Annotated in this window: 42 protein-coding genes (1 of these 42 running past the window's edge); 15 read left to right on the forward strand and 27 right to left on the reverse strand. The window is 51.8% G+C overall.

Features of this window, described 5'->3' with window-relative positions:
* Positions 1-484 precede the first annotated feature (484 nt).
* The 15 genes from ACG2F4_RS11090 to ACG2F4_RS11160 form a co-directional block, all read right to left on the reverse strand.
* A complete protein-coding gene (locus tag ACG2F4_RS11090; protein ID WP_395260721.1) occupies positions 485-1,906 on the reverse strand; it encodes a capsule assembly Wzi family protein in 1,422 nt (473 codons plus the stop codon).
* Between the two features lie 29 nt (positions 1,907-1,935).
* Complete coding sequence (locus ACG2F4_RS11095) at positions 1,936-3,048, reverse strand: DegT/DnrJ/EryC1/StrS family aminotransferase (protein ID WP_395260723.1); 1,113 nt, start codon at positions 3,046-3,048, stop codon at positions 1,936-1,938.
* Positions 3,049-3,117: 69 nt separating this feature from the next.
* Positions 3,118-3,531, reverse strand: coding sequence for a four helix bundle protein (locus ACG2F4_RS11100; RefSeq protein WP_395260725.1), 414 nt, complete (start codon positions 3,529-3,531; stop codon positions 3,118-3,120).
* Between the two features lie 128 nt (positions 3,532-3,659).
* Entirely contained in the window at positions 3,660-4,247 is a 588-nt protein-coding gene (locus tag ACG2F4_RS11105; protein WP_395260726.1) for an acyltransferase, read from the reverse strand.
* A 139-nt stretch (positions 4,248-4,386) separates the two neighbouring features.
* Positions 4,387-5,421, reverse strand: a complete 1,035-nt coding sequence (locus ACG2F4_RS11110; protein WP_395260728.1) for a Gfo/Idh/MocA family protein — start codon at positions 5,419-5,421, stop codon at positions 4,387-4,389.
* A gap of 214 nt (positions 5,422-5,635) precedes the next feature.
* Positions 5,636-6,496, reverse strand: a complete 861-nt coding sequence (gene rfbA / locus ACG2F4_RS11115; RefSeq protein ID WP_395260730.1) for a glucose-1-phosphate thymidylyltransferase RfbA — start codon at positions 6,494-6,496, stop codon at positions 5,636-5,638.
* A 283-nt stretch (positions 6,497-6,779) separates the two neighbouring features.
* Positions 6,780-8,066 carry a sulfate adenylyltransferase subunit CysN gene (cysN, locus tag ACG2F4_RS11120; RefSeq protein ID WP_395260731.1) on the reverse strand — a complete coding sequence of 429 codons (1,287 nt, stop codon included), beginning with the start codon at positions 8,064-8,066 and terminating at the stop codon, positions 6,780-6,782.
* Between the two features lie 64 nt (positions 8,067-8,130).
* A complete protein-coding gene (locus ACG2F4_RS11125) occupies positions 8,131-8,493 on the reverse strand; it encodes a four helix bundle protein (protein ID WP_395260733.1) in 363 nt (120 codons plus the stop codon).
* Positions 8,494-8,522: 29 nt separating this feature from the next.
* Positions 8,523-9,428 carry a sulfate adenylyltransferase subunit CysD gene (cysD, locus tag ACG2F4_RS11130; protein ID WP_395260735.1) on the reverse strand — a complete coding sequence of 302 codons (906 nt, stop codon included), beginning with the start codon at positions 9,426-9,428 and terminating at the stop codon, positions 8,523-8,525.
* A gap of 180 nt (positions 9,429-9,608) precedes the next feature.
* Positions 9,609-10,133: an adenylyl-sulfate kinase gene (cysC, locus tag ACG2F4_RS11135; RefSeq protein WP_395260737.1), complete on the reverse strand. Its 525-nt coding sequence runs from the start codon at positions 10,131-10,133 to the stop codon at positions 9,609-9,611.
* 25 nt (positions 10,134-10,158) lie between these two features.
* Positions 10,159-10,938, reverse strand: a complete 780-nt coding sequence (cysQ, locus tag ACG2F4_RS11140; protein WP_395260739.1) for a 3'(2'),5'-bisphosphate nucleotidase CysQ — start codon at positions 10,936-10,938, stop codon at positions 10,159-10,161.
* Positions 10,939-11,185: 247 nt separating this feature from the next.
* Positions 11,186-12,955: an SLC13 family permease gene (locus ACG2F4_RS11145; protein WP_395260741.1), complete on the reverse strand. Its 1,770-nt coding sequence runs from the start codon at positions 12,953-12,955 to the stop codon at positions 11,186-11,188.
* 82 nt (positions 12,956-13,037) lie between these two features.
* Positions 13,038-15,086 (reverse strand): ComEA family DNA-binding protein, encoded by a 2,049-nt coding sequence (locus tag ACG2F4_RS11150; protein WP_395260743.1) that lies wholly within the window; start codon positions 15,084-15,086, stop codon positions 13,038-13,040.
* Between the two features lie 22 nt (positions 15,087-15,108).
* A complete protein-coding gene (locus ACG2F4_RS11155; RefSeq protein WP_395260744.1) occupies positions 15,109-15,948 on the reverse strand; it encodes a hypothetical protein in 840 nt (279 codons plus the stop codon).
* A gap of 312 nt (positions 15,949-16,260) precedes the next feature.
* Positions 16,261-17,331: a family 43 glycosylhydrolase gene (locus ACG2F4_RS11160; protein ID WP_395260745.1), complete on the reverse strand. Its 1,071-nt coding sequence runs from the start codon at positions 17,329-17,331 to the stop codon at positions 16,261-16,263.
* A gap of 67 nt (positions 17,332-17,398) precedes the next feature.
* Between ACG2F4_RS11160 and ACG2F4_RS11165 the strand changes: the two genes are divergently transcribed.
* The 5 genes from ACG2F4_RS11165 to ACG2F4_RS11185 all read left to right on the forward strand — a co-directional run bounded on the left by ACG2F4_RS11165 (position 17,399) and on the right by ACG2F4_RS11185 (position 22,505).
* Complete coding sequence (locus ACG2F4_RS11165) at positions 17,399-18,325, forward strand: DUF4835 family protein (protein WP_395260746.1); 927 nt, start codon at positions 17,399-17,401, stop codon at positions 18,323-18,325.
* 549 nt (positions 18,326-18,874) lie between these two features.
* A complete protein-coding gene (locus ACG2F4_RS11170; protein WP_395260747.1) occupies positions 18,875-19,645 on the forward strand; it encodes an electron transfer flavoprotein subunit beta/FixA family protein in 771 nt (256 codons plus the stop codon).
* 116 nt (positions 19,646-19,761) lie between these two features.
* Positions 19,762-20,736 (forward strand): electron transfer flavoprotein subunit alpha/FixB family protein, encoded by a 975-nt coding sequence (locus tag ACG2F4_RS11175; protein ID WP_395260748.1) that lies wholly within the window; start codon positions 19,762-19,764, stop codon positions 20,734-20,736.
* Between the two features lie 144 nt (positions 20,737-20,880).
* The gene (locus tag ACG2F4_RS11180) at positions 20,881-22,206 is read left to right on the forward strand and encodes an FAD-dependent oxidoreductase (RefSeq protein WP_395260750.1); all 1,326 of its coding nucleotides are present in this window, start codon (positions 20,881-20,883) and stop codon (positions 22,204-22,206) included.
* Positions 22,203-22,505: a ferredoxin family protein gene (locus tag ACG2F4_RS11185; RefSeq protein ID WP_395260751.1), complete on the forward strand. Its 303-nt coding sequence runs from the start codon at positions 22,203-22,205 to the stop codon at positions 22,503-22,505. The genes ACG2F4_RS11180 and ACG2F4_RS11185 overlap by 4 nt, the downstream gene beginning before the upstream one ends.
* Before the next feature lie 180 nt (positions 22,506-22,685).
* Here ACG2F4_RS11185 and ACG2F4_RS11190 read toward each other — a convergent pair whose 3' ends face one another.
* The gene (locus tag ACG2F4_RS11190; protein ID WP_395260752.1) at positions 22,686-23,039 is read right to left on the reverse strand and encodes a carboxypeptidase-like regulatory domain-containing protein; all 354 of its coding nucleotides are present in this window, start codon (positions 23,037-23,039) and stop codon (positions 22,686-22,688) included.
* A 245-nt stretch (positions 23,040-23,284) separates the two neighbouring features.
* Here ACG2F4_RS11190 and ACG2F4_RS11195 point away from each other — a divergent pair, with 245 nt between their 5' ends.
* The 4 genes from ACG2F4_RS11195 to ACG2F4_RS11210 all read left to right on the forward strand — a co-directional run bounded on the left by ACG2F4_RS11195 (position 23,285) and on the right by ACG2F4_RS11210 (position 30,778).
* Positions 23,285-24,469, forward strand: coding sequence for an acyl-CoA dehydrogenase family protein (locus ACG2F4_RS11195; RefSeq protein WP_395260754.1), 1,185 nt, complete (start codon positions 23,285-23,287; stop codon positions 24,467-24,469).
* Between the two features lie 135 nt (positions 24,470-24,604).
* Positions 24,605-25,822 carry an acyl-CoA dehydrogenase gene (locus ACG2F4_RS11200; protein WP_395260755.1) on the forward strand — a complete coding sequence of 406 codons (1,218 nt, stop codon included), beginning with the start codon at positions 24,605-24,607 and terminating at the stop codon, positions 25,820-25,822.
* Between the two features lie 444 nt (positions 25,823-26,266).
* Positions 26,267-29,131 carry a TonB-dependent receptor gene (locus ACG2F4_RS11205; RefSeq protein WP_395260757.1) on the forward strand — a complete coding sequence of 955 codons (2,865 nt, stop codon included), beginning with the start codon at positions 26,267-26,269 and terminating at the stop codon, positions 29,129-29,131.
* Between the two features lie 15 nt (positions 29,132-29,146).
* Positions 29,147-30,778, forward strand: coding sequence for an SGNH/GDSL hydrolase family protein (locus tag ACG2F4_RS11210; protein ID WP_395260759.1), 1,632 nt, complete (start codon positions 29,147-29,149; stop codon positions 30,776-30,778).
* Positions 30,779-30,890: 112 nt separating this feature from the next.
* Here ACG2F4_RS11210 and ACG2F4_RS11215 read toward each other — a convergent pair whose 3' ends face one another.
* Positions 30,891-32,366, reverse strand: a complete 1,476-nt coding sequence (locus tag ACG2F4_RS11215) for a hypothetical protein (RefSeq protein WP_395260760.1) — start codon at positions 32,364-32,366, stop codon at positions 30,891-30,893.
* 221 nt (positions 32,367-32,587) lie between these two features.
* Here ACG2F4_RS11215 and ACG2F4_RS11220 point away from each other — a divergent pair, with 221 nt between their 5' ends.
* Positions 32,588-33,244 (forward strand): HAD family hydrolase, encoded by a 657-nt coding sequence (locus ACG2F4_RS11220; protein ID WP_395260761.1) that lies wholly within the window; start codon positions 32,588-32,590, stop codon positions 33,242-33,244.
* Between the two features lie 184 nt (positions 33,245-33,428).
* On the opposite strand, the gene ACG2F4_RS11225 is transcribed toward ACG2F4_RS11220, so the two are convergent.
* From ACG2F4_RS11225 to ACG2F4_RS11240, 4 genes are all read right to left on the reverse strand, one after another.
* On the reverse strand, positions 33,429-35,153 hold the full coding sequence (locus tag ACG2F4_RS11225; protein ID WP_395260762.1) for a RagB/SusD family nutrient uptake outer membrane protein: 1,725 nt from the start codon (positions 35,151-35,153) through the stop codon (positions 33,429-33,431).
* 46 nt (positions 35,154-35,199) lie between these two features.
* Positions 35,200-38,649 carry a SusC/RagA family TonB-linked outer membrane protein gene (locus ACG2F4_RS11230; RefSeq protein ID WP_395260763.1) on the reverse strand — a complete coding sequence of 1,150 codons (3,450 nt, stop codon included), beginning with the start codon at positions 38,647-38,649 and terminating at the stop codon, positions 35,200-35,202.
* Between the two features lie 33 nt (positions 38,650-38,682).
* Entirely contained in the window at positions 38,683-39,783 is a 1,101-nt protein-coding gene (locus tag ACG2F4_RS11235) for a FecR family protein (protein ID WP_395260765.1), read from the reverse strand.
* Positions 39,784-40,006: 223 nt separating this feature from the next.
* The gene (locus ACG2F4_RS11240) at positions 40,007-40,639 is read right to left on the reverse strand and encodes an RNA polymerase sigma factor (protein ID WP_395260767.1); all 633 of its coding nucleotides are present in this window, start codon (positions 40,637-40,639) and stop codon (positions 40,007-40,009) included.
* Positions 40,640-41,135: 496 nt separating this feature from the next.
* Here ACG2F4_RS11240 and ACG2F4_RS11245 point away from each other — a divergent pair, with 496 nt between their 5' ends.
* Positions 41,136-42,179: an arabinan endo-1,5-alpha-L-arabinosidase gene (locus ACG2F4_RS11245; protein WP_395260769.1), complete on the forward strand. Its 1,044-nt coding sequence runs from the start codon at positions 41,136-41,138 to the stop codon at positions 42,177-42,179.
* A 125-nt stretch (positions 42,180-42,304) separates the two neighbouring features.
* Here ACG2F4_RS11245 and ACG2F4_RS11250 read toward each other — a convergent pair whose 3' ends face one another.
* From ACG2F4_RS11250 to ACG2F4_RS11270, 5 genes are all read right to left on the reverse strand, one after another.
* Positions 42,305-43,921, reverse strand: a complete 1,617-nt coding sequence (locus tag ACG2F4_RS11250; protein ID WP_395260771.1) for an arabinan endo-1,5-alpha-L-arabinosidase — start codon at positions 43,919-43,921, stop codon at positions 42,305-42,307.
* A 98-nt stretch (positions 43,922-44,019) separates the two neighbouring features.
* Entirely contained in the window at positions 44,020-45,522 is a 1,503-nt protein-coding gene (gene araA / locus ACG2F4_RS11255) for an L-arabinose isomerase (protein ID WP_395260773.1), read from the reverse strand.
* Positions 45,523-45,605: 83 nt separating this feature from the next.
* Positions 45,606-46,307 (reverse strand): L-ribulose-5-phosphate 4-epimerase, encoded by a 702-nt coding sequence (locus tag ACG2F4_RS11260; RefSeq protein WP_395260775.1) that lies wholly within the window; start codon positions 46,305-46,307, stop codon positions 45,606-45,608.
* Positions 46,308-46,317: 10 nt separating this feature from the next.
* Entirely contained in the window at positions 46,318-48,009 is a 1,692-nt protein-coding gene (locus ACG2F4_RS11265) for a ribulokinase (RefSeq protein WP_395260776.1), read from the reverse strand.
* A 118-nt stretch (positions 48,010-48,127) separates the two neighbouring features.
* Positions 48,128-48,832, reverse strand: coding sequence for an NrtR DNA-binding winged helix domain-containing protein (locus ACG2F4_RS11270; RefSeq protein ID WP_395260777.1), 705 nt, complete (start codon positions 48,830-48,832; stop codon positions 48,128-48,130).
* Positions 48,833-49,347: 515 nt separating this feature from the next.
* Between ACG2F4_RS11270 and ACG2F4_RS11275 the strand changes: the two genes are divergently transcribed.
* From ACG2F4_RS11275 to ACG2F4_RS11290, 4 genes are all read left to right on the forward strand, one after another.
* Complete coding sequence (locus ACG2F4_RS11275) at positions 49,348-51,603, forward strand: tetratricopeptide repeat protein (RefSeq protein WP_395260779.1); 2,256 nt, start codon at positions 49,348-49,350, stop codon at positions 51,601-51,603.
* Between the two features lie 114 nt (positions 51,604-51,717).
* Positions 51,718-53,106 carry an efflux transporter outer membrane subunit gene (locus ACG2F4_RS11280; protein WP_395260781.1) on the forward strand — a complete coding sequence of 463 codons (1,389 nt, stop codon included), beginning with the start codon at positions 51,718-51,720 and terminating at the stop codon, positions 53,104-53,106.
* 90 nt (positions 53,107-53,196) lie between these two features.
* Positions 53,197-54,402: an efflux RND transporter periplasmic adaptor subunit gene (locus ACG2F4_RS11285; protein WP_395260782.1), complete on the forward strand. Its 1,206-nt coding sequence runs from the start codon at positions 53,197-53,199 to the stop codon at positions 54,400-54,402.
* A 41-nt stretch (positions 54,403-54,443) separates the two neighbouring features.
* Positions 54,444-57,554 carry an efflux RND transporter permease subunit gene (locus ACG2F4_RS11290; RefSeq protein WP_395260784.1) on the forward strand — a complete coding sequence of 1,037 codons (3,111 nt, stop codon included), beginning with the start codon at positions 54,444-54,446 and terminating at the stop codon, positions 57,552-57,554.
* 18 nt (positions 57,555-57,572) lie between these two features.
* Here the strand turns inward: ACG2F4_RS11290 and ACG2F4_RS11295 are convergent, their stop codons facing one another.
* Positions 57,573-57,671 carry the end of a sterol desaturase family protein gene (locus ACG2F4_RS11295; protein WP_395260786.1) on the reverse strand. 825 nt of this gene lie beyond the right edge of the window, so 99 of the gene's 924 nt are visible here — the last part of the coding sequence; its start codon lies beyond the right edge, outside the window; its stop codon occupies positions 57,573-57,575.

Here is a 57,671-nt window from a genome sequence, read left to right on the forward strand (position 1 = left end):
GCGGTAAATGATGTTCGAAGGGGGTGCAGGGGGATGAAGAATGAATAATTAATTAAAGATAAAACCAACGACGGTTTATTTGAGTACAGGAGCATTAGCTAAAAATTGCTACCCTGCCCTTCCCGGCCTTGAATGGGGCGCGGAGGTCCTGCCGGTATACCTTGTCTGATGGTCAGCTCGGCTCGAAACCTGCGAGGTTTGTACTCCGGAAGGGACGCCCCCCCCTCAAGGCCATTGCCTTTCCTGGAAGGGAAACCTCGCAGGTTTGGGATCAAGGCCTTGTTCGGAACCCCGGGGGTTTTAGAAGGAGCATTGTTCTCTATCCCTCCACGCCCGCACAGGCTGCAGCGGGTGCCCCATTCACCGCCTTGATTGTTGAGTCCCTCGTATCAAGACAAAAAGAACACCTCTGTTGGGAAAACAACCTTTTCCTGGTGTGGGTTCTCAATCTCCCTACCCTCCATAGAATATCCTAGTTACAGGATTATCTCTGCCAGCTTATCCCCAACATCAGCCCCAGGTTGTCGCTGTACTGTTCGCCCGCATCAGCACCCAGCTTAAGAAGAATATCCAGACTCTCCACACGCTCCAGCGCGTAACGGAACTCCATCATCAGCGAGTACTGCTCGCGCCGAAACTGGTCTCTCGGTGTAATATCCGGGTGGTCATTTGGGATGGAATCGCCCCCCTGCTCTATCCAGTCGTCCTGCACGCCGTAGTTGCGTGACCAGGTCAACAGGCTTCTCCAGCTCAGTCGCCGGTCCCAAAATGCGCCCCCCATCCCAAGGTGATGCCCCACCAGCACGTTATTGGTGATAGTGGTGCCGTCAAAAAGGATCAGCGGAATTCCCAGCGTGCGATTCTCGTAAGTCCACCCGCTGCCGTATACAAAGTTGTCATAATAGTCGCGCCGGCCGATCAGCTCCCACGATTTTGCATCCTGGTTTTTGGTGTTGACATGCTCGTAGGTGAGTGCGTTCAACCACCGGTTTTGATCCTCGAACTCCAGGTTTATGCCCCAAACCCCGTCCCAGGGACTCCGAAACCGGGTTGAAACTTTATCCTCCAGGTAAAACAGCCGGGTCAGATGCAATCGATAACTCTCATGCCTGTACAGCAACCCAAACTCATAGGCTGCTACCGAATTCCCTATTACGTTCGATTTCTCGCCTCCCGGTGCGTTACTGTCCTCATCGGCTCCCCGACCGGTAACAAGACGGATATAGTCTCCAAAAGACTGCGGCAGCTGACCCCGGTCCGGGTCCACACCGCCCCACTGCGCATTGTGAACAATACCTCCCGTCCCTGACAGCGGCCCCACATTCACCCTCAGGTAAAGATATTTTTGATGCAGATACGGCCGCTCCACATGCCGGTCTTTTTCAAACCACCCGTGGCTGAACATGCCTTTGTACTGCAGGTATCCCCCGGCAAAAGGCACATTCCTGAATTCCGGGGTCGAAATGGAGATCTTTGGCAGTGGTGTTGCGTTCCGGCTAACCATCATGGATCCCACTGACAACGCATGATTGTTTAACCCGATCGGCTGTGGAAAGCGACCGATATCCAGTTTCAGGCCAAAAGCACGGCCGCTCAGATAGAGCTGGGGAAACAGAATGGCACTTTCTCCTGACCAGCGAAGCAGGGCATGTCCACCGGCATTGAAACTACTTTTATCATTTTGGAAGATGGTGTGACCAAAGCTGATCTCATTTAAAAAGTTGGTACTTCCCGGGTCCACCATCCCGTCCATCCCGGAATAAAACCAAAACGGAAGTTCGCCCTCGGTCGCGGTATAAACAGAGGAACGAAGCCCTATACGGAAGTCATCCTTATTGATGGTCTCTTGGGCATGAGTCGTCACGCAAATACCGAATACTATCGCAAAAACTGAGAAAAATCGCATGTTTAAAACTGAATTAACCGGGTTATGGATTAGAACTTAGCCATGAATTCCTTGATTGCAGTTACCACATCCTCCTGTTTTCCTGTTTCCATTTCCGGCCATATCGGCAGGCTTAGTACCTGCTGTGCCATCTTTTTTGATACTTCCAGCTCATAATTGAGTTTGCTGTAAACCGGCAGTTGATCTTGTGGCACCGGGTAGTAGACCCCCGTGCTGATCTTTTTTTCAGAGAGCTTTTGACGCAGCTGGTCCCGTTTACCGTTTAACACGCGAATGGTGTACTGGTGGAAGACGGGGTTGACGGGTGACGGGTGACGGGTGGCGGGTGGCTTGATGCCGCTAACATCTTCAAGTGCTTCTGTATATCGTTGGGCAATGCTTTGGCGCAGGCTGTTTGCTTTGTCCAGGTATTTGAGCTTAACCAGCAGCACCGCAGCCTGTATAGTGTCCAGCCTGGAGTTGTACCCCAGCATCTCGTTGTGGTATTTTTTCGTGGAGCCGTGGGCCCGGAGCTTCCGGCAGAGCCCGGCTGTTTCATCATCATCGGTGGTTATGAGTCCGCCGTCACCAAAACCTCCGAGATTTTTGGTCGGAAAAAAAGAAAAGGCGCCAACATCTCCAATGGATCCGGTTTGCTGACCGTTGCAGGTGGCTCCGAACGACTGGGCGCAATCTTCAATCACCTTAAGATTGTGCTTTTCTGCGATCTGCATGATTTCATCCATCCCGGCAGGCAGACCGAACAGGTGCACCGGCAGTATGGCTTTCGTGTTTTCGGTGATGGCAGGTTCAATATTGGCGGGTTGCAGGTTGAAGGTTGAAGGTTCAATGTCGACGAAAACGGGCCGGGCGCCGATATTGCTGATCGATTCGGCCGTGGCAAAAAAGGAAAATGGGGTCGTAATCACCTCGTCTCCGGGTCCCACCCCTGCCGCCCGTAATCCAATTACCAGCGCGTCGGTACCGGAATTTACTCCGATGGCGTGCTCTACTCCCAGGTATTCGGCCGCTTGCTGTTCAAACTCCTCGACCTCCGGACCTAAAATAAACTGGCCATGCTTCATCACGTTCTTAATGGCGTTGTTATATTCTTCCCAGTGGGCCTGGATGTCGGGCTTTGGATCGAAAAGGGGGATGGGCATTGGAAGGTTAAAGGTTAAAGGTTAAAGGTTAAAGGTTGAAGGTTGAAGGTTGGAGATTGAGTTGTCAGATTAATTAATTTGATAGGCTGTCACTGCTTCTGAGACTCTGTCATTGGAGTTGTATTTTTCAAGATATTGAATGAATCGATATGTTTTCCGTGATATTTTAGTAGCGAGCTCGTAGCATTCTTTGAACTGTTCGTCTGTTATGTATTTACAATCCAGGGCTACATATAAAATGGATCTTGTTTCCCCGCATGAAGCTTTTGAACGACCTAAATAATCAATAAATTGCTTTACAGTCCGGCTTTCAAATCCTTCGCTGATATTGTTCATTACCGACACTGATGAACGACGGATCTGATCTTTTAAACCGAAATCTTTATCAAATTTTTCCTGTCTCGTCAATTCATAAATTTTGTTGACAAGAATTCGGGATTCCCTCCAAATATCCAGATCCTCAAACTTTTCTACAGATGCCACGGCTCAATTCGTTCAGTATTAATATGTTAAATAATGTTGAATGTTACAGGTTACAGGTTACAGGTTACAGGTTGCAGATTGGTGATTGGTGATTGTACTAAAAACCTTCAACATTCAACCTGTAACATTCAACCTTCAACCTCCAGCCTTACACTCCCATCCGCTAACCTATATTCTTCTCCGGTTTCAGGACAGATGGCTGTGTTTTTTTCATTAAACTGCAGTCGATGGCCGTTCCGGCTCATCCAGCCCACCTGCCGGGCGGGATTGCCCAAAACAAGGGCGTAGTCGGGAACCTCCCTGGTCACAACCGCGCCGGCCCCGATGAATGCATACCGCCCTATCTCGTTGCCACAAATGATTGTCGCATTGGCGCCAACGGTCGCTCCTTTTCCCACTCTCGTCTCGAGAAACTGGTTACTGCGATCTACCCCGCTGCGGGGATTGATAACGTTGGTAAACACCATCGAGGGACCCAAAAACACCTCGTCTTCACAAATCACACCCTCATATACCGATACATTGTTTTGAATTTTGACCCGATCACCAATTTTAACATTGTCCCCAACAAACACGTTTTGTCCCAGCGTGCACTCACTGCCAATACTGGCGTTTCCCATCACATGACAAAAATGCCACACCTTGGTCCCGCTGCCGATCGCCGCCCCTTCATCAACATAAGCGGATTCATGAATGTAGGCTTCCTCGTGGATCATACTTGTCTATTGTTGCAGGTTGAAAGTTGAAGGTTACAGGTTGCAGGTTGCAGGTTGCAGGTTGGTGATTGTACTAAAAACCTTCAACCTTCAACCTTCAACATTCAACCTGTAACATTTAACATTCAACATTTAACATTCAACATTTTCGCTGCTTGTAAATTCGCTCGATAATATCAACTACTTTCATCCCCTCGCGGGCACTGGTCTTTATCTGGCTTTTTCCGGATAGTGTGTCTATAACATTTTCTATGACGTAGTGATGATTGGCCGCACTTCCTTTAAAGGGGCCATAATCATTCGGCGGGTTGGTCGGGGACAGTTCCGGGACTTCATAATCTTTAATATGGCAGTATTCAATTTTATCCATATACTGGCCGCCAATTTTTAATGAGCCGTTACTCCCTATTACAATCATACTGCTTTCCATGTTCTTATCCCAGCAGGATGTCGTATAGTGAATCGATCCCTCTCCCCCCGTTAAAAATTTGAAATTAACGATACCTGTATCCTCAAACTCAATCATGCCACCGTGGTTAAAATTTTCAAACCGGGCTGAAATATCAGTAATATCTCCAAATATCCAATACATGATATCCACAAAATGGCTAAACTGGGTGAACAGGGTGCCTCCATCCATATCCAGGGTTCCGTGCCAGTCTCCCTCCTTATAATAGCGTTTGTCCCTGTTCCAAAGGCAGTTGATCTTTACCAGGTAGATCTCGCCCAGTACTCCTCCGGAAACCACTTGTTTAAGCCATTTGGAAGGGGGACTATATCGATTTTGCTTGACAACGAACACCTTCTTGCTGCTTTGCAGCGCGGCTTCAATAATTCCTTCACAGTCTCTCCGGTTCAGAGCCATCGGTTTCTCAATAACGACATGACAACCACGTTCCAGGGCTTCTATGGACAGCGGTGCATGCAGCCCGTTGGGCACACAAATATTGATCACTTCAGCGCGATTATCAGCGGGATGCAAATTCCAGTAGTCTTTCATGCTCGGATAGTAAGCCGCCTCAATATCGAGCTTCCCGAGGTACTTCTGCTGTGTGCTGTCGGGATCGATGACAGCCGTCAATTCGGCTCTTTCATGCTCATGAATGATTTTGGCGTGCCGTTTACCAATTCGACCAAATCCGCATACTGCAAATGTGACGGGGTTATTACTCATTAATTACACATATGGAGTTTCTGAAATTTCCGATGTGGATATTAAAACTATTAGAATTGAATCGAAACCCGAATGTCAGCTGAATATTAAATCCAACCCGTATTACCTCACAAATATTTATGTTGTAACACCATAAGCCCCTACACAACAAGGAGTTCAGTCTATGTTTATCGCTTTTTGAAATCTACAGGGTATTTTCCTGGAGCGCGCTTTCTCACCCAAGCAATCCTTCCAGGTAGGCCCCGTAGGAGTTGGTGTAGCTTTCTCCCATCGCTTTCAGTTCCGCCCCCGTTATCCACCCCTTTCGCCAGGCGATCTCTTCGAGGCAGGCGATTTTCAGCCCCTGGCGGCGTTCGATAATCTCGACAAACTGGGAGGCTTCGAGCAGCGATTCGGGCGTGCCGGTGTCGAGCCAGGCAAACCCGCGGCCCAGCAACTCTACTTTGAGCTTATTCTGTTGGAGATAGGTCTTGTTCACATCCGTGATTTCAAGCTCGCCGCGGGCAGAAGGCGTAATAGTCCTGGCAATATCCACCACGGTGTTGTCATAAAAATAGAGGCCCGTAACCGCGTAATCCGAACGGGGATGCTCCGGCTTTTCCTCGATGGAGATGGCGTTCCGGTCCTCATCAAACTCCACCACCCCAAACCGGTTGGGGTTTACCACCTGGTAGCCAAATATCGTGGCCCCTTCGTCGCGTAGTGCGGCTTGCTGCAACAGTGCGGTAAATCCCTGCCCATAGAAAATGTTGTCACCAAGGATCAGGGCAACATTATCGTCACCGATAAACTCTTCACCAATCAGGAAGGCTTGTGCCAACCCTTCAGGTTTGGGCTGCACGGCATACTTCAGGTCGATGCCCCAATCCGATCCATCGCCCAACAGTTTTTTAAACGCCGATTGATCGACCGGTGTGGTTATGACAAGGATATCACGGATACCCGCCAGCATAAGAACCGATAACGGGTAATAGATCATCGGTTTGTCGTAGACCGGCAGCAGCTGCTTGGAAACGCTCTTAGTGACCGGATGAAGACGGGTTCCGGTACCACCGGCCAGGATGATGCCTTTCATTGGGGGGGGAGTTACAGGTTGAAGGTTACAGGTTATAGGTTACAGGTTATAGGTTACAGGTTATAGGTTATAGGTTGGAGGTTTGTATTATGGGTGCTTTATCTTCAAAATATTTTATCTTGCGTCTGTTAAATTTCCCGTATCCGTAATTCGATTTTAATTAGGGATCTTTGCAGGGCCTCCCAGTTTGTTGGAAGGTGGTTGTATCACCGACCTTGTTGACCTTTTAAACGTAAGTACAATTTCCTAAGAACAAGGAATTGAGGGTTTTCAAAGTCCTTAATTAAATGATCATTCCCGCACCGACCGTCTCATTGGTAAACTCGTCGATAATGATAAGGCTTCCCGTATCACGGTTGCGCTTGTAGCTGTCGTAGAAAAGCGGCTGGGTGGTACGGATATGAATGCGGCCGATGTCGTTCAGGCCGATCTCCTTGTCCCCCTGCACGCGGTGCAGTGTGTTGATGTTGACCTTGTACTTTACCTCTTTGACAATACACCGCGCATTCTGGGTTGTATGCTTGATCGCATACTTGCCACCCGGCTCCAGCGGTTTCTTGTTCAGCCAGCATACCATCAGGTCGATATCCTGCCCCACGGTGGGCTGGTTGTCGGGCTTGGCGATCATATCGCCGCGGCTGATGTCGATCTCATCTTCCAGCGTCATTGTCACGGACATCGGTTGAAAGACCTCCTCCTCTTCCTTCTCGAAGGTCTCCACGGTATTTATTTTTGAGGTAAACCCGGACGGAAGCGCAATAATTTCGTCGCCCGGCTTGAATACGCCACCGGCCACCCGACCGGCATACCCGCGGTAATCGGGATATTCTTTGGATTGCGGCCGCGTTACCCACTGGACCGGGAAACGGCTGTCTACATGGTTGTAGTCGCTGTCTACCTGCACGTTTTCCAGCGTATGCAGCAGGGTGCTGCCGTTGTACCACGGCATATTGTCGTCCCCTTTGTCGACCACGTTGTCCCCGTACAGGGCACTTATCGGAATGTAGTGAATATCGGGCACATCCAGCTTGGATGAGAAGGTCGAAAACTGTTTTTTAATCTTCTCAAACTGCTCCTCACTGTAATCGACCAGGTCCATCTTGTTGACACACAAGATAATATGCTTGATCTGCAGCAGCGAAGCGATAAACGAGTGCCGGCAGGTCTGCTCAATTACACCATTGCGGGCATCCACCAGGATAATCGCAAGGTTGGCCGTGGAGGCCCCGGTCACCATATTCCGGGTATACTGCACGTGGCCGGGCGTATCTGCAATTATAAACTTCCTGTTGGGCGTCGAAAAATATCGATACGCCACATCAATGGTGATACCCTGTTCCCGCTCGGCAGAAAGCCCGTCGGTCAGCAGCGCCAGGTTGGTATACTCATCCCCCTTCTTGCGGCTGGATTCCTCAATAGCTGCCATCTGGTCATCAAAAATCTGCTTGCTGTCATAAAGCAGGCGACCGATCAACGTACTTTTTCCATCATCCACACTGCCCGCGGTCGTAAACCGCAGCAGATCCATATCCAGATATTTCTGCGCTTCTGTTTTTTCGTTGTTACTCATCGATTACGATTCTTAATTTAAAAATTGATATCTTAGAATTGATAAAGTTTTAAAGTGAAAAGTTTTAAGTGTTAAGCTTTTTATCCAGGCTTTTTATCAATCCCTGTAACATAGATGATAGTTCTTTTAACTCATTAATTATCCTTTTAGCTAATTCTCTTTCGATCAAGTTTGTTTCCATACCAATATAAACTTGAGTTCGCAATTCAGCTGCAGAACCTTTTGCGATATTCAAAAAATACCTGAATTCCTTCTTTGATTGACGTTCCGCACCTTCTGCAATATTAGAGGGTATGGATATAACTGATCTCAGAACTTGGTTTTTAAATGCATAATCTTTACAGTTGCCCAAATAATTAATAAGATCTACTGCCAATCGAGTTGAACGCTGCCAGACCTCTAAATCTTCAAATGACTGGTACGCCATTTCAAAAATCCTTAACACTTAACACTTCCCTAGAAATACCCCTCCTTCTTCCGCTCCTCCATGGCTGCTTCAGAGCGCTTGTCGTCGGTGCGGTTGCCCCGTTCGGTGATGCGGGCCGAGGCGACCTCTTCAATTATCTCCGCCAAATCGGTGGCGTCAGAAAGAACGGCCCCGGTACACGTCATGTCGCCAATGGTTCGGAATCGTATCTTTTTCTTCTCGTATTCTTCGCCGTCGGTAAGCGTAATAAATTCTGATTTTGCCAGGTAGGTACCCTCGCGTTCAACGACCTCCCGCTCGTGTGCTTTATACAGGGAGGGAATATCGATACCCTCAGCCGCGATATACTGCCAGACATCCATCTCCGTCCAGTTGCTGAGCGGGAAAATCCGGAAGTGTTCGCCCAAATTTTTCCGCGCGTTGAAGAGGTTCCACAGCTCCGGCCGCTGGTTCTTGGGATCCCACTGGCCAAACTCATCGCGGTGCGAGAAAAAGCGCTCCTTTGCGCGGGCTTTCTCCTCATCCCGCCGGGCGCCCCCGAAAGCGGCGTCAAAGCCGTGCTCTTCCAATGCGTTCAGCAGGGTCGGAATCTGCAGCTTGTTCCGGCTGGCGTTGGGCCCCTTCTCCTCCTTGACCTTGCCGGCGTCAATCATATCCTGCACGTGGGCGACAATCAGCTCCACACCCAGCTCATCCATAAGCTGATCCCGAAATTCGATCGTCTCCGGGAAGTTGTGGCCGGTGTCAACATGCAGAAATGGAAACGGTATCTTGCCCGGCCAAAACGCCTTTTGTGCGAGGCGGGCCATCGTGATACTGTCTTTTCCACCGGAAAACATCAGCACCGGGTTTTCAAACTGGGCCGCCACTTCGCGAAACACGAAAATCGATTCGGATTCGAGCTGCCTTATATGACTTAATTTATACGACTTCATGACTTTATTAATAAACGATTGAACTTGGTCTAAAGCTGCCAAAGTTAAAGATTAATGGGAACAATGACTAACCATAATATCTTCACGTTTCTTTCAGCAGCGATTCATTACGAATATTGTAGATGCATACCTACACTAACGCCAGCTAGGGTTAAGGGGGATTTTTTAGAGAACACCGGTCTATCGAGATTCCAGGTACCTGAAAACCTGCTGTACGGCCTCATCAACAGAGATATCGGTGGTATCGATACTCAGTTGCGGGTTCTCAGGTTCCTCATAGGGATCGCTGATCCCGGTGAAGTTATCGATCTCCCCTTTTCGGGCTTTTTCGTAAAGGCCTTTCACATCGCGGCGTTCACACTCTTCCAGCGGGGTGGAGATATAAACCTCGGTGAAATCCTCGCACATATCCCGAACAAAATCCCTGGCGTCCTGGTAGGGAGAGATAAATGAGGCAACGACAAAAACGCCGTGCTTTTGCAGCAGACTTGCCACAAAGCCGACTTTCTTGACGTGGCTGTCTCGCTCCTCTTTCGAGAAGCCGGTGGTGGGAAAGACCTCCCGAACAGCATCCCCGTCAAGATGTTCAACTTTATAACCCCGATCCTTGAGGGTCGCGTATACTTTTTCCGAAATAGTGCTTTTGCCGGACCCGGAAAGACCGGTAAACCAAAGGACGGTGGGTTTTAAATTCGTTTCGCTCATAGTAGTAAGTGAAAAATTTTAGATTCTAACTGTTACGATTTTTGTTCATGCTATCATCGTTAAGCCCTATTACAAAACTGCCGTTCTTCAGGTCGGGCTTGTTATAAGTAAGCGGGGAGGGATGCTGGCCATTTTTAGCTGAATTCCGGTACACGCAATCGCCTGCAGCCACATCCCATTCCATGGTCGGACCCATACGCGGGTAAATATCCGCTTTGCCTTCCGCTACCAGGCAAAATTTGATTGAACTGCCCGCCGGCATCGTTTCCTCAACGGTAATTCCCTGCTTCTTCAGTTGATCTTCCAGGTCCGAAGACCCGTGCGAGCGGCTGCAAACCACCTTCAGCGGGGTCAACTTGTCGGCTTGTTCAGAATAAATGCGTACCGGATCCCCGGCTCCGTCCTGCCTGAACGAACCGTCCTGCTTGCTGCCATAATACGTAACCTGTCGGGCCGGAACGTAAACGACACCAAAAACGGGTTCTCCCTGCTCTACAAGCGCGATGTTAATGGTAAATTCTCCATTTTTTTTGATAAACTCTTTCGTACCGTCAAGCGGATCCACGATCCAGAATTTTTCCCAGTGCTTTCTCTCCTCATAGGATGGAAGCCCCCCCTCCTCGGATATGACCGGCGTCTCAGGGTCGATCGTCTCCAGTGCCTCTGTAATAATCTTGTGGGCGGCCAAATCCGCCTTGGTGAGCGGGGAGTCGTCCTCTTTTGTTTCCACTTCTATTTCCTGGTTATAATATTCCAGAGTGGCCTCTCCCGCCTTGCGGGCGGTCTCTATCACTTTTTCAAACATGTTCAACATATTCCGGTTTTTCCATTCAATATATTTAACGTGAACTTCACTGTTTTATAACTGCCTGTGACACCCTTTTCCATGCCCGGCGGCCTTTAAAAGACAGGGGCAAAACTACGAAAAGATTTTTTTAATCCCATTTTTAAGTAGGAGATCCTCAAAGAGAAGCTAGTGTAGTTACTGGTTAACCAGTGAAGTAATTATTAGGGCAGTATTGGTTATTATTGGGCTTCATTTCCTGGAATCCCTATAATGGCCAGATAATGGGTACCAGCAGCACCGTGATCGTGGCGATAATGAGGTTTAACGGGAGTCCAATCCTGGTAAAGTCGGTAAACTTGTACCCTCCGGGGCCATAGACCATCAAATTGGTTTGATACCCTATGGGAGTGGAAAAACTGGCCGATGCAGCCATGATGATTACCATCACAAACGGCATGTAGCTGACCTCCAGCGAGGCGGCCATGGAGATGGCGATGGGGAATATAAGAACTGCGGCTGCATTATTGGTGACCAGCTCGGTCAAAACCCATGTAGCAAGATAGGTCGCCGCCAACGCCAGGTACGGGTTGGCATCCGCATACTGAAACAGGCTTGATGCGAGCTCGCCGGCCGCACCCGTCACCTGCAGTGCATTACCCAGGCCCAGGGTAGCGGCAATCACCAGCAGCACCGTCCAGTCTATGCTTTCTTTTGCGGTACCCGTCTTGCAGCAGCCGGTCAGGATCATGAGTCCCGCCGCCAAAAATGATCCCTGGAACATCGATAAAAATCCCAGGGCTACCGACAGCACCATTCCACCCAAAATCGTCCAGGCATATGCCGATCGTTCGTAATTGGGGGGAGAAGAGTCAGCGATGCCGCTCACCAGGAAATAGTCGGTGGAGTTTTTGAATCGCTCAACAAAACTGGGCGGCGCCTCGAGCAGCAGGGTATCGCCCGTCTTCAGCCTTATATCGCCGACTTTCTCCTTTACCCTCTCCCCGTTACGCGAGACGGCCAGCACGACCGCATCATAGCGGTTGCGGAACCCTCCCTCCTTGATCGTCTTTCCATTCATCGGGTGAGACTGGGAGACCACCGCCTCGATCAGCAGCCGTTCTCTTCGGGGTGCATCCAGTTTAAAAACCTGGTCGGTAGCCGGACTTATCCCCTTGACCTGCTGCAGGTCCACAATTGAGCTGACGATTCCCGTAAAAATGAGACGGTCGTTTTCACGCAGTCGCTCTTCCGGTTCAACGGCGGCAATAATCTGTTCATGCCGGTAGATCTCCACCAGGTATAACCCCGGCAGGTGGCGCAGTCCGGCTTCTTCAATTGTTTTCCCGGAAAGCTGGCTGCCTTCGTCAACAATCATCTCGATGGTGTATTCCCTCGGATCCTTGAATGTATCGAACCCGGAACCGCGTGTGGGGAGCAACCGCTTGGCGAACAGGGCCAGGTATGCAAATCCGACGATGGCACATGGCAAACCAATTAAGCCGGGCTCGAAAATACCGAGTGAACTGGTCGCACTCTCATTGATAAGCAACCCGTTCACAATCAGGTTGGTACTGGTTCCGATCAGCGTGCAGGTACCTCCCAGAATGGCGGCATAGCTGAGCGGAATCAAGATCTTGGAGGCCGGAATCCGGTTTTTTCGGGCCCAGTCCTCCATCGCCGGGATAAAGGAAGCTACAACCGGCGTATTATTCAGAAAGGCACTCACTACCATTACGGGTCCCATGACACGTACCTGCGCCCTCCTGATACTTTTCGAGTGCCCGATAATCTTGTTTACGATCAGGTGGATTGCCCCGGTTTCCTTGAGTCCCGCAGCCACCACGTAAAGAGCCGCTACCGTAAGCATTCCCTGATTAGAAAACCCAACCAGGGCCTGTTCAGGAGTAATAGCATTTCCGACAATCAGCAGGGTAAGCCCGCCCAAAAAGATGATATCCGGCGAATATCTGGTCGATATCAGCAATACCAGACACAGCAATATTACAAATATTACACTCCAACCTGCTATTATCATAGTTTGGGTTCATTATTGGTCGGCAAGTCAACTAATTTCACAAATGTAGGTAACAAAATTTGACAGTCCAATCAAGAACCCGCTAAAAAACGAACCGGACCTGTACGCCCAGGTTACTGCGTGTATTCCCGCGTATTTCACTTAATCCACTGCCCAGAACCTGCCGGTTTTCGAACACCGTGATTCCAAACTTGGCCCATATCTCCATGAACTCATACGGTTCATAGTTTGCCAGCAGGTAGAGCCGCTGTCCCTGGTCGTACAGCATCGTATTCGAAAACAGGTACAGCAGATCGTTTTCAAACTGGTATACCCGGCTGTTGTAGCTGTCGGTCTCAAATACAGAGACGCGGGCGTCGAACGTCCACCGTGAATTGGGCTGGTAGCGCAGGTCCTGATACACCAGGTATCCCTGCTCCGCCGGCGCGCCGGGCGGCTTCGACCGCACCCATTCTCCCCGCATCCGCAAGCGAACCCTCGGGTTCACCCGATATTCGGCATGCAGCCTGAAACTTGATCGACGGCTACGATCCAGTTTTCGGAGAGAACGTCCATACGGACCCTGGACTTCATACTCATCCTCTTCATATTCCCCCCGCCCCTGCAGGTACAGCTGCAGGTCGTCGTGCAACTGGACTTCAACGAGCCCCAGCCAGTCCACGCCCTGCGTCGGCTGGTGGGTTCCAAACCGGGGACCCGGGAACCGGTACTGATCGAAATAAGCGCTTACCAGTATTTTTGAGCTTAACTCGTGACTCAGCCCGATATAGATCCCCTCCTCATTCTGCGGCTCCCCGGACTGCTCGCCGAATCCCGCCCCATAGACAGATTGAAAATTTTTTTGATAGTTTCGGTAAGCGATAACAAGGCCGGTGTTATTGCGTATCGGGGTTTCTATCCCGGCAATCAGCCCCATTCCACTGTTTTTCGTTCGCGCTCCTTCCCCGAAGATGAGCGTGGATCCCAACAGCAATTTATAGTCAACCCCCAGTGCCGACGTTTGCCTGCCGCGGAAGTCAAACGCATTGTATACTGCCGAACCGGAATCGATATGCTTGTTGAACGAAGTATGGTATCCGGTAGCTCCGATGATTCCGAAAGGGAGCGCAAGTCGTACCCGCCCCCCGGCCATATTCTGCTTGAGACTTCCTTTTTTGGCGATTTCGGTACGCGTGCGATGCATGCCGTCATCGGAGGGGAAACGGGTTGTATCTTCATTTATCACCGAAGCCGAACGTCGCTGGGCAGAGTAGAACCCGTTAACCCGGAATTGACCGCCGTAGGTAGCTGCAATTCCCCGGAAAAAGTTGGCTTCCATAGACGAAGTATAGGGATGAATTCCCCGTTCCTTTTTAGCGACCGTGCCGATAACCTCCCGTCCTTTACCAAACGCTCCGCCGTTCCACAATACCAGTCCCTGCCCGAACGAAAGGCTGTAATCCCCGATCACCATTTGCTGGAGCTTCCCGTTGTCGGTCAGCGCCAGGTGCCAGGATGTATAATCAAACCCCGAGAGACCCTTGAGCGGCTCTCCGGCGTCTTTTTCCTGCGTGAGGTTTGCGGAAATATGGTTGCTGCTATACTGCAGCCGATGATAATATTTGACGGGACTTCCCTGGAAGCCCGTGGAATCCGGCCGCCGGTAACCCTCCTGCTCTTGCAGGGACCGCTGGAACCGGGAGAAAAACTCAACCTCGCTGTCGCTGGTCCAGTAGCGCGGATCGGTGTAGAGGGCCCGCAGCCCGGGACCGGTTTCGATCGTCACGTACGGGCGGACGCGGTCCAGGGTAACCCGACCGATGCCGGGCACTTCCCTCAGTTCATCGACCGATTCAAACGGCTTCACATCATTGCGATAGTCAAGGACGGCCCGGGCCAGCCTCAGGTTGAGTCCCGGCACCTGCAGGAGATCGTCGATACCGGCGGTATTAATGTCTATGGGATTGGCCGCCAGGTTTTGCAGGAACCGGGTTAGCTGCTCAGCATTCATATCGGTGTCTTCCGGATCGATGTTCTCGAGTGCCCGTTCCAGGTCGTCACGCACCTTCGAATCCGTGGTATCGGGCTGTTGTGCAAAGCTGCTGGTTCCGGCGGATATAACTGCAACGGCAATCAATAGCTTCTTAAGCATCGTGCAATCGGTCTCTTGTGAATTATAGATTGAGCGAAAGGTCCAGGCCGGGACTGATCCCCAGTTCAGCATGATGTTGTGCCACAACATTTATTTCCCAGATCCCGAACGAGTACCCGAATCCGGCGGCAAACGTTGCCGGCAGCGTAGTGACGCCGACCCGACCTGCAAAACGCTCAAAAATCTTCACTTCCACCCCTCCACGATATGCAAGCGGGAACCTCACATCCTTGACTACATCCGAGGTAAAAAGAGCGATACCAGACAACCGGTACGACAGTCCGATGGCAAGTTCACGAGGCAGCGGTTCCTCTGTATTCCCGTAGCGCGGATGATTTATGTTCGTGGCCCGTGCCCCGATCCAGCCACCATCAAAAAGAGGGGCTGCAATTCCCAGGTCCAGCCCCACGGCGCCGGCTGATCCATAACCTCCCCCCTGGGCGATGTGATTGTAATTCAGTACCGCCCCATAATGGAATCCCTGGAATGAGTGCTTGTAAGCGATGCGAATCCGGCTCTCACTGAACAGTTCAAAACCATAGCGATGCGCCCCAACGCCGATAACGCCCCATTTTGCGGGAAAAGTGCCCACCGCCGCCATATCCGTAATTTCGGACAGGCCGTAATAGCGAATCCCGAAAAATGACACCGTACTCTGCCTGGCACTGATTACAGCGGGATTTGAGAACAAGCCCCATCCAGAATTGGCAAGGGCGGTGACGGCTTGTCCCATGCCCACCGATCGGGCACCCAACACGTTTTGGGCTTTTGCAAAGTCCGTTCCGGCAGACAGTGTAACCAGCACGGTTACCAGCAGTGTCTTGATATAATCATACTTGGTGAATAGAGTATGTTGTACCATTGTATCCCCTTGAATTAGTCGTTTTATCGCCAACTGTTTATTTATAGAGAAAGTGTTGATTTTGACCATAATTTCTGGTTTCGACACTCCTCTTGTTGAAAACCCTCTCTTGTAACGTCGTTTTGAGAAATTTTTTTCAGTCTCGATTATCGCCAATCTCTCCCAAAAAGGGAGGATATCGCATTTCCCGGCTGGTAAATTTCCCTCTAAAACCAAGTCCGCAAGCCCAAATCACTTTTCAACGCGCTCTTTAATTGCGAATAATGGAGATCGATTCATCGATCTGGTACGACAACCTCTTTTGGAATGCTCCTACCTTTTCTCCGGACTGGTTGGGGCGTTATCGGGAACGGGAATTCCGAAGTCGGGCGTACCATCCTCGTTCCACCGCAGTACCTGTACCCGCGTGTGGCGGTTGGGATCATCCAGGGGATCTCCCTCGATCTCCTTATAGCTCCGGGCATGGTACACAAGCAGGTCAACCGCCCCACCCGGAGTCGTCGTAAAACTGTTGTGCCCCGGCCCGTAGATACCGTTATCGACCGAACTTTTGAACACGGGCGTCGGCGATTTGTGCCAGGATTCAGGATCGAGCAGATCGGCATCGACATCCACCGTCAGCAATCCCACGGCGTAATTGTGATCGGTACCACTGGCAGAGTAGGTCATGAATATCTTCCCGTTTCTCTTGATAACCGCCGCTCCCTCGTTCACTTTAAACAGCTGTTTTTCCCATTCATATTCAGGTCGGGTGAGCTCCACCTGGGGCTGAACAATACTCCACGGCGTATCCATTTCGGCAATATAGAGGGCGGTATTCCCATCATATCCAGGGGGATGCTGGGCCCAGACCATATACCGGGTACCCCGGTGCTCAAACGTTGTGGCATCAAGGGAAAAGGTTTCCCACCGGGTTTTGGTCTGCCCTTTTTCCACCCACTCTCCAGTCAATGGATTGGCTGAGCTGTTTTCCAGCACATACATGCGGATCGCCCAGACATCCTCGGCCCCGCCAGCGGCGAAATAGATGTACCACTTCCCATCAATGTAGTGCAGCTCGGGAGCCCAGATATGAGATCCCATCGGACCAGATTCGTGCTTCCTCCAGATCACCCTGGGCTCGGCTTCGGCTAATCCTTCAATCGTACGGGCACGCCGCACTTCCAAACGATCGTACTCCGGTACCGTCGCAGTAAAATAGTAGTATCCGTCCGTGTGGCGATATATCCACGGATCGGCGCGATGCAGAATAAGAGGTGTAGTATAGCGTTGCGAATCTGCTGAGACAGAATTACTTTGCGCTAACAGTTGTTGTCGATCGTCAATCCCGGACAAAAGCAGTAGCAGCAGTGTAAACAGTGACATCTTTAGTAACTGAACCATAGGTGATACCTCATTCTATTTATGTTACGTCCTGATCACAAATTTTTGTAAAAACTAGCCAATCATAATGAAATTTTCTGACTTTCCGGGCAAATTTCCTGTCAGTGGTGCCATCATCACAATGATGTTGCTTTGGCTCTGCAGCATCCCGGTCGCAGCCCAGGAATTCAACATGGAGGTAACCGTTGACAGAAGCCAGGTCAGCAGCTCCTCGCTCGCCTATCTCGACAACCTGCCCGGCGAAATTGAAACCTACTTCAATGAACACGACTGGATTGACGCCAGTTTTCTTGATCATGAACGTATTGATGCCGATCTCCAGATCATCCTGTTAAGTGTTGATGACAATTACAATTTCCAGGCGAATGTGGTGGTACGCGCCCAGCGGCCGATCTATAACACCCTGCAGCAGACTACCATATTCCTGTTAAATGACGAGAGCTGGGCGTTCCAGTACACTCCAAACCGCTCGCTTGTACATGATGAACTCCAGTTTGATGCTGTTACCACCCTTTTGGACTTCTACGCCTATGTCATCCTGGGATACGACTTTGACAGTTTTTCCGAAACCGGGGGTACCCCCTACTTTTCGGAAGCACAAAATATCCTTTCCCTGGCCCAGACCACCTCGGCCCCGGGATGGTCCAGAGGCAGCAGTTCGCGCCGGGGGCGTGCCCAACTCATCTCCGACCTCCTGAACCCCACCTACCATACTTTTCGCGAAGCGCTTTATATTTATCACCGGCAGGGACTCGACCAGTTTATATCCAATACCGAAGAGGCCCGGCAGCGCGTGCTCGAAGCTCTGCAGATGATCCGTGATACCCAGCGAAGCGCAACCAACGACTTCCTGTTTGATATCTTTTTTGATGCCAAATACCGCGAAATCGTCTCCATCTTCGAGGATGCCGGGGCCGAAGTTCGGCTGGAAGCCTACAATCTGCTGTCGGAAATGGATCAAAGCCACCTCTCGGAATACAGCAAGCTGCAGTAGAATGTTACCTTCGGTATGCATCACAGTTCAAATGGATTCTTAGTGTATGAGGCCTTTGCAGAACCTGATGCTTAGTTGAGAGGTGGTTGTACCACCGACCTTATATGGCACATAAAGCGGGAATACAGCTTCCTCCAAACGGAGATTCGAATGTTTTACAAAGTCCTCTGTATGGTGTTATCAGAGGTTTATTTCCGAAAAATTCAAATTTTTTTCACCATGTTAACCCGCTCGTTACCAGGCTCTAATAAATAGACCGACAAGTCGACAATTCCTTACAGAGGATTTTGCAAAACCCGGGTTTTGTACATGCTCAATCCCTGCACAAATTTGCAGCCGCAGTTCATTTCCCGTAAACAGAGATGTTGGATGCACGGAACGGCCGGAATCGGGAATCCATCGGTTTTGCAAAGCCCTCTTTTAAGCTTTCCTGTTTGGAAGTTGGTTCATCGGATTTTCGGCTGACTCCAAATCTTACGTTTGCATTTTATATATTGTGCCATCAAGGTCGGCGAAATGAGAAATCCAATCTAAAATGAGAGACCCGATATGAAATTTTACGTGTGTATTAAGCAGGTGCCGGATGTTAACGCGCCGATCCAGATCAAAGAGGGACAGCTTATCCAGGACAGCGACCGCATGGTACTCAACGCATACGATGCTTCTGCAGTGGAAGAAGCCCTGGTACTCAGCGAGGAGCACGGCGGGGAAGTCGAGGTTGTATCCATCGGGCCGGACAAAACCACCGAGGCGATCCGCAAGGCGCTGGCGATGGGCGCCGACAAGGCGGTCCACATAAAAACAAGCGGCGATGATCGGTTTGATTCTGCCTCCTACGCTGAAATCCTCGCCGCCTTTTTTGCGGGCAAACAATATGATGTGATCTCCTGCGGAAAACAGTCGCAGGACACTGATGCCGGCCTCACCGGCAGCATGCTGGCCGCAAAGCTGGATTTGCCCTACGCCACCAACGCCGTGGGACTTTCCATTGAGAAAGAAAAGCTGCTGGTCAAACGACAGGGCGATGCGGGCCAGGAGATGATCGCCCTCCCCGTGCCCTGCCTGGTTACCTGCTCCAACGATATGAACGAACCGCGCATCCCCAGCCTGAAGGGGATCATGCAATCCAAGAAAAAACCGGTGGAAACAATTGAACTCTCCTCCCTTGATATTGATGAAAGCAGGCTCGCGCCCAAAACGAACGTAACGGGATTCCGCGAAAAACCGGCGCGCAAGGCCGGCGAAAAATTTGAGGGGGATCCGGGTGAACTGGCACGAAAAGTGGCGAAACTGCTTGACGAAGAGGCTAATGTGGTTTGATGTGAGAAGTGAGACGTGAGACGTGAAATGTGAGACGTTAGAGGTGAGAGCTTGTCCTTTGTCTTGCATTCAGGATTTCGAGAATTGTTAATTTCATATAAACAGAAGGTGGTTGCATGAGTTCCCTATTAACATATATCTCAATCAGTGACGGAAACGTGAAGCGTGCCTCCCTTGAAGTGCTGTCGCGCTGCAGGCAGCTTGCGGAAGAGCACGGTCATCGGGCTGAAGCTGTCATTGTCGATCCCGATGCTTCCGACTACGTAGAGCAGGTGAAGCAATATGGACCTGAAAAAATTTATCTTATTGAAGATCCGATTTTTAAGGATCATATCAATACGCCGCTGGTCAAAGCGCTCACCGCTGTGGTGAAGCAAGCCAATCCCTACCTGGTTGCGTTTGCCTCCACCGAAAGCGTCAAGGATATTTTGGGAGCATTTGCTGCCCGTTTGGACGCCGCCGTACTTTCTGATGTGTCCGGCTTTGAGCTCATCGAGGGTGGGGTCGAGGTTACGCGTCCCGTAATGGCAGCCAAAATTCTTTCCGACGCCCGGGCCAAAGCGGAAAAGATCGTGCTGTCGGTCCGATCCGGATCTTACGACGTCGTGGAATCACCTTCCGACCCCGAGATCGTAACTGTCGACTTCAGCTTTGATGAAAGTGAACTCAAAGCCACGCTGCGGGAAGTGCTGGGAGCTTCCGGTGAAAAAATCGACCTCTCCGAGGCCGAGACGATTGTCGCTGCCGGTCGGGGGGCGAAAGATGAAAAAGGACAGAAATTGATCGCGGAGCTGGCCGAGGTGCTCAACGCCGCCGTCGGGGCCTCCCGCGCGCTGACGGAAGCCGGTATTGTGGATCCCAGCCTGCAGATTGGTCAGACGGGCAAAGTAGTGTCGCCGCAGCTCTATATCGCCGTCGGCATTTCTGGTGCCATCCAGCATGTGGCGGGCATGGCCAACAGCAAAGTGATTGTGGCGATCAACAAAGATACCGACGCCCCTATTTTCGATATCGCTGACTATGGCATCGTGGGCGATCTGTACAAAGTATTGCCACCTTTTATTGAAGAATTGAAGAAGATAAAAAAATAATTTGGTTACAGGTTACAGGTTACAGGTTGAAAGTTGAAGGTTATGGGTTGTTCAACATCCAACCTTCAACTTTCAACATTCAACCTTCAACTTACAACGTTTAACCTGCAACTTACAACGTTTAACCTATAACATTCTACATCCGTGGATGAACAGTTCGATTGTATAATCGTTGGTGCGGGTGTTGCGGGACTGGCAGCCGCCATGACGCTTGCCCGCAGCAATATGAAGTTCCTGCTTATCGAAAAGGGAGAGTTTGCCGGCTCCAAGAATGTTTCGGGCGGCGTACTTTGGGGACATGACCTGGCCAAACTCGTGCCCGGGTACTGGGAAGAGGAGGAGGCTGGCTGGGAGCGGTTTATCAATCACCGGCGACTCACGTTTATGGATGGGGAGGCCACCTTTTCGCTTGATTTTAAATCCGCCCACTTCAACGAACCGCCCTACGCCGGGGTCGTGGTGCTGCGCTCCAGGTTCGATCGCTGGCTGGCCGGCAAGGTGGAGGAGGCGATCGCGGAAAGTGATTATGCGATGGACTCCTTCATTGCCACCAACATCAAGGTGGATGAGGTGCTGATGGAAAACAACAAGGCCGTGGGGATCCGCACCGGCGACGAGGAGTTCTACGCCGAGAGCGTGATTATTGCCGAGGGCGTCAACAACCTGCTCACCCGCCAGGTGGGACTGCAGGACGACTATGTGCCGGCGGATCACGTGCTCACCGGTATCAAGGAAATTATCCGCTACGACCGGGAAGTGCTGGAAAATCGCTTCCAGCTGAATGGCCGCAGCGGGATGTCAAATGAGTTTGTCGGCTATGCCACCGATGGCGTGGAGGGCGGCGGGTTTCTCTATACCAACAAAGAGACGATCTCCATCGGCCTGGTGCTGGGACTGAAAGATCTTCGGGAAAAAGAGAAAAGTCCCCATGATATACTCAATCACTTCAAATCCCATCCCGTCGTCGCCGACACCATCCGCGGCGGGGAAGTAGTGGAATATTCGGCCCACGTGGTCTCCTCGGGCGATATGCGCATCATGCCGAAGGAGCTGTACAAAGATGGCCTGCTGATCTGCGGGGAAGCAGCCAACCTGTTGATGAACGCCGGCAAGGCGATCCAGGGCATGGATTACGCGATGCGCTCCGGGATCCTGGCCGCAGAGACCATTGTGAAGGCCAGGAAACGGAATGATTTTTCTTCCGCCACAATGAAGGAATACCGCGCGGCGCTGGAGGAAAGCTACGTGATGAAAGATATGCGTGGATTCCAGGATGCGGTGCAGATGCTGCATCAACCGATGATGTACAAGGATCTGCCCAACCTGGTCTGCGGCTTCGGCAAAAAATTCTTTACGATCGATAACCAGCCGACCAAGAAAGCGCGGGAACAGCTGAGCGAGTCGGTCCGGGAGCACTCCTCGTGGTGGAACCTGATCAAACTCGGAATCAACGGAGGAAAAGCGCTATGAAAAACCTGAAACTGACCGAACGACTCGGCCTCGTCAGCTATCGGAACCAGGCGAAATCGGAAATTAAACCCCACATTGAGGTGGATACGTCGATCTGCAACTCGGTTTGTCCGCATAAGTGCACGACCTACGTCTGCCCCGCCAACTGTTACAAGATTGATGACGATGGACAGGTCTACTTCCAGGTGGAAGACTGTATTGAGTGTGGAACCTGCATGTATGCCTGCGACCAGGGTGCGGTCAGCTGGAACTACCCGGATCCCGAAGAGGGCCGCGGCGTAACATGGAATTACGGATAGGTGAATGAGTGAGTTGATAAAAGGTTGTTTAAAACCTTCTGATTGCGGATTTCTCAATTTTTCTGGCTACGTGAAGAGAGGAGCCATATACAAAAAACGACCGCCCGGAAATATAAAAAGCCATCCCGGTTTTATACCAGGATGGCCTGAATTGTTTTGAATTAATCTGCTACCAGGAAACTATTGACCACTTGGCATTAAGGTAATGGTTACCTCTTTGCCTTCAGCGCCGAGTTCAACCTCTTTGCTGACCTCCTGGTATCCTTCAGGGGTGGCTACGATAGTATATGTGCCAGGCGCAAGCCCGGAAAATGAAAACTGTCCTTTTTCATCGGTTTGAGCAGATTGTTCTGTTCCCTCGATCTTCAGTTCAATTCCTGAGACCGGTTGTTCAGTCTCAGAGTCTACAACCGTGCCGCTTATTGCGGTGGTTTGCTCTAGCTCCTGAGCCTGAGCCTCTACAGCGGTTACAGAAAACAGAAGTCCGACAAACAGTGTTACCATTGCTAACAGAGATGCTTTTTTGCTAAACATAATGAGACCTTATTTATTTAGATTGCTATTCTTCTATTGATAGATATTTAAACTTCAAAATTAGTTGATCTTCCAACCAACCTAATTCATTACATTTTAGCCAGATATGATTTATTTGTTCCCGGATAAAAGAGATTGAATGAGAATTTAATTTTACCTACTGTTTGAATATAGATCCAAACATCTGAGTCGTGGGCACGTACCGGTTCGCTTTTTCCCACAGATCAATTAAAACCTAATATATCATGAGTTCAGATCGATCGAGTAACCGCTCCACCCTGTCGTTCCAGCTTTCCGAAGAACAGCAACTGATCAGGGACAGTGCGCGCGACTTTGCCGAACGTCATGTCGCGCCGGGGGTGAAGGAGCGCGACGCCTCAAAAGCGTTTCCCCACCGGCTGGTCGGCCAGTTGGCGGAACAGGGCTTTATGGGGATGATCCACCCAGAAAAATACGGCGGCGGTGCGGCCGACATGATCAGCTACTGCCTGACCATCGAGGAGATCGCCCGCTGGGACGCCTCCCTGGCGCTGACGGTGGCCTCCCATACCTCTCTTGCATCTGGCCATATTGCACTGGCCGGAAGCGACGACCAAAAAAAGCGCTATCTTACGGCGCTGGCCAAAGGAAAAAAGCTGGGTGCCTGGTGCCTGACCGAGCCCGGCTCCGGCAGCGATTCCTCCGGCATAAAAACCACGGCCGTTAAAAAAGGGGATAAATGGATCTTAAACGGTACCAAAGTATTTATCACCCAGGGCTCGGTCGCCGGAATCTATGTGGTACTGGCAAAAACGGATCCGGGAAAGGGCACAAAAGGCATTAGCGCATTTATCGTGGAGCGGGAGTGGGACGGCGTAACACCCGGCACCCGGCTGGAAAAGCTTGGGATGAACTCCTCTGACACCACGGAGATCCATTTTGACGATGTGGAAGTCCCCGGCCAGAACCTTTTGGGTGACCTGAATCACGGATTTGCGGATACGATGCAGGTACTGGATGGCGGCCGCATCGGTATCGGGGCGCTGTCCGTAGGCATAGCGCGGGGCGCCCTGGAAGAATCGCTGAAATACGCCCGCGAGCGGCAACAGTTTGGGCGGCCTATCAGTGACTTCCAGGCGATCGAACAAAAACTGGCCGATATGGCTACCGAAGTTGACGCCGCCCGCCTGCTCGTCCACCGCGCCGCCTGGCTGAAGGAACTGGACCGGCCGTTCACCAGGGAAGCCTCTATGGCCAAGCTCTTTGCCTCTGAACAAGCTGTCCGGGCTGCCGACGAAGCGGTCCAGATTCACGGGGGCTATGGCTACATCAAAGAGTATCACGTTGAACGATTCCTTCGGGATGCCAAACTGATGACGATAGGCGAAGGCACTTCAGAGATTCAGCGCAAAATCATAGCACGCGAACTGAAAAAAGATCCAAAACCTTAATATTTGTTGACGCCTGAAAGTTGCCGGCTAAACATTAACAAACTGCAACTTTTGACATTCAACCTGCAACTTTCAACCTGCAACCTGCAACCTGCATCACTAATTGATCTACTGACAAAATTAACAACCGCCAGTATGCCAGATACCAGCTTCAATCCCGACGATGCCCTCCAATTCGAATCCGAACTGGGTGAAGAAGATCGTATGATCATGGAAACCGCCCGCGAATACGCCCAGAGCAAGCTGGAGCCCCGGGCCCTGAAAGGCAACCAGGAAGAGTATTTCGATCCTGACATAGCCACAGAGATGGGAGAGCTGGGGCTGCTAGGGGCCAGCATCGATCCGAAGTACGGCGGCGGAGGGGCCAGCCACACCGCCTACGGGCTCATCGCCCGGGAAGTCGAGCGGGTAGATTCGGGATACCGCTCGTTCATGTCCGTGCAGTCGTCGCTGGTGATGTACCCGATCTCAATATTCGGAACCGAAGAGCAGAAAGAACGCTTCCTGCCGAGGCTTGCGGCCGGAGAGCTGATCGGCTGTTTTGGACTGACTGAGCCCGACCACGGCTCCGATCCCGGTTCCATGAATACCACCGCCCTGAAAACCGAGGGAGGCTGGACCCTGAACGGGGCCAAAATGTGGATTACCAACGCACCCATCGCCGATGTTGCCGTTGTCTGGGCCAAGGCAAAAGAGAACAAAAATGAGGAAGGCGCAATCCGCGGATTCCTCGTTGAAAAAGAAATGGAGGGCTTCAGTACGCCGGCAACAAAATACAAGATGTCGCTGCGTGCCTCTGAAACGGGGGAACTCATTTTTGAGGATGTTTTTATTCCCGATAAAAATGTATTTCCCGATGTTTCCGGGCTCAAAGGTCCCTTCACCTGTCTGAACAGCGCACGCTACGGTATCGTCTGGGGAACGGTGGGTGCTGCCGAATTCTGCTATCAAAAAGCGCGGCAATACGTACTGGAACGCACACAGTTCGGCTACCCGATCGGGGCAAACCAGTTGCCGCAGTCCAAACTGGCCGACATGCTTACCAGTATTACACAGATGCAACTGCTGGCGTGGCGCCTGGGCACATTAAAGGATGAGGGGCGGGACCACCATGTAATGACCTCGCTTGCCAAACGCAACAATTGTCAAAAGGCGCTTGAAATCGCCCGCACGGCCCGCGACATGCACGGCGCCAACGGAATTACCGGCGAATACCGGGTTGTCCACCACATGATGAACCTCGAATCGGTTAACACTTATGAAGGCACGTATGATATTCACGGACTCATCCTCGGACGTGAACTTACCGGCATTCAGGCATTTATCCCACGAGGAAATGATCTGTCCGAATAATTCCATCTTTTTTTATGACTCCGCCGACGGTAGCAAACCGTAAAACAGACGCGAATACCAGCTAAACGTGGATTACCTGCGGTTATCGCGGATTATTCACCAGGAAATTCGGTTATGAACGAGGCGAAGGAAAAAAGGCGGCGGAAACGTACTGGTGTACCTTTAGCACCTCATTTTTCCTCCAACGAAGTGCACGGCCGAATTTCGCAGCCCGTTGCAACTACCCTCCAATTTGGGCCATAAACAATTTCGATATACAGAATAATATCAATAACTCACCCCTCTATTTTTGAATATTTCGTGAATAATCCGGGGTAAAACAACATCGTCTTTAACCTCAAAAATAGGTATATTGTAAACGACGAGTATATGGCTAATAGATGGTATTAAAGCCTACAGACACTTTCTTTTCTATATCCATATTACGATTTAAGGGAGGCAGGGATGAATACTCAACCTATTGTTCAGCGAACTGCAGTTCTATTTTTTTTACTTTTCCCCTTATGCTGCCTGCATATCGACGCAAAGGCGCTCTCCTCCAAAGTGGAGGTTACCATTTCCGGTGTTGTGATTGAGGCGGAAACTGACGAACCGCTGCCCGGCGTCAATGTAAAAGTAAAAGGCAAGGTTATAGGCACCTCCACAGGTCTCGACGGCCAGTTCCAGCTCCGGATTAACCAGGATCCGCCTTTGACGCTGGTATTTTCGAGCGTCGGTTTTAAAACAGTGGAGGTCGAGATCACCTCTTCGCAGCCGGAAAAACTGACGATCAGGATGGAGCAGGAAACCTTGATAGGCAGTGATGTGGTCGTATCCGCCTCACGGGTCGAAGAAAGTATTCTTGAAGCTCCTGTTTCTATCGAAAAGATGGATATTATATCAATACAGCAGAACGCGGCCCCTACTTTTTATGATGCCCTTGCCAATATGAAAGGGGTCGACTTCAGTACCCAAAGCCTGACCTTTAAGTCGGTAAACACCCGCGGTTTTGGAGCAAACGGCAACGTGCGATTTGTACAACTGATTGACGGCATCGACAACCAGGCTCCCGGCCTCAATTTCCCGGTAGGCAATGTGGTGGGGATTTCGGAGCTGGACCTGGAAAGTGCAGAACTAATTCCGGGAGTTGCCTCCGCGCTGTACGGAGCCAACGCGCTGAACGGCATCCTACTGCTTAACAGTAAAAGCCCGTTTGATTACGAGGGGCTGAGCGTAAAGGTGAAACAGGGTCTCAACCACGTTCAGGAGACAGATCACGAGCGCTCGCTGTATCAGCAGTACCTGGTCAGATACGCCAAATCCTATAACAACAAGGTCGCCTTCAAAGTAAATGGTTCCTTTTTGAAAGCGCAGGACTTTGTAGCCGTTGACTACCGGGATATAGGCCCCGCCTCTTTTGGAGCGATCGAACGGGGAGCCACCTCCAGGGGCGACAACCGGGTCTACAACAGACTCAATGTCTATGGGGATGACCTGCTGACCATCGGAACGATCGCTGACGCCCAGATAGCCGCCGGCAATTCCGATATCGCTGCGATCCGCTCCCTGTTGCCCGATGGGGAAGCCGGGGCTTTTACCCCGCTTGGATATACAGAGTCCTCGTTTGTGGACAATACGACAGAAAGTTTAAAATTAAACGCGGCGCTTCACTACCGTATTAATGATGACCTGGAGCTGCTCGGTCAGTACAATATCGGGTTCGGGAGCACCGTGTATACGGCCAATGACCGGTTTGTACTCGACGATTTCAGCATATGGACCGGCAAAATTGAGCTGCGAAATCCCAATTTCTTCCTTCGAGCATATACCACCCAGGAGGATGCCGGCGACACGTATGCAGCCAATACCGTAGCCACACAGATCAACCTGGATACATACGTACCAGCTTATTTCCAGGCCTTTGCCCAGGCACGTATCCGGGGAGCCACGGTCCAGGAAGCCCATATGCAGGCAGAGAATGCCGGTGCCCAGGCTCGCCTCGAACCGGAAAGCACGGCGTTTCAACAACTTTTTAACGAGATCCGCAGCATACCGATTTCGGAAGGCGGCGCCCGGTTCCTCGACAAGTCCGACTTGTGGCATGCCGAAGGGAAATACAACTTTTCAGAGATCATAGATCCCGAAATCGCGGAACTTATCACCGGGGCCAGCTACCGTAAGTACGCCCTTGACTCCGGGGGTACGCTGTTTGCTCTCCAGGAAGATGGAGATGAGTTTGATATCGATGAGTTCGGCGCCTATCTGCAGATTTCAAAAACACTGCTGGATCAGACGCTGGACCTGCAGAGCGCCGTCAGGTACGACAAAAACGAATATTTTGAAGGGCAGTTCTCGCCGCGGTTCTCCGCGGTCTACACAGTGGCCGAAAATCACAATTTGAGGGCTTCGTTTCAGCGCGGTTTCAGGATTCCAACAACCCAAACGCAGTTTATCGACCTCGATGTGGTCCGCCGGCGGCTGATCGGCAGCAACCAAACGCTGATCGATCGGTACAATCTTGAGACCAACACCGTGTACTCCACCGAAAGTGTGCAAGCTGCCCGGCAGGCGGATGATATCTCTCTCCTTGAACCGATCGAACTCAACAACCTGCAGACTGAAAAGGTCAACACCTTTGAAGTGGGCTACAAGGCATTGATCAGGAATCGACTGTTGATCGATGCTTCCTACTATTACAGCTCGTATAACGATTTTATCGCTGAAATAGACCTGACCCAGGCGGTGGATGTCGCAGACACTGACAACCGCGACGGGTTCGACCCGGTTGACGGGTTTAATCCCGATTCGGATGCTGGTAAACGAGATATTCTCAACAACAGCGTGGCCGGGGGACGCCTGCAACGATACGGGTTCGATATCAATGCAGACGGAACGGTGGAAAGCCAGGGGGTGGCCGTCAGTGCCGAGCTTGCCTTCAACCGGGGATACAAAGTGGGCGGGAATATCTCGTACAGCGATCTCATTTCCCAGCAGGACCTTATCGACCAGGGGTTCAGAGCTAGCTACAACACCCCTGAATGGAAATACAACATCCAGTTTTCCAACAGGCGCCTGACAGATCGCCTCGGGTTCAACATCGTCTACCGGTGGCAGGATGCTTTTCTCTGGGAGTCCAGCTTTGGGCAGGGCGTTGTTCCGGCCTTCGGCACGCTGGACGCGCAGGTCAGCTACAAGCTGCCGGTCTACAACACCATACTTAAAGTCGGGGGGAGCAATATCCTGAATGAACGATATACCACCTCAATTGGGAATCCACGCCTCGGTGCCCTCTATTATGTATCACTTACCTTCGATCAATTTTTGAACTAAACCTATTCCGCACCCATGAAATTTATAAACACGCTTCCGTTGTTTTTTTGTTGCGCATGCTTCATTCTCGCCGGGTGCGAGGGGCAGGAAAGTGCCCTGGTTGATGCCCGCCTTGAAGAAAACCCGGTACCCGAGCAGCAGGTCCAGGCCACACAGGGGAACGCCGATTTTACGAAATATGTAGCGATGGGAAATTCCATAACGGCGGGACTGATGGACGCCGCTCTGTACAATGACGGGCAGAAGTTCAACTTTGCCAACCTGCTGGCAGAAGAACTTAAAATGGCCGTTGAAAATGACGGCGAAAATTTTGATCCCTTTGATCAGCCGGATATTAATGCTGAAAACGGGTTTAACATCTCTGTGCCGAACCCGGATCCTGAATCAAATACCGTACTTGGCAGATTTGAGCTGGATCCCGACATTCCGGGGCCGGTGCCCACCCCGGGTGAACCGATTGCTCCTTTTACCGGCGACAAAGAGGCGTTAAATAATTTCGGGGTTCCCGGTATCGTGGTCGGCCAGCTGCTCACCCCGGCCACGGGCGGACCACAAAGTCCACAAAACCCTGCGTTTACACCCTTTTACCAGCGTTTTGCCACCGATCCCGGAACTTCTACGATACTTGGAGATGCCATAAATACCCAACCGACTTTCTTCACCCTCTGGATCGGCAGCAATGATGTGCTGGGCTATGCATTGTCGGGCGCATCAAATGAAGCTTTGTTAACCGGTGTCTCCAATTTTGAAAATCAGTTCAATACCGTCGTTAACAACCTGCTGGCAGGGACCTCCGCGTCCGGAGTCGTGATCAATATACCGCCAATACTGGCATTGCCTTTTTTTCAGGCTGTCTCCTACAATGCCATTACGCTTGATCCCGTCTCAGCCAATCAGCTGAATGAGGCGTTTTCCGGGTTCAATACCGCACTGGAGGCGATAGTCACAAGCTTTGGGCATGACCCTGAGGATGCTGACCGGAGAAAGGTTCACTATGCGGCCGGCAACAACCCGATTTTGGTCATTGACGAAGAGCTGGAAGACCTGGGGCCCAAGTTTGACCAGCTGCAGATGGCAGGAGCAATAAATGCACAACAACGGGCGGCCCTGGTTCCATACGAGCAGGCTCGCCCTCTTGACCCGGGAGAACTGGTGCTGCTGCAGGCCGGCGCCCTGCTTGGTACCGAAGCGGACGGCGATGACAGCGAGAGAGACACCCCGGTCGGCGTAGTGGTGCCGCTCGGTTTTGACCTGTCGGATGGCACCCTGAACGGAGATCCATTTTACCTGACTAAAGCCGAGCAGACACGCATTACGGAGCGTTCCGTGTCGTTTAACACGGCGATAGCCACGGCGGTTGCTTCAAACAGTGACCGGCTTGCCCTTTATGACACAAACGATCCGCAGGGCATATTTCACGACCTCTTCGGACTGGACGGAAGCGCCCCCGGCATTACTATTGAGGGGGTAACGCTTCAACCAGATTTTAGTCCCAATGGTGTATTTTCAACTGACGGGGTCCACCCCAACCCCAGGGGAAACGCAATTATTGCAAATGAAATCATCGGTGTAATTGAAAAAAACTTCGGCTCAGAGATCCCCCGGGTGGATGTACTGAACCTCGGGAGCGTAGTCCTTGCCCGATAGTATTATTTTGGGTTTTCCAACCGGAATTCAATCCTGTACTCGTACTTCTTCTCCACAAACGAGGCAACCAACGCCCCATCTCAACAGGCAACACAAATCGGCACCGGTCACCTCAGAGTAGTGCCTGCTGATCTCCAAAGCGATCCAGGTACTTTTTTAATTTCACCTTCCGGCGGGTGCTTTTGCTGGTCATATAGCGCACCTTGCCAAAAATTGGACGTTCCTGCCAGGCGCGGTCGAAGCGACCGAAACACCAGAAAATGCCGGAGTAGCTGTTGGGATCGCGACCGTCGATGGCAAATTTGTTGTTTAGCTCGATCAGGTACTCCAGTGCGGTTTGCGGGTCGGGCGTCCACTCGATCACCTTTTTACCCCAGAGCATCCGCAGGTAGTTGTGAATAATGCCCTCCTGTCGTAATTGTCGCTGGGCGGCATTCCAGATCTCGTCGTGGGTTTGGGCGTTTTCGAGCTCTTCGTAACTGTAAATCCATTCCCGCGGATCATCCTTGTGATCGCGCAGGGTCTCCAGGGCCCAGTCGGGCAGGCTTTCGAATTCGGCGTAGTCGGGCCGGTGATGTGCAAAATGGAATCCCACTTCGCGCCAGGTTATCACTTCATCCAGGAAGCTGTCGATATTGGGATCTCCGTTGAAAAAGCCGCCGGTCGAGCCTTTGTTAAAGGAGATATCGCCCAGGTCCCACCCTTTCGGCTGGTGATCGAGCACCGTTTGCACAATCTCATGTTCCGATATCTTTCCGAAGTGGAGCCAGGGACTCAGTCCACTTACCTTGCTCTCATCCGGATCATTCCGTTTTTGATCATACTCCGGCAGTCCATATTGCACAAACCGGCCCAGTTTCCCGAGTGCGGCCTGCCGCGTGCCTTTTATCTCCAGCGGTTTTACCTCATGATCGATAGGTAATTCATTTATAAATTTTGGAATCTCTTCAGGTATTTCTCCCCTTGTCGGCAACTTTTTTCGAAGACTTTTAATATCAATTTCCTCCCGATTTTTCAGCTCTTCCAGCGGGTTTTGCTTTGGGGGATGGGTATAAGCCTCCACAAAATTTCGCTGCATGATCTTCCGAAAAAAATAGGCGTTGTAGGGATCTTTCTCGGTGAGCCCTAGCGGGATCAGCCCGTTGTTATCCACCGTATAGACCGGAATGTCGAGGTGTTCCCCAAGCCATCTGTTGCGTTCGCGGATAAAATAGACAGGGAACTCGTCGGTAACCAGGCAGCATGCGTTACGCAGCATCTCAAGATAGGCCCGTTTGTTGGTCTCGGGCTCTTCTTCTACAAATGAAAGGTAGTTGTGGTTGTGTTCCCGGCAGTAATCCCGGATCTCCTGCATCCCCTCCAGGTAAAAGGTATGGATGCGGCCGGAGGCCCACGGGTAGTCGTTTTTCAGCTCCTCGTATAACAGCAGCGGCTTGTCCAGCTTGTTGGCCCACCCAACCGCGTACTCGAGCGCAAAATTGTAGTGCAGGCGGTGGGCCGACTGCATCCAATATACGACGTATTTCCCCCCGGTATCCGGCTCTTTCTGGTTTCTATGAAATACGCGGTGACTGTTGATATTCTTCATCTGCTGCCCTGTTGGCTCCTGTTAATTTCCGGTGCCTTAACAGCAATCGGTCAACCGGCATTCCCAAAATGGGTATCCTTGCCCACAACCCAGCCCGGGTCAGTCTATCAATCATTTCATATACAATTACTGCAAGCTTTGTATATTCAGGCCTCATTAGTCGGTATTTATTGAGCTGGATACTCCATCTTTTTTCCGACTTTTAACTACAAACCAATCAGATGCGAAGCAATTTTGGCGTTCTTTTTGACATGGACGGGGTCATTGTACACAGCAACCCCGCACACAAAAAAGCGATCAACATTTTTTGCGACAAACACGATATAAAAATTGATGACGACTACCTGAAAAATAATATCTACGGGCGGGCGAACAAGGAGTGGATTCCTAAAATTTTCGGGGATATTTCCACAGAACGGCTCAAGGAACTGGCCGATGAAAAGGAACAGATTTTCCGGGATATATTTGATCCCGAGGCGATGCAGGTGCCCGGCGTTATCAGGTTTATCAGGCAACTGAAAGAGCAGAAGGTCAAGATGGTCGTGGCGACCTCGGCCCCGGGTGAAAATGCCGATTTTATCCTTAATAAGCTTGCGATCTACGATATGTTTGATGCTGTGCTTGACTCCTCCCACGTTACCCACAGCAAACCCCATCCGGAGCCCTATCACAATGCAGCCAAAGCGATCGGCCTTACAGCCCCGGAATGTATTGTGATTGAAGATTCCGTTTCCGGGGTGCAGTCGGGATTGGCGGCGGGTGCTGCCGTTATTGGGGTAGCTACCACGCATACCCCTGAAGAACTGAGTGACTGCCACCTGGTGATCAACGACTTTGAAAACTTTACCCTGGACAGCATGCTTAGCCTGAAGGATTAAATTCTATTCCCACCTGTTGACCCATAGTGCGGCGAAGGCAACACATTAAAGACAAGTCATACTAACGGGGAGCGGCTCTTCCAAAGCACGATTAAAAAAGGCTGCAGGCGTTTACCGCCTGCAGCCCCTGTAGGTAGTGGGTATAATTAACTACCCGGTTTTTAAATGCTGGTAAGGTCTCCTGTCAGTATCCCGGGTTTTGTGACAAGTTGGGATTAAGATCCCGCTCACTTGCCGGTATGGGCCAGACGTAATCGCGGGGAGTCTCGAACGAGCGCGTATGCTGCCCGGGCACCGGGGCAAAATTGCCCTCCCCGTCAGCGATGTCGATACCGTGAACATTGCCGTTCAGCACGTCCTCGGCAGTTCCCCAGCGACGTATGTCCGCCAGGTGCAGGCCCTCCCAGGCCAGCTCTATCGTTCGCTCATTACGGATAAACTCAATCGCCTCTTCCTGCGACATCGCGGTCACATCCTGAGGCATCGGCAGGTTGACGCGGTCACGCACCTCCTCGATCGCCTCATTTACCGAGTTGTCCAGCTCATCCAGCTCAGCCTTCGCCTCTGCATACATCAGCAGGATGTCGGCATATCGCATTTTGATGATGTTGAGGCCACTGTTGGTGGGGGCCGCCTGGTCTTCCGGATCCACATATTTCATGGCAATATAGCCAGTATACGTGTTGTTGTAGTCCGTTAACAAAATCCGGTCGGTTGTGGGACTGCAGTAGCCGTCGGGCGCCCCACTGCTGCAGGAGGGATAGGAGTTGTAGATAGCTCCATTGAACTCCCCGCCCGGGAACAGGACCGTACCGTAGAACCGCGGGTCCCGGTCGGCGTACATGCCCAGCGTTTCTACCGTCGGGTTGCCGTCGCCGTCGTAGGTGATGCGGGGCGGAGATGCATCATACAGTGGCGACTCATCGATCGGCAGCCCATCCTCCATCGGGAACATGTCCACCAGTTCCCGGGTCGGTTCTACATCGACATTACTGCCCATCGACTTGGGGGCAAAGCCCAGCCACGCGTGCCATCCATTCTGGCCGGAGACTTTCTGGTAGGAAAAGATAATTTCATTGCTTTGCTCACCGGCGTAGGTAAAAAGCTCACGGAAGTCCGGGTGCAGGCTGTACTCGTTGAGATCGATAACGGCCCGTGACATATCCGCAGCCGTTTGATACATCTCATCGGCGCGCGCTGCATTTCCTTCGTGATGCTCCTGCCAGCCCGCTTCGTAGAGTGCCGTGCGGGCGTGATATCCCAGTGCAGTACCCCGGGTGGCACGGCCAAACTGGCTGGAACTCCAGCTCGTCGGCAGCAGGTTCGCAGCTTGAGACAGGTCAGAGGTAATCTGGTTGTACACCTCTTCCCTTGAAGAGCGGCTTACCTGACGTGCCTCCTCTACCGTAGGGACGCTCGTGAAGATAGGCACTTCACCAAACATCCACAGCAGCTCGTGGTAGAAGTAACCGCGCAGGAACAGGGCTTGTCCCCGAATCTGGTCTACGGCTTCAGGAGAAAGTACGCCCTCTTCCAGGGCATCGAGCTGCGCAAGAATTTCGTTTGCACGACTGATCCCGGTGAAGGTTCGGTCCCACATGTCGGCCGACCAGCCGGAAAGGGCGTTGGCACGGCCCATGACGTACTCGTGCTGGCGCATCCAGTCGGCGTGTGAATAGCCGATCTCCGTGGTACCGTCGAAGTACATCGGGTCGAGGTTGACACCGAACATCCGGTCATACGCTCCATTGAGCGCCGTATTAAAATCACGCTCGGTCGACCAGAAGGTCGCCGAGGAGACCCTGTCTTTCGGTACCGTCGTCAGCAGGTCTTCGCTGCATCCCGTCGCTCCCAGAACGATACCGAGAGCCAATATGCTACAAAACAGTTTATTGATTGCTTTAGTCATCTTAGAAGTCCTTTTCTTGGTCTTGAAAGTCATAATCCTGGTCGTTTTAGAAGCTAATGTTGGCGCCAATGCTGATCACCTTCGTCTGCGGATAGTAGTCACCGGTCGTCCACGGGTATTCGGGATCCAGGCCGATACCCAGGTTTTGATGCATCCAAAGGTTTTTACCCGTTGCATACAACCGCAGGCGCTGAATGCCGACCTGGCTGACAATATCCTGTGGAAGGGTATAGCCAAGCTGGACGTTGCGCAGCTTCACAAAGCTCCCGTCCAGGATCCACCAGGAGTTCGTTGTGTAATAATTCCGGTTGTAGTTGGAGTAGTACGCGGGATGACGGGCATCCGTGTTTTCAGGGGTCCAGTAGTCTTTATGCCATTGTGAGGTATAATTCTCCCATACCGGACCCTGGGCAAAGCCAAGTCCCAGGTACTGGTCACGCTTGCCAACTCCCTGCAGAAATGCGCTGAAATCGAAGTTTCTCCATCCCATGTTAAGATTCACACCAAAGATATAGCGCGGATTGGGATCGCCGATCACCACGCGATCTTCTTCATTAATCGCCCCGTCGCCGTTCTGATCTTTGAAGCGGATATCCCCCAGGCGGGTTACCCAGCCGGCAGGTTGGGCGTGGTTGTCGATCTCTTCGTACGAGTTAAACAGCCCATCCGCCTCCAGGCCGTACCAGGCGTTGACCGGGCTGCCCTCCTGGACCACGTGACGGTCGAGTCCGCCACCCAGTACATAAGGTCCCGTGTCTACCAGGTCGATAACCTCGTTTCGGTTGTCAGACAGGTTGAAGTCGATTCCGTAGCTAACTTCGTTGATTTGATCCTGCCAGCCAACAGCCAGCTCCCAGCCTCTGTTCTCAACGATGCCCGCATTCTGGTATGGCGCGCCCAGGCCGACCATGTCGGGAACCGGGACATTCAGGAGAATATCTTCTGTGCGTCGCTGATAAATATCGCCCGTGAGAGTCAGGCGATCATCGAAAAAGGCTGCATCGAAACCCACGTCGATGACGGTGGTCGTCTCCCACGATAGCTCGTTGTTGACAAGGTCTGTAGCAGCCCCGCCCACGGCCTGCGGACCACTGGAGTTGCCCAGGTAGTACGGGATACCCAGGTCAATCGACGAGTAGTAGGAGTACAGCGGCACATCCTGGTTACCCAGCTCGCCCCAAGAGCCGCGCAGTTTCAGTTCGTCCACCCAGTCCACGTTAAAGAACGGTTCTTCGGCGATTCGCCAGCCGACCGAAAATGAGGGGAAAAACCCGTAGCGATGGCCCTCGGCAAACCGACTCGACCCGTCGTAACGGGCGTTAAACTCAAACAGGTAACGATCCATCAGTTCGTAGTTTAACCGTCCAAATACCGAGCGGAGCGCCCACTCGCTGCCGTATCCCACCGTTCCGTCATTCGAGGGATTCCCCATGTTGAGTTGACGCAGCTGGTTGTTGTAGAACTGGTCCCGCGAGGCCCGGAACTCCTCGAAATTATACTGAATCTGCTCGTAGCCGACCACGCCGGAGATCTCGTGCGTTTCCAGGAACGTGTGGCCGTAGTCGATCATCGCCCGTAGTGTAGACTGACGCTCCGTGTTGCTGCGGTTCTCGCCGTAACTCGGTCCCCAGTAGTACCCGTCTTCGGGATATTCCTCGATAAGATCCGGATCGGTGCGGAACAGCTCCCAGTCCATACTTCCGTAGTCGAAGGAGGCGAGTGTCTGCAGCTCCGCCCATCCAGGAAGAATATCGATATCCAGCCGACCGGTAACTTTGCCTTCCCAGAACACTCGCTGTTCGTCACCACTTACTTCGGCAGAAGCCAACGGGCTGCGACCGAACAGGTTCAAGCCGTAGGTTCCGTCGGAATAGCGGGTCCGGCGTGTCGGCGGCGTGTCATGGACGATATAAAATGTTGAAGCCCAGTTTTCCGCGGGAATGATATCCCACCGGCGGCTGCCCGAGATGTCAAGGCCTCCCGAAATCCGGTCGGTCATCTGGAAATCAGTATTGAGGCGCACTCCGTACCGGTCGGTTCCGGTGTTCGCCATCATGCCGTCCTCACTCATATAGTTAAGCGAAAGTGCATAACGCGCATCGGTGTTTCCCCCGGACACGCGCAGCGTGTGGTCCTGGATTGGCGCCGGGTCAAAGATCGCATCCACCCACTCGTTGTCCGGATAGGCGTCAGGGTCTGTTCCGGCGATCGTATTCTGGATATACTCATCCGTATATCGGGGTGCATAACTCGGATTACTTCGGCACTCTGCCGGGGTCTGGCTGGGATCGCGACCATCGAGGCACCAGTTCAAAAGATTCTCCCGGGCCAGGTTTGCGAGCCGCATGTGCGTTTCGGTATCCACCCGCTCCGGCCACGCTGTTATATCCTGCATTCCCATGTATCCATTGTAATCGACCTGCAAGCCGGCCGATCCACGCTTTGTGGTGACCAGTATTACGCCGTTTGCCGCACGCGAGCCGTAGATCGCCGCCGATGCTGCATCCTTCAGTACTGAAATATTTTCTACGTCATCCATGTCGACGGTGGAAAGGTCCCCTTCAAGTCCGTCTATAAGCACCAGGGGGCGGGAAGCTCCGGCGCTGCCGGGGTCACCGCGACCAAGCGTACCCTGCCCGCGCACCAGCAGATCCAGCTCGTTGCGTCCCGGGCGGTTTCCTCCGTCCAGCAGCTGTAGACCCGGAGCCATCCCCTGCAATGCATGTGTGACCGTCGGAACCGGGATTTCGGCCATCTCGTCAGCCGACACTGACGCTACTGAACCGGTAAGATTCTCCGAACGCTGCGTGCCGTAACCGACTACGACAAGCTCCTCACCCGAAATGGCTCCCACTTCAAGGGATACGTTAATCTCGGTGCGACCCTGAATGGGAACCTCTTGAGATTGGTACCCGATAAAGGAAAACACCAGCGTATCCTGCAGGGAGGGTACATTCAGGGAGTACGTGCCTTCCGCATCTGTGGATGTCCCGGTTGTCGTGCCCTTGACAAGAATGTTCACGCCGGGCAGTGATTCACCGGTATTGGCGTCCCTGACGGTACCGGTTACACTTTCCAGGCGAATCGCCTTCTTGAAATTATTTGTCCGAATATAGGAGGCCTTTTTTATGGCATACTGCTGCTCCGACTCCCGCGAATAGGTAAGCCCGTTCCTGCTCAGAGCCCGGCCCAGCATTTGTCCCAGGCTGTCAGCCTGAAGCAGGGATGCCCTCACATATTTTCCTTTCAGTATGTCCGAATCATACAGAAAAGAGACGTTGTAGCTCTTCTGTATCTCAGTCAGGGCCGCCTCAAGCGAAAGCATTTTTATGGTGCTGACAGAAAAGGTACTGGCACTCAGCTGTTTTGACGTATAAAGTTCCTGCGAGGGTACCTGGGCAACGGATCGTGAGACCATGAGCATGCTTCCCAGCAAAATGGCACACAAAATCCCTGCTGATACCCTTCCGAATATTGTATCATTATGAATTTTCATAATTTCCCTTATTTCGGTTATGGTTATGTTGATTTATTTATGGGCACTTGTCTTATTCCTGTTTTCTTCCCCCAAGTAGACTGTTTTCCCATCAATCTTAACAGGTGTGGACAGAGTTTGAGACAATGTTGACAGTATCACATCCATTTTTGAGTTTTCGATAGTACCGGAGAGCGTCCGCTGTTTAAGCGCCGGATCCTTGATTTTTATCGTTACCCCGAAGGTATATTCTAGCCTTTTCAGCACCACCGGCAGCGGGGTGTGATCAAAGACCAGGTCGTCGGTTTTCCAGGAAGTGTATACATCGGTATTGACCCATCGCACTATCAGAGTATCACTTTCATTATCAAACTCGGCCATGTGGTCGGGTTTTAAAATCAACTGGCGCTGTTTTTGTCGGGCAGGCTGATACGAGGTAACTTCTACGCTGCCCTTCTCCAGCACAACCTGTGTTTTTTCGTCCCTGGTGGAAACTGAAAACGCCGTCCCCAGAACCTGCACAAAACCGTCATCTGTAATAACCCTGAATGGGAACTCGTCACGGCTGGTCCTTTCGGGGACGCTGAAAAAAGCCTCTCCCTCCAATTCAACACTGATATTGGTCGGATTTGCGGTATTGGTCCTGTAAACCAGCTCGGAATTGGCATTCAGGTTTATTACAGATCCATCTCCCAGCTTTATGGTTTTCTGTTCTCCATAGCTGGTTGTAACCCTGTGGCTTGTCAATACATTTTCTGATTGCGGCTCGCTGTTATCTCCTGAATACCCAAAATAAACCGTCAGGCCGGTTGTAAGAATGATGAGAAATCCCGCGGCCATCCGGTAAATCCAGTTGAGATCAACATTTCCTCTTTCGCTCTTTTTTACCGTTCCGCGACTGATCTTCTTCCCCTCCCGGTTCAGCCGTTTACTAAACCGGTTCCAGGCGTTCTCGGTGTTTGGGCTGACTGTTGGATCAAGGCTGAATCCCGCTATCTCCTGCATGGCATCCCGCGCCAGCTCGCGGTGTTCCTCCGCCTCCGAGACCCAGTTGTCCCAGTATTCTTTTTGATTTTCGGAAGCCTCACCCTGAGCCCACTTTCGGAATGAGGCATCTTCCAGCAGTTCTTCAATGGTATGTTTCTGACTGTTCACTGTCCTGTTTTTTGTTGTTTGGGGATTTCACTCAAATAGACGGGTGGCAAACTGTTTTGTACCAGAAAAAATCTGGTTCGGGAAATTCCTGCAATGACGTGGCCTGAATCTATCTAAACAAACTTTTTAAATAGAAATATTGAACAGGAATATGGAATACAAAGAAAGATTTTACCCTGTGGCCATGCCTGGTGAGCGATCGGTTGTGCATGAAACGACAGTATTAGTGTACCATCATCAATACGTGCGACACACAACATATCAACGATATTAACGGGAAGGGAGCCAGGGTGGTCAACAGTATTCCGTTTGCCGGACTGTTTATTACCCCGTCAAGGATCTTCAACGACTTGCAGACATAGTTTCGAAGGGTCTGGTAATTCAGGGAGGTAATCGACTCAATTTCTTCATATGTCATTCCTTCATAATAGCGAAGGTATATGATTTCCCGCTGGCGGGGTGTTAACTCATCCATCGCCTTTTTTAGCGCTGCCCGTTTTGCGCGGTCTTTCTCTCTTTGGATAATTATCTCATCCACTGCAAACTGCATACTGCTTGTCTCCTCTCCAAACTCTGTATAAATATCTGACCGCCGGGACTCCTTGTGGATTTGATCGATCAGGCTTCTTCGCAGGGCGGTCCAAAGATAGGTCTTTACCCCCGTCACATCCCCCAGATTTGCCCTCTTCTTCCAGATCCTCAGGAACAGATCCTGGATATGATCTTCAGCTACCACTTCACTTCCGCAAAATTTGACCGCATACCGAAACAGATCGTCATAGTATTGCCGAAATAACGCTTCGAGTGCACTGCGATTCCCTTTTTTTAACTGCCTCCACCTTTCCCTGTCGGTCATACTGATTTCCCCAGTTCCACTTTCATCTATCCCCTTTTAATAAATACTAATCCTTTTTCTGTGCTGAGTCTGTCCTTCCCATAATTTGAAACAGAAACTCAAGGTAATAGCACCACTCGAAAGGGAACATTTACAATTAAGTGTAATTATTACCCTTAAGCATGTGGTAAACAATTTATCAAATTTCCTGTCAATTTCAAGGCAAATACCTTCTTTCGGGAATCAAAATGCTTTCCCTGCTTGATAGTGTTGTGATATTTGGCTAACTCAAAAGGCGTGCGACTGACACTTAGAAGCTTTGCAACACCAGGATTTTGACCAGTTTCAAAAGCTTGGGTGATTTCGAACACATGGTTTAGAACTCATAAATGAGGATTTCGAAGTCCCGAAAATGCCATCATCGGGCAATTAAAAGGCTCAGGGCTTGCCTTACCAAACTGTTTTGCCCAATCTTGCTGAACACACATTCTCACTTACTTCTGAAAGGAGCAGTGTAATGAACTACAGGGATAATGCACTCATGGAATCCGTACCTTCATCACTCCTTCTCTACTGTTTATGCGGGCTTTTACTAGGTATTGCCGGTAGAGAAGCGCTGGCTCAAAATCGGAACATACCTGTTCACGATCCCGTCATGATTTCACAGGATCAGACCTACTACCTGTTTGAGACAGGACGCGGTATTTCCGTTTGGTCATCGCCAGACCTGCAGAACTGGACTGAAGAGAACCGTGTTTTTGACGAAGCGCCCCATTGGACCTACCAGGTTGTCCCGGATTTCCGCAACCACATGTGGGCCCCGGATATCGCCTATCACGACGGCACCTACTACCTGTACTATTCGGTCTCTTCGTTTGGGAAAAACACTTCGGCCATAGGGGTGGCAACCAACAACACACTGCACCCCGATGATCCCGACTTCAGGTGGGTGGATCACGGTCCTGTAGTGGAATCGGTACCCGGCCGTGACATGTGGAATGCCATTGATCCCAATCTTGCCATTGACGACAAGGGAACCCCGTGGCTCACGTTTGGCTCATACTGGCTTGGGATAAAACTGGTGAAACTGCAGGATAATCTCACGGAGGTCGCTGTTGATACCGCGGCCGAATGGCATACCATCGCTTCCCGGCACCGCTACTGGAAGCTCGATGAACGCGATGCGGGAGATAGCGAAAATGGCGATATTGAAGCCCCGTTTATCTTCAAAAAGAACGGGTTTTATTACTTGTTTGTATCCTGGGATCGATGCTGCGCTGGCGAAGAAAGTACCTATAAAGTAGTCGTTGGCCGCTCAAAAGATATTACTGGTCCATACCTGGATCGGACCAACAGGGATATGCGACACGGCGGGGGCACGCTTGTGGTCAAGGGCAACGAAAACTGGGCCGGTATCGGGCACAATTCGGCCTACACATTTGACGGCACCGACTACCTGGTGGTCCACGGGTATGACCTCTCCGACGAAGGGAGATCAAAGCTCATAATGCTGGAAATGGAATGGGATGAGGAGGGATGGCCCCGGGTAACGCCCGACTGATACCTACCTATACCAGAGCTACAAACAACGCTACCCTATACACTCCATTACGGCCCGGGATTAAAACCATTTAACCAGTTTAGTTGTTCATAGAAGGGTTTTATAGACTGTCGTACGTCGGTATTCTACTTCCGTTGGACCTTCTTTCCCCAGACCGATCGCCCGGAGTGGATAAGACCGGTGTAGGTTATGGTTGTATGGCGTGGTGAAGCCTCCCAATCCCACGCAGTGTCTACAATAAGCTCTGTACCATTTACGGTAAGCGTTCGGGAATCCTGATGATAAGACCAGGTACCCCTCAGTTGACCACCCAGCGTATAATCTTCATTAAACCTCACCATATATGATTTTTGCATGGTTTTATACTGGTAGTCCAGGATAATTTCTTCCCAGGTCCCCACGATATCCTCTTCATCTATTGCGATGTCCGGGACCCCGGCGTAACGTTCCGGTGCAACCACCGGCCAGCCACTTTCAGTCCAGTATATTTCTCTTACGTGCCCCATCATTACAGCATTTGAGACGTTGATTCCCCCGATCTCCGGCGGCAAGCGTCCCTGGGATGAGTAGAACCACTTCCCCGTCTCCGGGTCCTGAAAAACCGCACAGTGAGATATGCCCACCCACCCGTGGTGACCGTCAAATTTATAGGGATGCGTTACCATGGGCCACGCCTCTGCTCCTTTGGTAACATTGTCCCCATTGATGCCCAAATAGGGACCCGTAATGCTTTTAGATCGGGCCACGCGGGTATTGTAGGCCACGGACAGCTCATCGTAGGCCAGGAACAGGTAGTAATATCCGGTATCTCCATTATATATAATCTCCGGACCTTCAAGCCCCTGCCACCTGTTGGAAGCCACATCTCCACGACCGGCTATTCTGACCCCGTAATCTTCCAGGCTATCTAGTTCGAACGGTTTACCGGTCGCAGGATCGAGCTGGACGGCGGCAATTCCCGAATGCCAGGAACCGTATACCAGCCAGTGCTCTCCCCCGGGGGTGACCACATACGATGGGTCAATGGCGTTGTATTTGAAATAAGTACTCCAGTCTGAGCCTCCGTTTCGCTGGTAGGACGCCTCCCCATCTGCCACAGAGTGGATCACCATGCCCTTGTCTTCCCAGTTGTTGGCAGCCAGATCCGCAGATTCTGCCAGCCCGATAAAGGCCCGCTCCGTCCAGGAGCCGGTATCATCCGTTCCGGTAATCGGATTCATAGTGACCACGCTGTAATACAACCTGAACGTATCATTTACTTTTGTTACATGAGGTGCCCAGAAGCCAAAATCGGGATCTTCGATGGGAGGCAACGGAGGATCCATTTCAGCCCTTATGCTGTTTAAGGAATCCTTTACCCATGAAGGAGCATCAGGAAATACGGTGCCAGAAAACTCCCAGTTAACCAAGTCTTTGGACCGGCGGTACGGGTAGTATCCATGTCCCTTGTGCACATTGCCGTAGGAAGCGTTCGTTTGATACATGTAAAAATAATCGCCGTCCTTGATAACCGTTGGGTCATGGACGTTCGCCAGATTCCATTTTGAACGATCGTCCCATGAAGAGACTGAAGTATAGTCATCAGGATAAGCGGGACCCTCAAAATCCTCAATAATCCCCTCGTATTCCTCTTCCCGTTCTCCAGCTTCATTGTCGTTCCCTGTGCCAGTACTGATGTCTCCACAACCAGGGCAAAGCCCCAGCGCCAAAAAAAGGATCAGTGTGGACTTTACTGCTTTCATATATTCCATTTCTGCCTGTAGGTGAAGCGAGAACGGGCACCCGTGACTTTTTTGGAAGGAAATCCTGGGTAAAATACATTTGAAATCGGACGGTACGTCTATCGAATTCCTTTATACCTGCCGTAGTACACCTCGTTCGATCTCAATGCCAGTTTGAAATCGTGGATATCGGTACTTTCATCAATGACAACGCATTCAATTCCCAGCATCTCGGCAAAATCGCGAATATGATCCACCCGCAGGCTCTGGCTGTATGCGGTGTGGTGGGCCCCGCCCGCCAGGATCCACGCCGCTGCCGCAGTTTTGAGGTCCGGTTTGGGATTCCACAACACGCGGGCGACCGGCAGTTTTGGGAGATCGGGCATTTCAACGGCTTCCACTTTATTCACCAGCAGGCGATACCGGTTTCCGAGATCAATCAGCGAAACATTCAGGGCATCGCCGGGCGGGGCATCAAACACGAGTCGCGCCGGGTCCGCTTTGCCGCCGATAGAGAGCGGGTGTACCTCCAGTAAAGGAGTTCCTTCTGTTATCGAGGGACATATTTCCAGCATGTGGGCCCCCAGCACCTGCATCCGGCCGGGTTCAAAATGATAGGTGTAATCCTCCATGAACGAAGTGCCTCCCGGCAGCCCCTCCGCCATCACTTTTGTCGCCCGTACCAGGGCCGCCGTCTTCCAGTCGCCCTCGGCTCCAAATCCATAGCCCTGTTGCATCAGGCGCTGCACGCCGAGTCCCGGCAGTTGCTTGAGACCATGCAGGTCTTCAAATGTAGTGGTAAAAGCGCGAAAGTCGCCCTCTTCCAGGAACGCCCTGATCCCCAGTTCAATGCGCGCCGCTTCAACGATCGCACTGCTAAAATGATCGTCGGAGAGGTCATCGGAAGCGATCTCATACTGCTCTCTATACTCGTCAACCAGGTTTGAAAGATCACGCTCCGAAACCCCGTTTACATGTTCAGCCAGGTCGCCCACGCCATAGCCCCTGACATCCATTCCAAGCTGGACCTGTGCTGTTACCTTGTCCCCCTCGGTAACGGCCACATTCCGCATGTTATCTCCAAAACGGGCCACTTTCATGTTGGTAAGCTCATCTTTGCCGATCGCTGCCCGAATCCAGGTGTCGAGCTCATTGATCACTTCAGCATCCTGCCAGTGGCCGACAACCACCTTCCGGTCGATCCCCATCAGCGTATTTATAAAACCGAACTCCCTGCCCCCGTGGGCCGACTGGTTCAGGTTCATGAAATCCATGTCAATCTCCTCCCACGGAATATCGCGATTGAACTGGGTATGCAGGTGCAGGAACGGCTTGTCTAGAATTTTGAGACCCGCGATCCACATTTTGGCCGGCGAAAACGTGTGCATCCAGGTAATCAACCCGATGCAGCTATCAGAGCTGTTGGCTTCCCGACATAAACGCTGAATGGCGCCGGAGGTGGTGAGTACTGATTTAAAGACTATTTTTGCGGGAGATTGAGTGCGCTCCGAAAGTCCGGCCGTTACCTTTTTGGAGTGGATCTCTACCTGCTTCAATGCTTCCTCACCATACAGGTTCTGGCTGCCGGTGATAAACCAGATCTCTTTTTGCGCTTGACTCATAAATAGTGTTTATATTTTCAAAAAATTATATCAACATCTTCATCGGCCGGACAATAAGCACATTTATCCCGTCCCTGCCTCGGTCACTCCTGCCCGTAATAGGCGTCATCGCCGTGCTTGCGTTCCCAGTGTTTCCGGATAAGGGTCTCCTTCAGCCGGGGTGCATCGGGGCGAATCTGGAGAGAAATGTACGCCATCTTGGCCACTTCCTCCAACACCGCGCTGTTATAGACCGCCTTTTCCGCCGTCTTTCCCCAGGTAAACGGGGCATGGTTGGCCACCAGCACCATCTCGACCTCCTCATACGAAAGATCACGATCATCGAACGCATTAATAATCTGGTAGCCGGTCTGCTCCTCGTAATCTCCCTTAATCATCTCGTCGCTCATAACCGGGGCACACGGGATATCCCGGGTCAGGTGATCGGCATGTGTAGTGCCCATGATCGGGATATCCTGCTGGGTCTGCGCCCAGGCGGTGCCGTATGTGGAGTGCGTATGTACGATGCCGCCAATATGCTGCCAGTGCTTGTATAATACCGCGTGGGTTTCAGTGTCTGAGGAGGGACGCATCTCCCCTTCCACTACATTCCCGTTAAAATCAACGATCACGATATCTTCCGGTTGCAACTCATCATAGGGAACGCCACTCGGTTTTATGGCGAACACTTCGCGATCCCGGTCCACGGCGCTGGCATTGCCAAATGTGAACAGCACCAGGTCCAGTTCCGGCAGGCGCATATTGCTTTCATACGCCTCTTTTTTAAGTTCGCTAAATTCACTCATGGAGAAACGGCTAGTTTTTGTATTGATTTTGAATTCTGGATTCGATCGCATCACCGAACGACTTGTATCGGCGGTACAGCTCCTCATACTCCTCGACTTTCCCGGATTCAGGCTGGTAGATCTTACCAAATCCGTTGCCCATCGCCTCTTTCGCCTCGGTAACATCGTCAAAAAGACCGGCGGCGGTGGCGGCAAACATGGCTGCCCCCCGGGCGCAGACCTGGTCGGATTTGGCAATCTTGATCGGCATATTCAGCACATTGGCCAGCGTCTGCATCACGTAGGGTGATTTTTTGGCCACCCCGCCGAGACCAATGATCCCGTTGATCTGGATTCCTTCCTCCTCAAACCGCTCGACGATAGCCCGGGCACCAAAACAGGTAGCCTCAACCAGCGCTTTAAAAATACGGTAGCTGTCGCTCCCCAGATCCAGTCCTTCAATAGCCCCCTTGAGCAGCTGGTTGGCATCCGGGGTTCGGCGACCGTTAAGCCAGTCGAGGGCCAAAATACCGGTATCGACAGTACCGATTTTTGCGGCGCCCTCCGACAGCCGGGCAATCAGCTGATTGTCAGCTTCGCTGAGCAGCTGTTCCTTCTGCTCATCAGAGAGTATATCGGACTCCCCAACCAGGGTTTCGAAGGGGGCCAGAAGCACGTTTTTATACCAGGCGTAGACATCTCCAAAAGCCGACTGCCCCGCCTCAAGCCCGATCATTCCCGGGATAACGGAACCATCCACCTGGCCGCAGATGCCCTGCACCAGGTTCTCCTGCACATCCTCATAGGGCGCCACAAGGATGTCGCAGGTCGAGGTTCCCATCACCTTGCTTAGGAAATAGGGTTCAATCTCTCCGCCGACCGCCCCCATGTGGGCATCAAACGCCCCGACCCCGATTACAACATCTTCAGGCAGCCCCAGTTTTTCAGCCCATTCCTCCGAAATCGTACCGGCCGGCTCATCTGCGGTAAACGTTGCTTCGTAAAGTCGCTCGCGTACCCCGGAAAGCAGCGGGTCAAGTTTCGTCAAAAACTCATCACCGGGCAACCCGTCAAACTCCTCGTGCCACATCGCCTTGTGCCCGGCCGCACAGCGACTGCGCTTCATTTGGTGAACATCCGTCCCCCCGGTAAGCTCGTAGGGAATCCAGTCGCACAGCTCCACCCAGGAGTAGGCCGCTTCGCGAATAGCGGGATCCCCGCGCAGGGTGTGAAGCATTTTAGCCCAAAACCACTCCGAGGAGTAGATTCCCCCGACATACTTCGTATAGTCGGGACCACCCCACGACCGGGCCAGGTCGGTAATCTCCTCCGCTTCCCTGACGGCGGTATGATCCTTCCAAAGGATGAACATCGCATTGGGGTTTTCCGCGTGCTCGTCGGTCAGGGCCAGTGGTCTTCCCGTCTTATCTACCGCAACCGGCGTGGAACCGGTGGTATCCACCGAAATACCCTTTACATTTTGAGCAACTTCTTCTGGAACCGCGCCCAACACTTCCCTGAGCGTGTTCTCCAGCCCTTCCAGGTAATCCAGCGGATGGTGCCTGAATTGGTTTTTAGTACTATCGCAGTATTTACCCTTCGCCCAGCGGGAATAGTGGTGTACCGCTTCCGCCAGGTTGTTTCCTTCCAGGTCCACTATCACCGACCGTACCGAGTCGGTCCCGTAATCAATGCCAATAACGCAGCCTTTGTCAGATCCCATCTGTTATCCTTTTTTATATTTTACTGAAAATGTTAAACAGCAGCCTATCCCAACAATAAGTGTAAGTATAACGCTTTTTAAATTTTGATGAAGAAATTATCAAAAAAATTGATCCAATTTAAAATTTCAGCGGTTTAAACGTCAGACTTTCGCCATTATCCACCTTGTCTTGGTATTTTTCCCAGTCAAACTCGTAGAGGTAGGCTCCCTTTTTGGAGTATTTTTTTTGCTTTTCATCCGTTTTATTCAGCACATCCGTCGAAAGTATGCGGCGGCGAAAATTTCGTTTGTCGAGCTTGGTTTCATAGATATCCTCATACAGGATCTGCAGCTCCGGCATCGTAAATCTTTCGGGCAGCAGTTCAAACCCGACCGGTTCGTGGGAGGCCCGGTATTTCAGTCTCGCTTTGGCCGCTTCCACCATCTCGGAGTGATCGAAAATAAGGTCGGGCAGATCTTCAATCGGAAACCAGCGGGCGCCATACTCCTCCACCAGCTCCTTGTCATGATCTTTTATATTGATCAGCGCGTAATAGGCAATCGAAATCGTGCGCTCCACCGGGTCTCGGTCTACCTCCCCGAACCCGTAGAGTTGCTCCAGGTATACATTTTTAAGCCCGGTCAGTTTGTGCAAAATGCGGTGAGCTGCCTCATCCAGGCTCTCCTCCCGCTTCAGGAAGCCTCCCATCAGCGACCATCGGCCCTTTTCAGGTTCAAAATCCCGCTTGACAAGCAACAGTTTCAGCCCATTTCTGTCGAACCCAAAAATAATACAGTCCAGGGCCACTAAAATTCGATCGTGCTCTTTATAATGGTTTTTCATACGTATTCGTACTGCTTAATTACTGCTGTTATTCTGATTGCGTTTTTGCATTTTATCCTTTGCAAAATCTTCCTTTATACCGGCTTTCATCATCCAGATGGATTACGTTCTGCAGCTTGCCCACCCCCGGATATCAACAATGCGGTCGTTTTCGCAACTCTACGACAATAATGGATTTCAAATGTAAGTTCAATTATTACTGAAATTAAAAAACAACAAACCTGTACAGGTTGCGTAAACCCACGGTTTTTGAAAATTCCATTCTGGTCATTCATAGTGGACCTTTGGGGTGAACAATAGCCCCAAATTGAGCAAAGAAAACGGGCTGGAACGCGTCGCTGTAAAAATCCCGCTTTGTCCAGGCCCATACCAAGCTGGTTCTGTTTGGGAATTCAAGCTAAAAATTTATTTTCAAAAAAGCTCTCGGCTCTCTCCTGGAAATAAGACTTGGACTTACATCTTTTTTCCCTATAGATTAAACCCGGTCCGAAAATGACAGATATAATCTTTTTTTGATGAATCGTACTTTCCTTTTATTAGTTGTGATAGCCATCTTTTTGCTGCTTGGAATCTCCTATAGCTGTTCCCACCAAACAGACAAGGAGAAAACATCTGCTGCAGACAATTCTCAAGCTGCCCAATTTGTCGGAGTTGAAACATGCGGCTCATGCCACCAAAAACAGGTGGAAGACTGGGAAGGGTCTCACCACGACTATGCCATGAAAAAAGCCACTGATGAATATGTGCTGGGAAATTTTGACGATGTAACGTTCACGCACCGGGGGCGGCAATACCGCTTTTACCGCCGGGCAGATCAGTTTATGGTAGAAGCCCCGGGACCTGACGGAGAGAACAACCATTATCAGGTAGCCTATACTTTTGGCTGGGAACCGCTGCAGCAATATCTGATCGACTTTGGCAAAGGAAAATTCCAGGCCCTGAATATCGCCTGGGATACGGAAAAAGAGGAGTGGTTTGCCCTGAATCCTGATGAGGATATACAACATGGCGACTGGCTGCACTGGACCGGTGGCGCGATGAACTGGAATACGATGTGTGCCGACTGCCATTCGACCAATCTTCAGCAAAATTACATCGCCGAGGCGGATTCCTTTCACACCACCTGGTCAAGCATCAACGTGAGCTGCGAGTCGTGCCACGGGGCCGGCAAGGAGCATGTTGAGTTCATGCAGTCGGAACAGGCTCGGGAGGCTACCATAGACCGAATCCGCAACGACTTGAAGATGACGGGGCAGACCGGGCAGGTGGATCTGGTCAACCAGTGTGCGCCCTGCCACGCCCTGCGGGAAAAGCTGACCCCGGGATATGATCACAACGGAGCGTTCCTGGACCATTTTAGTCCCACCCTGCCACACCCCGAAGCCTATTTCGCCGATGGCCAGATCAGGGATGAAGTCTATGTTTACGGGTCGTTCCTGCAAAGCAAAATGTACAAGCAGGGGGTGGAATGCGTGGACTGCCATAATCCCCATACGCTGCAGCTGAAACAAAATGTTACCGACAATACGTTGTGCATGCAGTGCCACGAACCGAGATACAACAGCCGGGAGCATCACTTTCACGAACCAAACACCGAGAGCTCGCAATGTATCAATTGCCATATGCCCGGCCGATATTATATGGAGGTCGACTTTCGAAGGGATCACAGCTTCAGGGTACCCCGGCCCGACCTGACCCGGAAGTTCGGCAACCCCAACGCGTGTAACGACTGCCATGACGATCAGTCGGCCGAGTGGGCCGCCAACAGCATAGAACAGTGGTATGGGCCAGACCGCCCCAACCATTTTTCCCAAACCTTTCTCCGCGCCGACTCGCTGGGTCCCGAGACGATTCCTGAACTTCAGGAAGTAATCTCTGACACGGCCCAAAATGACATCGTCCGTGCAACAACAGCATGGTATCTCGGGCAGTTTGGCACCCGCGAAAGCCTGGATATTCTTGAACAATACACCACCGATGAAAGTGCGCTGGTCCGCAACAGTGCCGTGCGAGCCCTGGCCGCACTTCCTGCAGAAATGAAACAGGTCCCTTTGCAGGATGCGCTGGATGACTCGAGCCGTGCGGTAAGGCTGGGGGCCGCCCGGGGACTGGCTGAATTTTCAGTACAGGATATTGCATTTAACCTCAAGCAGGCGTTCAACGAGGCAATTTCGGAGTACCGTGAGTACCTGCAGACCAATCAATATTTTCCCCAGGGACAGATGAACCTGGGGCAATTCTATGAGAACCAGGGCCAAACGGAAAAAGCGATCAGCGCCTACAGGAGTGCGATTCAAAAAGATCCTTATTTCAACCCCGCGCGGATAAACCTTGCATACCTCTACAATCAGATCGGGGAAAACCAGGAAGCTGAACAGCTCCTGGAAAAAGTTATCGAACAGGAACCATCATACGGGCCGGCCCATTATTCCCTGGCTCTTGTACTGGCGGAACAATCAGAGATCTCACAGGCCCTGCCCCATTTTGAGCGGGCGGCCTCCCTGATGCCCGATCACCACCGCGTCCGATACAACTGGGCTATTTCACTGCAGCGATTAAACCAGCCGGAGCAATCAGAAAAAGTATATAAACAGGCGATAAGCCTGGCCCCTCAAAATGCCGAATACCTGTACGGGATCTGTACGCTGTATATTCAGCAGAACCAGTACCGGGAAGCATTGCCCTATGCCGAAAAACTGACAACGCTGTATCCGCAGAACCAGCGGTTTTCCCAGCTTCTGAACATGGTTAAAAGCAGAATTACGGATTAGACCCGGATTGAGGAACGCTTCAAACTTCCTATAGATTTACTATATACCTTTAGCGTCCAACAGAAATTTTTTGGTAGGTATACATGACTTCCCTAACTGCACAGAACGGAGGATATGTCACAAAATCATTCGGTAATTTTGTCAACTATTCTTTTGCTCGCTGCTATGACCTATTTTTCGGGATGTGCCGCGCAACGGGAAACGGTCACTCTCCCGGTTGATGCGCCCGGTTCTTTCTCTCAGACCGGGACCCCTCAACTGCCCGAGAGGTGGTGGACCTCTTTTGAGGATGAAAAGCTCAATACCATGATTGATACGGCGCTGACCACTAATTTTGGCTTAAAAACCGCCTGGCAGCGGCTCCGCGCCTCCCAGGCGGTGGTCAACCGTGAATCTTCTGCCCTCTTTCCGGATCTCGAGGCAACCGCACAGGGAGAAGTAACCGACGGTGCGACAAGCGGTCCCCCAGGCGAAAATATCGGGCTTGGCCTCAGCTCCGTTTACGAGGTCGACCTCTGGGGGCGCATACGCTCCAGCGTGGAAGCCGAAGAATTTCGCGCCGAAGCCTCATTCACCGATTACCAGGCTGCCGCCCTGTCCCTGTCGGCAGAGATCGTCAACACGTGGTACCGGCTTGTGGAGGCACATAGTCAGCGGAGCCTGGTTGAACAACAGATCGAGACCAACCGGCAAGTGCTGGAACTGCTGGAAAATCGCCTGGGAACCGGCCAGATACAGGGAGTGGACATTATACGCCAGCGGCAGCTTCTGGAGTCGACAATCGAACAACGCACGTACGCGGAAGCTGACATTCAGGTGCTGGAACATCAACTGGCCGTATTACTGGGCCGTTCTCCCCAGGCTCAACAGGTCACCGTCCCCGACAGCTTGCCGGAACTTCCTCCCCTGCCAGACACCGGCATCCCGACAAACCTGGTGCGACAGCGTCCTGATGTACAAAGCGCCTTTTACCGCCTCCAGGCGGCCGATCGCGATCTGGCTTCCGCAATCAGCAATCAATATCCGCGACTGACTCTTTCCGCCTCTGTTTCCACCGCTGCTGATAACGCCGGGAATCTCTTTGAAGACTGGGCGCTTTCGTTCGCAGGAAACCTGGTGGCTCCCCTCCTGTATGGAGGAGAACTCAGTGCCGAGGTCGATCGCGTGGAAGCGGTAAAGCAGCAACGATTATATGAGTACGGGCAAACGGTCCTAACTGCATTTCGGGAGGTGGAAGACGCGCTGGTCCTGGAACAGCAACAGTCTGAAAGTATCGACCACATTGAAGAACAAGTCACCCTAGCCCGCGATGCTTATGAACAGCTTCGTCTGCAGTACCTGAATGGTACCAGTAACTATCTGGATGTTCTCACGGCCCTGGATGAAGTTCAGCAGTTGCGCCGGGATCTTATTTCCGCAAGACTGGCACGAATAGAGTACCGGATTGGCCTGTACCGGGCGCTTGCGGGTTCATTTGAAACAGCTCGTGAGAGCGGAAATTAATCGCAATAATCCATCAATTGCAATGAAGCTGGGTCTCCAATCGATCTTTTAAATTCCGAGATCCGCCTCAAAATCAACGAACACGCTCACATGCATTGGAAAAAAACATTACTCATCTGTTGTGCAATCCTGCTTTTTGGAGGAGCGGCAACTACACTGATTTTCTCCACCGAGCCCACGGCCCAGCGTACTGGTGCCACCCAGCAGACCGCCATGCTCGTTGATGTCATCGAGGTTCAGCGGGGGACTTATGAACCGACCATCAGAGCCATGGGCACTGTAATGCCCTCTCAGGATATCACGTTAAGTCCCCGCGTGAGTGGCCAGGTTATGGAGCGTTCACCCAACTTTACCCCCGGTGGATATGTAGAAAAGGGGGAAACGCTGCTCCAGCTCGATCCCTCCGATTACGAGAACACCCTTCAGCAGCGCGAAAGCGACCTCAGCCAGGCTATGTCAGACCTGAAAATTGAGATGGGTCGTCAAAATGTGGCGCAACAGGATTACCAGCTACTCAGCGATACGCTCTCGGAAGAAAACAGAGAGCTTGTGCTCCGGGAACCCCAGCTGGAGGCCGCACGGTCTGAAGTTCAGTCGGCGCGCGCCGCTGTTCAACAGGCAGAACTGGACCTGGAACGGACAACGATCAAGGCACCCTTCGACGCCCATATCCTGAGCCGTAATGTAAATGTGGGCTCGCAGGTTGCCCCCGGCGACAACCTGGGGCGCCTCGTTGGCTTAGATACCTACTGGGTGGAGGCCACGGTTCCGTTGTCTCAACTCCGGTGGCTCTCCTTTCCATCTGACCGGGATCAGGGTTCAGAAGTCAGGATTATAAATAGAACGGCCTGGGATGAAGGAGAATACCGCCTGGGACACTTATTCCGACTGGTGGGCTCGCTGGAAAATAAAACACGCATGGCGCGCGTGCTGATAACGGTCCGCGATCCCCAGTCATACCAGACCGGCAATACCGGTCTGCCCCGGCTGATAATCGGTTCCTTTGTGGAATCGAATATCAAGGCTGATGCGATCGCCAACGTGTTCCGCCTAAACCGGGACTACCTGCGTCAAAACGATACCGTGTGGGTAATGGAGGATGGTGAGCTGAGCATACGTGATGTTGACATCGTCTTCAGGGATGCCGAATACGCCTATATCAGGGGCGGCCTCAACGAGCAGGACCAGGTGGTGACAACGAATCTTTCAACCGTAACTGATGGCGCTCCCCTGCGCCTCCAGGGTTCCGGCGACAGTGAAACAGAACAGGATTCCGTACAAACGGATATCCAGTAACACCGGGATTAAAATGCAATCTTCATGAAGGTTCAGGATAAATGAGCAATTCTGATTCACATACCAACCGGGATTCCGACTATTCGGGACCGATAGCCTATATGGCGCGTAATCCTATTGCTGCCAACCTCTTGATGATTATCTTGATCGGCGGCGGCATCTGGACGATGTTCAATATCCAGAAAGAGGTTTTCCCGCAGTACCAGCTGGATATGGTGGAAGTGAGTGTCGTCTATCCGGGAGCCGCCCCCGCTGAAGTTGAACAGGGAATTTTACGGCCCGTGGAAGAAGCGATACGGGGTGTACAGGGCATTAAGGAGGTCACCTCCAGTGCCGATGAGGGTTCGGGCGAAGTGATGATTGAACTGGTTGCGGGAACCGACCGAATGAAGACGTTCCAGGATATCGACCAGGCCGTGAACCGCATACGAACTTTTCCCGATGATATTGAAGAGCCGGAAGTACGGCTGCAGTCAAACCAGCAGGAAGTGATGACCATCGGGCTGTACGGCGATGCGGATATCTGGACCCTCCGCAAACTGGCCGAAAATGTGCGCGACCAGATGCTGAGCACCCCGGAGATCACTCAGGTTGAAATCGGGAATGTACCCGATTATGTCACCCACGTGGAAATTCCCCGAAACCGGCTCCGGGAGTACGATCTCACGCTGCAGGATGTGGCCGACATTATCGCCAGCTCCAGCGAGGATATCCCCGCCGGGGCGGTGGAAACCAACGCCGGTGAAATTCTCTTGCGCATGCAGGAACGCAAACAGTGGGCAGAAGACTACGGCACTATTGAAGTGATCTCCTCCGATATGGGCAGCAACCTGACGCTGGCAGACCTGGCCAAAATTACGGACGGATTTGAGGAGACGGGATTCCACGGGGAGTTCAACCGGCAGCCGTCCATCGATCTTGAAATTTACCGGATCGGGGAGCAGTCTCCCCTGGAGATTGCCGCTGCCGTTCGGACTGTCCTGGAGGAGGCCGAACCCTCCTTTCCCCCGGGCGTCCAATACCGCATTGACAGCAGCAGCGCCCAGGACTACAGCGAACGCCTCTCCCTGCTTACGGAAAACGGCGTTATCGCGATCCTGATCGTCATATTCATCCTGGCCCTGTTCCTTGAATACCGGCTGGCATTCTGGGTCATGATGGGGATGACGATCTCTTTTATCGGCGGACTGCTTTTCCTGCCGGTCATTGGGCTGAGCATCAACATGATATCGATGTTCGGATTCCTGGTGGTGCTGGGCATTGTGGTCGATGACGCGATTGTGGTTGGCGAAAATGTATATGAGTACCGTCAGAAGGGGCTGAGTTTCCTCGATGCCGCCATAGAGGGAGCAAAAGATATCGGCAAGCCGGTTACGTTCAGTATCTTTACCAATATTGTCGCCTTTATCCCCCTGTTGTTCATCCCCGGCACAACCGGTAAATACTGGTGGCCCCTGCCTGCGGTGGTTATCGTTGTGCTGGCCGTCTCCCTGTTTGAAGCCCTGTTTATACTGCCTGCCCACCTGGCACACAGTTCAACAGAAGAGAGCAGGTTCAAACTCGGGAAAACCCTGCATCGCTGGCAACAGTCATTTGCAGATCGCTTTAACCGGTTTATCGATACCTACTACCGTTCATTCCTGGAGCTCAGTCTCCGCAACCGCTACATCACGTTAAGCACCGCCATCGCCCTGCTCGTGGTGGTCGGTGGCTATGGCTACAGCGATCACATGGGCATGGTGATGATGCCCGAGGTCTCCGCCGACGAAATCGAGGCGGGAGCAAGTCTGCCGGTCGGTACAACCCCGGCACAGGCTGCACTGGTCGCCGAGGAGATCACCAACTCCACCCACCAGATGTTTGAGGAGCACAACCTTTTTGAGGTGGCAGAGGGTATCAAAACCAACGTGCGGGGACAAAGCTTTATCGATGTTGAAATTGTGATGAAACCGCCCGGGGAGCGCGACATGACGGCCCAGCAGCTTATTGAACTCTGGCGGAACCAGATCGGTGACATTGAGGGACTCGACCAGATCACCTTTGAAGCTGAGCGGGGGCCTGCGGGCTACCTGCCGGATATCAGTGTGGACCTGAGTCATTCCGACATCGAGGTACTGGAGGCGGCCAGCGAGGCTTTCATGCAACAGGTTGAATCTTTTGAGGAAACCCGCGATGTCAGTGACAACTACAATCGCGGCAAGACGCAGTTTGATTTCAAACTCCTGCCCGAAGGGCGCAAACTCGGGTTGACGCCGGCCGATGTCGGAGAACAGCTGCGAAATTCATTTTACGGCGCCCTTGCCATGCGCCAGCTGCGGGGTACAAACGAGATTGAAGTTCGCGTAAAGCTGCCTAAACAGCAGCGCGAGGACATCTACCACCTGGAGGACCTGGTCATCAAAACGCCGGCAGGGACTGACGTCCCCCTGATGGATGTGGTTGAAGTTGAGGAGGGTCAGGCGTTCACCACCATCAACCGCAGGGATGGACGCCGGGTGGTATCGGTCAGTATGGATGCTGAACCGGCCAATGCAGTAAGCCGGGTACTGGCCTCCATACAGTCGGAGGTGCTCCCCCAGCTGCGGCAGGACTTCCCGGGCATTACCTGGAGTTTTGAGGGAAGCCAGGCCGAGATGCGCGAATCCACGCAGGCCCTGTGGGGAGGATTTGCCCTGGCTATGATTGTGATCTACGCACTGCTTGCCATCGCATTCAGCAGCTACCTGCAGCCGCTCATTGTCATGGGTGCAATTCCCTTCGGCATTGTAGGAGCTGTAATCGGGCATATCCTGCTGGGCTACGACCTTTCACTGGTCAGCCTGATGGGGGTCATCGCACTCTCGGGGGTTGTACTGAACGACTCCCTGATCATGATCGATTATGCAAACAAGAAGCGGGCGGACCTGTCGGTCTTCGATGCCATTCACGAAGCCGGGCTAAGACGCTTCAGGCCCATTATCCTGACCACGTTTACCACCTTTGGCGGGCTTACCCCGATTATCCTGGAGACCTCCCGGCAGGCGTATCACCTGATACCGATGGCGATATCCCTCGGCTTTGGAATTGTGTTTGCCACCTCTATTATTCTCGTAATCGTACCCTGCCTGTACCTTATTCTCGAAGATGTGTTGGCCCAGTTCAAAACGGCCTGAAATAAATGGGAATAGACCCTACTCATCGGCTGCAGCGGGTTCTTTCGCTGCAGCTATCTGTTCGCTGTTTTCTTCCTTCTCCTTGACAGCACGGGCCTGCTCGGCGGGACTGGCAAA

This window comes from Halalkalibaculum sp. DA3122 (assembly GCF_043951865.1).
In the GTDB taxonomy this organism is placed as follows: domain Bacteria; phylum Bacteroidota; class Rhodothermia; order Balneolales; family Balneolaceae; genus JAMQKA01.

What these genes read in the sequence shown, in the direction of transcription:
- ACG2F4_RS11090 (WP_395260721.1), bottom strand. Translation starts at nt 1,906, where the DNA reads ATGCGATTTTTCTCAGTTTTTGCGATAGTATTCGGTATTTGCGTGACG.
- ACG2F4_RS11095 (WP_395260723.1), bottom strand. Translation starts at nt 3,048, where the DNA reads ATGCCCATCCCCCTTTTCGATCCAAAGCCCGACATCCAGGCCCACTGG.
- ACG2F4_RS11105 (WP_395260726.1), bottom strand. Translation starts at nt 4,247, where the DNA reads ATGATCCACGAGGAAGCCTACATTCATGAATCCGCTTATGTTGATGAA.
- ACG2F4_RS11110 (WP_395260728.1), bottom strand. Translation starts at nt 5,421, where the DNA reads ATGAGTAATAACCCCGTCACATTTGCAGTATGCGGATTTGGTCGAATT.
- rfbA (WP_395260730.1), bottom strand. Translation starts at nt 6,496, where the DNA reads ATGAAAGGCATCATCCTGGCCGGTGGTACCGGAACCCGTCTTCATCCG.
- cysN (WP_395260731.1), bottom strand. Translation starts at nt 8,066, where the DNA reads ATGAGTAACAACGAAAAAACAGAAGCGCAGAAATATCTGGATATGGAT.
- ACG2F4_RS11125 (WP_395260733.1), bottom strand. Translation starts at nt 8,493, where the DNA reads ATGGCGTACCAGTCATTTGAAGATTTAGAGGTCTGGCAGCGTTCAACT.
- cysD (WP_395260735.1), bottom strand. Translation starts at nt 9,428, where the DNA reads ATGAAGTCGTATAAATTAAGTCATATAAGGCAGCTCGAATCCGAATCG.
- cysC (WP_395260737.1), bottom strand. Translation starts at nt 10,133, where the DNA reads ATGAGCGAAACGAATTTAAAACCCACCGTCCTTTGGTTTACCGGTCTT.
- cysQ (WP_395260739.1), bottom strand. Translation starts at nt 10,938, where the DNA reads ATGTTTGAAAAAGTGATAGAGACCGCCCGCAAGGCGGGAGAGGCCACT.
- ACG2F4_RS11145 (WP_395260741.1), bottom strand. Translation starts at nt 12,955, where the DNA reads ATGATAATAGCAGGTTGGAGTGTAATATTTGTAATATTGCTGTGTCTG.
- ACG2F4_RS11150 (WP_395260743.1), bottom strand. Translation starts at nt 15,086, where the DNA reads ATGCTTAAGAAGCTATTGATTGCCGTTGCAGTTATATCCGCCGGAACC.
- ACG2F4_RS11155 (WP_395260744.1), bottom strand. Translation starts at nt 15,948, where the DNA reads ATGGTACAACATACTCTATTCACCAAGTATGATTATATCAAGACACTG.
- ACG2F4_RS11160 (WP_395260745.1), bottom strand. Translation starts at nt 17,331, where the DNA reads ATGGTTCAGTTACTAAAGATGTCACTGTTTACACTGCTGCTACTGCTT.
- ACG2F4_RS11165 (WP_395260746.1), top strand. Translation starts at nt 17,399, where the DNA reads ATGAAATTTTCTGACTTTCCGGGCAAATTTCCTGTCAGTGGTGCCATC.
- ACG2F4_RS11170 (WP_395260747.1), top strand. Translation starts at nt 18,875, where the DNA reads ATGAAATTTTACGTGTGTATTAAGCAGGTGCCGGATGTTAACGCGCCG.
- ACG2F4_RS11175 (WP_395260748.1), top strand. Translation starts at nt 19,762, where the DNA reads ATGAGTTCCCTATTAACATATATCTCAATCAGTGACGGAAACGTGAAG.
- ACG2F4_RS11185 (WP_395260751.1), top strand. Translation starts at nt 22,203, where the DNA reads ATGAAAAACCTGAAACTGACCGAACGACTCGGCCTCGTCAGCTATCGG.
- ACG2F4_RS11190 (WP_395260752.1), bottom strand. Translation starts at nt 23,039, where the DNA reads ATGTTTAGCAAAAAAGCATCTCTGTTAGCAATGGTAACACTGTTTGTC.
- ACG2F4_RS11195 (WP_395260754.1), top strand. Translation starts at nt 23,285, where the DNA reads ATGAGTTCAGATCGATCGAGTAACCGCTCCACCCTGTCGTTCCAGCTT.
- ACG2F4_RS11200 (WP_395260755.1), top strand. Translation starts at nt 24,605, where the DNA reads ATGCCAGATACCAGCTTCAATCCCGACGATGCCCTCCAATTCGAATCC.
- ACG2F4_RS11205 (WP_395260757.1), top strand. Translation starts at nt 26,267, where the DNA reads ATGAATACTCAACCTATTGTTCAGCGAACTGCAGTTCTATTTTTTTTA.
- ACG2F4_RS11210 (WP_395260759.1), top strand. Translation starts at nt 29,147, where the DNA reads ATGAAATTTATAAACACGCTTCCGTTGTTTTTTTGTTGCGCATGCTTC.
- ACG2F4_RS11215 (WP_395260760.1), bottom strand. Translation starts at nt 32,366, where the DNA reads ATGAAGAATATCAACAGTCACCGCGTATTTCATAGAAACCAGAAAGAG.
- ACG2F4_RS11220 (WP_395260761.1), top strand. Translation starts at nt 32,588, where the DNA reads ATGCGAAGCAATTTTGGCGTTCTTTTTGACATGGACGGGGTCATTGTA.
- ACG2F4_RS11225 (WP_395260762.1), bottom strand. Translation starts at nt 35,153, where the DNA reads ATGACTAAAGCAATCAATAAACTGTTTTGTAGCATATTGGCTCTCGGT.
- ACG2F4_RS11230 (WP_395260763.1), bottom strand. Translation starts at nt 38,649, where the DNA reads ATGAAAATTCATAATGATACAATATTCGGAAGGGTATCAGCAGGGATT.
- ACG2F4_RS11240 (WP_395260767.1), bottom strand. Translation starts at nt 40,639, where the DNA reads ATGACCGACAGGGAAAGGTGGAGGCAGTTAAAAAAAGGGAATCGCAGT.
- ACG2F4_RS11245 (WP_395260769.1), top strand. Translation starts at nt 41,136, where the DNA reads ATGAACTACAGGGATAATGCACTCATGGAATCCGTACCTTCATCACTC.
- ACG2F4_RS11250 (WP_395260771.1), bottom strand. Translation starts at nt 43,921, where the DNA reads ATGAAAGCAGTAAAGTCCACACTGATCCTTTTTTTGGCGCTGGGGCTT.
- araA (WP_395260773.1), bottom strand. Translation starts at nt 45,522, where the DNA reads ATGAGTCAAGCGCAAAAAGAGATCTGGTTTATCACCGGCAGCCAGAAC.
- ACG2F4_RS11260 (WP_395260775.1), bottom strand. Translation starts at nt 46,307, where the DNA reads ATGAGTGAATTTAGCGAACTTAAAAAAGAGGCGTATGAAAGCAATATG.
- ACG2F4_RS11265 (WP_395260776.1), bottom strand. Translation starts at nt 48,009, where the DNA reads ATGGGATCTGACAAAGGCTGCGTTATTGGCATTGATTACGGGACCGAC.
- ACG2F4_RS11270 (WP_395260777.1), bottom strand. Translation starts at nt 48,832, where the DNA reads ATGAAAAACCATTATAAAGAGCACGATCGAATTTTAGTGGCCCTGGAC.
- ACG2F4_RS11275 (WP_395260779.1), top strand. Translation starts at nt 49,348, where the DNA reads ATGAATCGTACTTTCCTTTTATTAGTTGTGATAGCCATCTTTTTGCTG.
- ACG2F4_RS11280 (WP_395260781.1), top strand. Translation starts at nt 51,718, where the DNA reads ATGTCACAAAATCATTCGGTAATTTTGTCAACTATTCTTTTGCTCGCT.
- ACG2F4_RS11285 (WP_395260782.1), top strand. Translation starts at nt 53,197, where the DNA reads ATGCATTGGAAAAAAACATTACTCATCTGTTGTGCAATCCTGCTTTTT.
- ACG2F4_RS11290 (WP_395260784.1), top strand. Translation starts at nt 54,444, where the DNA reads ATGAGCAATTCTGATTCACATACCAACCGGGATTCCGACTATTCGGGA.